At 54.2% G+C, this 57,671-nt stretch carries 47 protein-coding genes and 1 tRNA gene (2 of these 48 only partly in view); 27 read left to right on the top strand and 21 right to left on the bottom strand.

Translation table 11 applies throughout. The features are described 5' to 3' along the window. Window positions 1–116: the 5' portion of a zinc/iron-chelating domain-containing protein gene (locus BJ887_RS03410; protein WP_020883186.1), read on the bottom strand. Its footprint begins 139 nt before the window's first position; the window shows 116 of its 255 coding nt (coding positions 1–116); the start codon lies at window positions 114–116; the stop codon falls past the left edge of the window. A gap of 164 nt (window positions 117–280) precedes the next feature. Between BJ887_RS03410 and yeiP the strand changes: the two genes are divergently transcribed. Next, window positions 281–853, top strand: a complete 573-nt coding sequence (yeiP, locus tag BJ887_RS03405) for an elongation factor P-like protein YeiP (RefSeq protein WP_008500940.1) — start codon at window positions 281–283, stop codon at window positions 851–853. A gap of 43 nt (window positions 854–896) precedes the next feature. Here yeiP and uxuA read toward each other — a convergent pair whose 3' ends face one another. Continuing rightward, window positions 897–2,087: a mannonate dehydratase gene (gene uxuA / locus BJ887_RS03400; protein ID WP_121339262.1), complete on the bottom strand. Its 1,191-nt coding sequence runs from the start codon at window positions 2,085–2,087 to the stop codon at window positions 897–899. A gap of 204 nt (window positions 2,088–2,291) precedes the next feature. Between uxuA and BJ887_RS03395 the strand changes: the two genes are divergently transcribed. The 9 genes from BJ887_RS03395 to yejF all read left to right on the top strand — a co-directional run bounded on the left by BJ887_RS03395 (window position 2,292) and on the right by yejF (window position 13,873). Then, window positions 2,292–3,758: a fructuronate reductase gene (locus tag BJ887_RS03395; RefSeq protein WP_121339260.1), complete on the top strand. Its 1,467-nt coding sequence runs from the start codon at window positions 2,292–2,294 to the stop codon at window positions 3,756–3,758. A 123-nt stretch (window positions 3,759–3,881) separates the two neighbouring features. Beyond that, window positions 3,882–4,868: a GTP-binding protein gene (locus BJ887_RS03390; protein ID WP_014170928.1), complete on the top strand. Its 987-nt coding sequence runs from the start codon at window positions 3,882–3,884 to the stop codon at window positions 4,866–4,868. A gap of 33 nt (window positions 4,869–4,901) precedes the next feature. Next, window positions 4,902–5,615 carry a phosphatase PAP2 family protein gene (locus BJ887_RS03385; RefSeq protein WP_025203633.1) on the top strand — a complete coding sequence of 238 codons (714 nt, stop codon included), beginning with the start codon at window positions 4,902–4,904 and terminating at the stop codon, window positions 5,613–5,615. A 416-nt stretch (window positions 5,616–6,031) separates the two neighbouring features. Beyond that, a complete protein-coding gene (gene mepS, locus BJ887_RS03380; RefSeq protein ID WP_014170930.1) occupies window positions 6,032–6,601 on the top strand; it encodes a bifunctional murein DD-endopeptidase/murein LD-carboxypeptidase in 570 nt (189 codons plus the stop codon). A 127-nt stretch (window positions 6,602–6,728) separates the two neighbouring features. Then, on the top strand, window positions 6,729–8,270 hold the full coding sequence (locus BJ887_RS03375) for a cyclic di-GMP phosphodiesterase (RefSeq protein WP_063934487.1): 1,542 nt from the start codon (window positions 6,729–6,731) through the stop codon (window positions 8,268–8,270). Between the two features lie 77 nt (window positions 8,271–8,347). Then, window positions 8,348–10,153, top strand: a complete 1,806-nt coding sequence (locus tag BJ887_RS03370; RefSeq protein WP_121339258.1) for an extracellular solute-binding protein — start codon at window positions 8,348–8,350, stop codon at window positions 10,151–10,153. A 9-nt stretch (window positions 10,154–10,162) separates the two neighbouring features. Next, the gene (locus BJ887_RS03365) at window positions 10,163–11,257 is read left to right on the top strand and encodes a microcin C ABC transporter permease YejB (protein ID WP_014170933.1); all 1,095 of its coding nucleotides are present in this window, start codon (window positions 10,163–10,165) and stop codon (window positions 11,255–11,257) included. Continuing rightward, the gene (locus BJ887_RS03360; protein ID WP_121339256.1) at window positions 11,257–12,282 is read left to right on the top strand and encodes an ABC transporter permease; all 1,026 of its coding nucleotides are present in this window, start codon (window positions 11,257–11,259) and stop codon (window positions 12,280–12,282) included. The genes BJ887_RS03365 and BJ887_RS03360 overlap by 1 nt, the downstream gene beginning before the upstream one ends. A 1-nt stretch (window position 12,283) precedes the next feature. After that, window positions 12,284–13,873: a microcin C ABC transporter ATP-binding protein YejF gene (yejF, locus tag BJ887_RS03355; RefSeq protein WP_104440150.1), complete on the top strand. Its 1,590-nt coding sequence runs from the start codon at window positions 12,284–12,286 to the stop codon at window positions 13,871–13,873. 3 nt (window positions 13,874–13,876) lie between these two features. On the opposite strand, the gene BJ887_RS03350 is transcribed toward yejF, so the two are convergent. The 3 genes from BJ887_RS03350 to rsuA all read right to left on the bottom strand — a co-directional run bounded on the left by BJ887_RS03350 (window position 13,877) and on the right by rsuA (window position 16,421). Beyond that, complete coding sequence (locus tag BJ887_RS03350) at window positions 13,877–14,221, bottom strand: YejG family protein (protein ID WP_014170936.1); 345 nt, start codon at window positions 14,219–14,221, stop codon at window positions 13,877–13,879. 280 nt (window positions 14,222–14,501) lie between these two features. Then, window positions 14,502–15,698, bottom strand: coding sequence for a Bcr/CflA family multidrug efflux MFS transporter (locus BJ887_RS03345; RefSeq protein WP_014170937.1), 1,197 nt, complete (start codon window positions 15,696–15,698; stop codon window positions 14,502–14,504). Window positions 15,699–15,713: 15 nt separating this feature from the next. After that, window positions 15,714–16,421, bottom strand: a complete 708-nt coding sequence (gene rsuA, locus BJ887_RS03340; protein WP_014170938.1) for a 16S rRNA pseudouridine(516) synthase RsuA — start codon at window positions 16,419–16,421, stop codon at window positions 15,714–15,716. A gap of 151 nt (window positions 16,422–16,572) precedes the next feature. On the opposite strand from rsuA, the gene BJ887_RS03335 reads away from it, so the two are divergent. After that, window positions 16,573–18,333, top strand: a complete 1,761-nt coding sequence (locus BJ887_RS03335; RefSeq protein ID WP_020883178.1) for a DEAD/DEAH box helicase — start codon at window positions 16,573–16,575, stop codon at window positions 18,331–18,333. 125 nt (window positions 18,334–18,458) lie between these two features. Continuing rightward, window positions 18,459–18,743, top strand: coding sequence for a 50S ribosomal protein L25 (rplY, locus tag BJ887_RS03330; protein WP_014170941.1), 285 nt, complete (start codon window positions 18,459–18,461; stop codon window positions 18,741–18,743). A 53-nt stretch (window positions 18,744–18,796) separates the two neighbouring features. Here rplY and yejK read toward each other — a convergent pair whose 3' ends face one another. After that, complete coding sequence (yejK, locus tag BJ887_RS03325) at window positions 18,797–19,804, bottom strand: nucleoid-associated protein YejK (protein ID WP_014170942.1); 1,008 nt, start codon at window positions 19,802–19,804, stop codon at window positions 18,797–18,799. A 134-nt stretch (window positions 19,805–19,938) separates the two neighbouring features. On the opposite strand from yejK, the gene BJ887_RS03320 reads away from it, so the two are divergent. The 5 genes from BJ887_RS03320 (at window position 19,939) to BJ887_RS03300 (ending at window position 22,972) form a co-directional block, all read left to right on the top strand. Next, on the top strand, window positions 19,939–20,166 hold the full coding sequence (locus BJ887_RS03320; RefSeq protein WP_001135586.1) for a YejL family protein: 228 nt from the start codon (window positions 19,939–19,941) through the stop codon (window positions 20,164–20,166). Window positions 20,167–20,185: 19 nt separating this feature from the next. Continuing rightward, window positions 20,186–21,946, top strand: coding sequence for an LPS biosynthesis-modulating metalloenzyme YejM (gene yejM / locus BJ887_RS03315; protein ID WP_121339254.1), 1,761 nt, complete (start codon window positions 20,186–20,188; stop codon window positions 21,944–21,946). Between the two features lie 72 nt (window positions 21,947–22,018). Further along, window positions 22,019–22,095, top strand: a tRNA-Pro gene (locus BJ887_RS03310). 186 nt (window positions 22,096–22,281) lie between these two features. Continuing rightward, window positions 22,282–22,521, top strand: a complete 240-nt coding sequence (locus tag BJ887_RS03305) for a DinI family protein (RefSeq protein ID WP_014170944.1) — start codon at window positions 22,282–22,284, stop codon at window positions 22,519–22,521. A 124-nt stretch (window positions 22,522–22,645) separates the two neighbouring features. Further along, complete coding sequence (locus BJ887_RS03300) at window positions 22,646–22,972, top strand: NIPSNAP family containing protein (RefSeq protein WP_032669996.1); 327 nt, start codon at window positions 22,646–22,648, stop codon at window positions 22,970–22,972. 307 nt (window positions 22,973–23,279) lie between these two features. On the opposite strand, the gene BJ887_RS23015 is transcribed toward BJ887_RS03300, so the two are convergent. The 4 genes from BJ887_RS23015 to BJ887_RS03280 all read right to left on the bottom strand — a co-directional run bounded on the left by BJ887_RS23015 (window position 23,280) and on the right by BJ887_RS03280 (window position 26,913). Continuing rightward, window positions 23,280–23,630: a hypothetical protein gene (locus tag BJ887_RS23015; RefSeq protein ID WP_229216794.1), complete on the bottom strand. Its 351-nt coding sequence runs from the start codon at window positions 23,628–23,630 to the stop codon at window positions 23,280–23,282. Between the two features lie 118 nt (window positions 23,631–23,748). Beyond that, complete coding sequence (locus BJ887_RS03290) at window positions 23,749–24,708, bottom strand: hypothetical protein (RefSeq protein ID WP_047742938.1); 960 nt, start codon at window positions 24,706–24,708, stop codon at window positions 23,749–23,751. A gap of 621 nt (window positions 24,709–25,329) precedes the next feature. After that, entirely contained in the window at window positions 25,330–26,517 is a 1,188-nt protein-coding gene (locus tag BJ887_RS03285) for an MFS transporter (protein ID WP_121339252.1), read from the bottom strand. A gap of 135 nt (window positions 26,518–26,652) precedes the next feature. Continuing rightward, window positions 26,653–26,913 (bottom strand): DUF2534 family protein, encoded by a 261-nt coding sequence (locus BJ887_RS03280; RefSeq protein ID WP_010433451.1) that lies wholly within the window; start codon window positions 26,911–26,913, stop codon window positions 26,653–26,655. Window positions 26,914–27,122: 209 nt separating this feature from the next. Here BJ887_RS03280 and eco point away from each other — a divergent pair, with 209 nt between their 5' ends. After that, a complete protein-coding gene (gene eco / locus BJ887_RS03275) occupies window positions 27,123–27,626 on the top strand; it encodes a serine protease inhibitor ecotin (protein ID WP_040018015.1) in 504 nt (167 codons plus the stop codon). A gap of 93 nt (window positions 27,627–27,719) precedes the next feature. Here eco and mqo read toward each other — a convergent pair whose 3' ends face one another. Next, window positions 27,720–29,372 (bottom strand): malate dehydrogenase (quinone), encoded by a 1,653-nt coding sequence (mqo, locus tag BJ887_RS03270; RefSeq protein WP_014170951.1) that lies wholly within the window; start codon window positions 29,370–29,372, stop codon window positions 27,720–27,722. A 187-nt stretch (window positions 29,373–29,559) separates the two neighbouring features. Here mqo and BJ887_RS03265 point away from each other — a divergent pair, with 187 nt between their 5' ends. Continuing rightward, a complete protein-coding gene (locus BJ887_RS03265) occupies window positions 29,560–30,849 on the top strand; it encodes a SulP family inorganic anion transporter (RefSeq protein ID WP_121339250.1) in 1,290 nt (429 codons plus the stop codon). Here BJ887_RS03265 and mgtE read toward each other — a convergent pair. From mgtE to BJ887_RS03235, 6 genes are all read right to left on the bottom strand, one after another. Beyond that, window positions 30,812–32,248, bottom strand: coding sequence for a magnesium transporter (mgtE, locus tag BJ887_RS03260; RefSeq protein WP_020883169.1), 1,437 nt, complete (start codon window positions 32,246–32,248; stop codon window positions 30,812–30,814). The two genes, BJ887_RS03265 and mgtE, sit on opposite strands and share 38 nt — an antisense overlap. A gap of 147 nt (window positions 32,249–32,395) precedes the next feature. Then, window positions 32,396–34,039 carry a multidrug ABC transporter permease/ATP-binding protein gene (locus BJ887_RS03255; RefSeq protein WP_121339248.1) on the bottom strand — a complete coding sequence of 548 codons (1,644 nt, stop codon included), beginning with the start codon at window positions 34,037–34,039 and terminating at the stop codon, window positions 32,396–32,398. A gap of 75 nt (window positions 34,040–34,114) precedes the next feature. Continuing rightward, a complete protein-coding gene (alkB, locus tag BJ887_RS03250) occupies window positions 34,115–34,765 on the bottom strand; it encodes a DNA oxidative demethylase AlkB (protein WP_020883168.1) in 651 nt (216 codons plus the stop codon). After that, window positions 34,765–35,823, bottom strand: coding sequence for a bifunctional DNA-binding transcriptional regulator/O6-methylguanine-DNA methyltransferase Ada (gene ada / locus BJ887_RS03245; protein WP_020883167.1), 1,059 nt, complete (start codon window positions 35,821–35,823; stop codon window positions 34,765–34,767). Before ada ends, alkB begins: the two co-directional genes overlap by 1 nt. A 72-nt stretch (window positions 35,824–35,895) precedes the next feature. Then, entirely contained in the window at window positions 35,896–36,951 is a 1,056-nt protein-coding gene (apbE, locus tag BJ887_RS03240) for an FAD:protein FMN transferase ApbE (protein WP_014170957.1), read from the bottom strand. 113 nt (window positions 36,952–37,064) lie between these two features. Then, window positions 37,065–38,180, bottom strand: a complete 1,116-nt coding sequence (locus BJ887_RS03235; RefSeq protein ID WP_014170959.1) for a porin OmpC — start codon at window positions 38,178–38,180, stop codon at window positions 37,065–37,067. A 743-nt stretch (window positions 38,181–38,923) separates the two neighbouring features. Between BJ887_RS03235 and rcsD the strand changes: the two genes are divergently transcribed. Both rcsD and rcsB read left to right on the top strand, forming a co-directional pair. Then, window positions 38,924–41,596, top strand: a complete 2,673-nt coding sequence (rcsD, locus tag BJ887_RS03230) for a phosphotransferase RcsD (protein ID WP_014170960.1) — start codon at window positions 38,924–38,926, stop codon at window positions 41,594–41,596. Between the two features lie 16 nt (window positions 41,597–41,612). Beyond that, window positions 41,613–42,263, top strand: a complete 651-nt coding sequence (gene rcsB, locus BJ887_RS03225; protein WP_006176468.1) for a response regulator transcription factor RcsB — start codon at window positions 41,613–41,615, stop codon at window positions 42,261–42,263. A gap of 86 nt (window positions 42,264–42,349) precedes the next feature. Here rcsB and rcsC read toward each other — a convergent pair whose 3' ends face one another. Both rcsC and gyrA read right to left on the bottom strand, forming a co-directional pair. After that, window positions 42,350–45,196, bottom strand: coding sequence for a two-component system sensor histidine kinase RcsC (rcsC, locus tag BJ887_RS03220; RefSeq protein ID WP_121339246.1), 2,847 nt, complete (start codon window positions 45,194–45,196; stop codon window positions 42,350–42,352). A 135-nt stretch (window positions 45,197–45,331) separates the two neighbouring features. Then, window positions 45,332–47,968 (bottom strand): DNA topoisomerase (ATP-hydrolyzing) subunit A, encoded by a 2,637-nt coding sequence (gyrA, locus tag BJ887_RS03215; RefSeq protein WP_044866175.1) that lies wholly within the window; start codon window positions 47,966–47,968, stop codon window positions 45,332–45,334. A 146-nt stretch (window positions 47,969–48,114) separates the two neighbouring features. Between gyrA and ubiG the strand changes: the two genes are divergently transcribed. From ubiG to yfaE, 4 genes are all read left to right on the top strand, one after another. Beyond that, window positions 48,115–48,843, top strand: a complete 729-nt coding sequence (gene ubiG, locus BJ887_RS03210) for a bifunctional 2-polyprenyl-6-hydroxyphenol methylase/3-demethylubiquinol 3-O-methyltransferase UbiG (protein WP_014170964.1) — start codon at window positions 48,115–48,117, stop codon at window positions 48,841–48,843. A gap of 347 nt (window positions 48,844–49,190) precedes the next feature. Then, window positions 49,191–51,476: a class 1a ribonucleoside-diphosphate reductase subunit alpha gene (gene nrdA, locus BJ887_RS03205; protein ID WP_020883162.1), complete on the top strand. Its 2,286-nt coding sequence runs from the start codon at window positions 49,191–49,193 to the stop codon at window positions 51,474–51,476. A 51-nt stretch (window positions 51,477–51,527) separates the two neighbouring features. Continuing rightward, entirely contained in the window at window positions 51,528–52,658 is a 1,131-nt protein-coding gene (nrdB, locus tag BJ887_RS03200) for a class Ia ribonucleoside-diphosphate reductase subunit beta (RefSeq protein ID WP_014170966.1), read from the top strand. Beyond that, window positions 52,658–52,912 (top strand): class I ribonucleotide reductase maintenance protein YfaE, encoded by a 255-nt coding sequence (yfaE, locus tag BJ887_RS03195; RefSeq protein ID WP_014170967.1) that lies wholly within the window; start codon window positions 52,658–52,660, stop codon window positions 52,910–52,912. Before nrdB ends, yfaE begins: the two co-directional genes overlap by 1 nt. A gap of 48 nt (window positions 52,913–52,960) precedes the next feature. Here yfaE and glpQ read toward each other — a convergent pair whose 3' ends face one another. Together glpQ and glpT are read right to left on the bottom strand one after the other, a co-directional pair. Then, window positions 52,961–54,013: a glycerophosphodiester phosphodiesterase gene (glpQ, locus tag BJ887_RS03190; RefSeq protein WP_032678598.1), complete on the bottom strand. Its 1,053-nt coding sequence runs from the start codon at window positions 54,011–54,013 to the stop codon at window positions 52,961–52,963. Window positions 54,014–54,024: 11 nt separating this feature from the next. Further along, a complete protein-coding gene (gene glpT / locus BJ887_RS03185) occupies window positions 54,025–55,377 on the bottom strand; it encodes a glycerol-3-phosphate transporter (RefSeq protein WP_025203601.1) in 1,353 nt (450 codons plus the stop codon). 255 nt (window positions 55,378–55,632) lie between these two features. On the opposite strand from glpT, the gene glpA reads away from it, so the two are divergent. Together glpA and glpB are read left to right on the top strand one after the other, a co-directional pair. After that, entirely contained in the window at window positions 55,633–57,261 is a 1,629-nt protein-coding gene (glpA, locus tag BJ887_RS03180) for an anaerobic glycerol-3-phosphate dehydrogenase subunit A (RefSeq protein ID WP_121339244.1), read from the top strand. After that, window positions 57,251–57,671, top strand: partial view of a glycerol-3-phosphate dehydrogenase subunit GlpB gene (gene glpB / locus BJ887_RS03175; protein WP_047742954.1) — the 5' portion only. Its footprint extends 797 nt past the window's final position; 421 of the gene's 1,218 nt are visible here — the first part of the coding sequence; it begins with the start codon at window positions 57,251–57,253; the stop codon falls past the right edge of the window. The genes glpA and glpB overlap by 11 nt, the downstream gene beginning before the upstream one ends.

Genomic DNA, 57,671 nt, shown 5'->3' with positions numbered 1-57,671 from the left:
TTTTCAGCAAGCTGCACACAGCGGGTATTGGCAGGTTTGCCGTCCGGCATGCCAGGAATGGGGCTTGAAATGGACGGTGCGGTACAACACGCGCCACAATCGGGACGACAATCCATACAGGCTCTCTTTCGCTGAAGAACGCCCGCGCAGTCGGGCATTGCGCGCACAGTAACACCTTTTGTGTATTGATAGCAAAAGCCACGAATTCCGCTTGCCTGAAAGGCCGAGCACGAGTAATTTGGCGCGATATTTTTTACCACCCGTAAACAGGATTACTGCAATGCCAAGAGCGAACGAAATTAAGAAAGGTATGGTACTGAATTACAACGGCAAGCTGCTGATTGTGAAAGATATCGATATTCAGGCCCCGAGCGCCCGTGGTGCAGCAACGCTGTACAAAATGCGTTTCGCCGATGTGCGTACCGGTCTGAAAGTGGAAGAACGTTTTAAAGGTGACGATATCGTTGATACCGTGACCCTGACCCGCCGCTATGTTGATTTTTCCTACATTGATGGCAACGAATACGTGTTCATGGATAAAGAAGATTACACCCCGTATATCTTCACCAAAGATCAGATTGAAGAAGAACTCCTCTTTATTCCTGAAGGCGGGATGCCTGACATGCAGGTTCTGACCTGGGATGGCGTGCTGCTGGCGCTGGAGCTGCCGCAGACCGTGGATCTGGAAATCGTGGAAACGGCTCCGGGCATCAAAGGTGCATCCGCAAGTGCCCGCAACAAACCAGCAACCCTGACGACCGGTCTGGTGGTGCAGGTGCCAGAATACCTTTCCGCGGGCGAGAAAATCCGCATCCATATTGAAGAAAAACGCTATATGGGTCGCGCAGACTAATGCGATATTCGCCCGGTGGCACAACGCCACCGGGCAACAGACGTTACAGCAGTTCCGGGTATTTCGTCATCTTCAGCGCCAGCTCAACGCCCCGGACTTCCGCCATGCCTTTCAGACGACCAATCGCCGAATAACCTGGGTTCGTTTTCTTACGCAGATCGTCCAGCATCTGGTGACCATGATCGGGACGGAACGGGATAGGACGAACGTCACCCGCGTGCTTACGACGTACCTCTTCCGCCAGAATCGCATCCACTACCGCGACCATATTCACATCGCCGCCCAGGTGCGCTGCTTCATGGAAGGTTTTTGGATTATCCTCACGGCAGGTCGCACGCAGATGCGTGAAGTGAATACGATCGCCGAAGGTTTCAATCATCTGCACCAGATCGTTATCCGCACGCACGCCATAAGAGCCGGTACACATGGTGAATCCGTTATAGATACTGTCCACGGTCTCTTTCAGCCACTGCATATCTTCAATCGTGGACACGATTCGCGGTAAACCGAGAATAGGACGCGGTGGATCGTCCGGGTGCACAGCCAGACGTACGCCCGCTTCTTCCGCTACCGGTACGATAGCGCGCAGGAAAAACGCCATGTTTTCACGCAGCTGGTTTTTATCAATATTCCCGTATTCCGCCAGTCGCGCGCGGAACTGATCCAGCGTATAGCCCTCTTCAGCGCCCGGCAGGCCAGCAATAATATTGCGGGTCAGCTTTTCAATCTCGTCGTCACTGGCTGCGTTAAACCACGCGAGCGCCTGCTGCTGCTCTTCAGCCGTGTAATCGGCTTCTGCACCAGGACGTTTCAGGATGTGCAGCTCAAATGCGGCAAAGGCAATCTGATCGAAACGCAGCGCTTTTGAGCCGTCCGGCAACGTGTACTCAAGATCGGTTCGCGTCCAGTCAAGAATGGGCATGAAGTTATAGCAAACAGTATCAATACCGCAGGCCGCCAGGTGACGAATGCTCTGCTGGTAGTTGGCAATCCAGGTCTGATAATCACCTGAATGGGTTTTGATATCTTCGTGAACCGGGATGCTTTCCACCACAGACCAGGTCAGGCCTTTTTCCGCCAGCAGCGCCTGACGCTTTTTGATTTCTTCAATCGGCCATACCTGACCATTAGGAATGTGATGCAGCGCCGTCACGACACCCGTTGCGCCAGCCTGACGCACATCATCAAGAGAAACCGGATCGTTCGGCCCGTACCAACGCCAGGTTTGTTCCATTGCCTCACCTCTAAAGTTGTTATACCAATATGGATGACTACGATGACGACTACCATACATGTTTGCCGTAAAGGGTCAACACACCGCCACACATTGATTGATCAAACTCACACTTCGGGGATATTTACGGCTCACCAATTTTATTTGCTGTCATATAACTTTACACTGGCGTTGTTAATTAATGGTTAATCAGGTGTGTATTTCATGAAGACAATTGCCTCCACATCGCTTCCTGCCCATGTCCAGCTCCCTCGCTACGATCGTAAGCAGTTACGCTCTCGCATCGTCCATTTTGGCTTCGGCGCATTTCACCGCGCGCATCAGGCCTTGTTAACAAACCGGGTGCTGAATGAGAAAGGCGGCGACTGGGGTATTTGTGAGATTAGCCTCTTCAGCGGCGACGTGCTGATGAGCCAGTTGCGCGCACAGGATCATCTCTTCACCGTGCTGGAAAAAGGGGCGGAGGGAAACCAGCCGATCATCGTCGGTGCCGTCCATGAATGTCTGAACGCAAAACTGGATTCTCTGCCCGCCATCATTGAGAAATTTTGTGAACCTCAGGTCGCCATTGTGTCGCTCACCATCACAGAGAAAGGTTATTGCATCGATCCCGCCACCGGTAATCTGGATTTGCACAACCCCCGGATCGTTCACGATCTGGAGACCCCGTCTGAACCGCACTCCGCGCCCGGGATCCTGGTCGAGGCGCTCCACCGCCGCCGTGAACGCGGTTTGTCCGCTTTTACCGTCCTCTCCTGCGACAACATCCCTGATAACGGCCATGTGGTGAAAAACGCGGTATTAGGGATGGCCCAGAAACGCGACCCGGCGCTGGCAGAGTGGATTGATTCACATGTGAGCTTTCCGGGGACCATGGTCGACCGAATTGTCCCCGCCGCGACCGAGGCGTCGCTGGCAGAAATCACGCAGGAGCTTGGAGTAGAAGATCCTTGTGCTATCAGCTGCGAACCGTTTATTCAGTGGGTAGTGGAAGATAACTTTGTTGCCGGACGCCCGGCATGGGAAGTGGCTGGCGTACAAATGGTGCATGACGTGCTGCCGTGGGAACAGATGAAATTGCGCATGCTCAACGGCAGCCACTCTTTCCTCGCGTATCTGGGCTACCTCGCCGGGTATGCGCACATTAACGAATGTATGGAAGACACCGCGTTTCGCGAAGCCGCACGTCGGTTAATGCTGAATGAGCAGGCTCCTACGCTGCGTATTAAGGATGTCGACCTCACGGCTTATGCCGACAGCCTGCTTGAACGCTTTGCCAATCCGGCACTGCAGCACCGGACCTGGCAAATTGCGATGGACGGAAGCCAGAAATTGCCGCAACGCATGCTGGATGGGATCCGCATCCATCTTGAACGTAAAACCGCGTGGCCGCTGCTGGCCCTGGGCGTTGCAGGCTGGATCCGCTACGTCAGCGGAACCGACGAGCGTGGCGACGCGATTGATGTGCGCGATCCGCTGAGTGATAAAATCCGCACCCTTGTTGCAGCCAGCAGCGACGCTGAGCGCGTCAACGCCCTGCTGGGGCTGAGTGAAATCTTTGGTCACGATCTCGCACAAAATAGCCTATTCGTGGAGGCCATCAGCCAGGCCTATCAGCGCATCGCCCGCCATGGCGCGCGTCAGGCTGTTATCGAAACGTTAAATATTTAGCGATTATTGCGCTTAAGGCGAACGGCGATTGCCTCCGTTCGCCCTCCCCCTTCTCATTGCGCCCGTTTTTCGCCAGGATGATGGATAATTGTTATAGCATCACAATTATCGACTGGAGCGCACGTGACCAAAACCAACCTCATTACCGGTTTTCTCGGCAGCGGTAAAACCACCTCAATTCTCCACCTGCTGGCCAATAAGGATCCGGCAGAAAAATGGGCCGTCCTGGTCAATGAATTTGGCGAAGTGGGTATTGATGGCGCATTACTGGCAGACAGCGGCGCGATGATCAAAGAGATCCCCGGAGGCTGCATGTGCTGCGTAAATGGTCTGCCAATGCAGGTCGGGCTGAATACGCTGCTGCGTCAGGGCAAACCAGACCGTCTGCTGATTGAACCGACCGGGCTGGGTCATCCGAAGCAAATTCTCGATTTACTGACCGCGCCGGTCTACGAGCCGTGGATCGATCTGCGTGCCACGCTGTGCCTGCTGGACCCCCGTCAGCTGCTGGATGAAAAAGCCGTGACCAACGAGAACTTCCGCGACCAGCTCGCCTCGGCAGATATTATCGTCGCCAATAAAGAGGATCGCGCAACGGCGGAAAGCCAGTCCGCGCTGGAGACATGGTGGCAGCACTTCGGTGGCAACCGTCAGCGGGTGCAGACCACCCAGGGGAAAATTGATAACGCCCTGCTTGACCTGCCTCGCCTGAACCTGGCGGCGCTCCCGGCAAGCGCGGAACATGCCCACAGCCATCCGCAAAAACAGGGTCTGGCTGCCCTGAGTCTGCCGGAGCACCAGCGCTGGCGTCGTAACCTTAACAGCGGCCAGGGCTATCAGGCCTGCGGATGGATTTTCGATGCGGATACCGTATTCGACACCATCGGCATACTCGAATGGGCCAGACTGGCTCCGGTCGATCGTGTTAAAGGGATCATGCGCACACCGGACGGGCTGGTGCGGATCAACCGTCAGGGCGAAGATTTCTTTATCGAAACGCAAAATGTGGCGCCACCTGATAGCCGAATAGAGTTAATTAGTGCGGTTAACGCCGACTGGAATGCCCTGCAGTCCAGCCTGTTGAAGCTTCGTTTAAGTTTGGGCGGCTAACGTTGCCCCAGATTTCACTCTATGCTGAATGTTATGACGACTCGACTTCCCCTGATATTACTGCTTAATGTCGCCGGTCTGGCGCTCTTTTTCTCCTGGTATATCCCGGCGAATCATGGTGTCTGGTTTCCGCTGGATTCTGCCATTTTTCACTTCTTCAACCAGGAACTGGTGAAGAGCGAAGCCTTCCTGTGGCTGGTTGCTATCACGAATAACCGCGCCTTTGACGGCTGCTCGCTGCTGGCGATGGGCGGCCTGATGCTCTCTTTCTGGCTGAAAGAGGACAAAACAGGACGCCGCCGTATTCTGATTATTGGTTTGATGATGTTGCTGCTTGCGGTGGTAATTAACCAGCTGGCAACGGCCATTATTCCGGTTAAGCGTTCCAGCCCAACGCTCTTCTTCCCCGATATTTATCGCGTCAGCGAGCTGCTGCATATTCCAACGAAAGATGCGTCGAAGGCCAGTTTCCCGGGCGATCACGGAATGATGCTGCTTATTTTTTCCGGCGTGATGCTCCGCTATTTCGGCCGAAAAGCCTTTGCGATAGCCCTGATTATTTTTGTGGTTTTTGCCTTCCCACGGGTAATGATTGGTGCTCACTGGTTTACTGATATTGCAGTCGGTTCGCTCTCTTCTGTGCTGGTTGCGCTGCCGTGGTGTCTGATGACACCGCTGAGCGACAAGATAATAGCCGTGTTCGATCGCTACCTCCCCGGCAAAACGCAACAAATCAGAAACCAATAATTAACCTTAATTAACACTATGCATCAGGGATCGTTTTGATCCTTGATGCGCTTTTCTCCCCTTTCACCCCCTCCCGTCATCATTTCGTCACAATATTCGTGATAAAAATGAATGTGTTGCACGGTTTTTAACCTTGATCGTGCGCTTTTTGAACAATTATCAATTTTTACTTTCTGTATCACAATTTCTTATAAAAAAAAGGCTTTTTTTGCTCGCAATACCCCAGGCAATCGGTTAATCTCGAACTCGTTTTGCCCCATAGAGATAATTATTTCGCTGGTGAATAAATTTGTGCGCTACGCCACAAATGTGATCAGAAAGAATTGTCTCATTGTGAACAGATAATTAGTCTCGTCACGTTTGGCATTTTTTATAACGATATTTGTCGTTAAGGACTTCAAGGGATAATAAACAAAATGGTCAAATCTCAACCGATTTTGAGATATATCTTACGGGGGATCCCGGCGATAGCAGTGGCGGTACTGTTATCTGCATGTAGTACATCGAACACCGCAAAGAATATGCATCCTGAGACGCGTGTTGTGGGAATGGAAGATTCCTCGTCACTGCAAGCCTCTCAGGATGAATTTGAAAATATGGTACGTAATCTGGACGTGAAGTCCCGTATTATGGACCAGTATGCTGACTGGAAAGGCGTGCGTTATCGTCTTGGCGGCAGCACCAAAAAAGGCATTGATTGTTCCGGTTTCGTACAGCGTACTTTCCGTGAGCAGTTTGGGTTAGATCTTCCGCGTTCAACTTACGAACAGCAGGAGATGGGCAAGTCGATTTCACGCACTAAACTGCGCACCGGGGATTTAGTCCTGTTCCGTGCGGGTTCGACAGGTCGACATGTTGGCATCTACATTGGCAATGACCAGTTTGTACATGCCTCCACCAGCAGCGGTGTGACCATTTCCAGCATGAACGAACCTTACTGGAAGAAGCGCTATAACGAAGCGCGCCGCGTACTGACCCGCAGTTAAAATAATCATTGTATCGTTGGTTATCCCTTGGCCGGCGATATGATAAAAAAAAGCACTGCTTCGGCGGTGTTTTTTTTTGCCCGTTACACTGAATACATTCAGCGGCAATCCAGGAACCACGACGTCTATGTTCACCCGCTACTTCTCCAGTAATCGCAAGATACTTTTCCTCAGCCTTATCACCGGCCTGATCACAGCCCTGCTCCTGGGTTCATTGCAATTTTTCTGGAGCTACCACAAGCGGGAAGTCAGATTCGACACCCTGATTGACGACGTGAGCATCTACATGGAAAGCTACTTCGATGAGTTGAAAAGCTCTATCGATCTCCTTCAGCCGCTCACGCTGAACAGTTGCCACGACGTCAACGCTGAGCTGACCTCTCGCGCGGCCTTTAGCCTTAACGTGCGCGCCTTTTTGCTGGTCAGGGATAAACTGGCGTACTGCTCTTCAGCCACCGGTCCGATGAACGTCCCGATGGAAGAGCTGATACCTGAGCTGCGCATCGATAAACAGATTGATATGGCGTTACTGCCGGGTACACCAATGATGCCGCACAGACCCGCGATTGCCATCTGGTATCGAAATCCGCTGGTGAAGGACGGCGGCGTGTTTACTTCGGTAAACATCAACCTGACTCCGTACATGCTTTACACCGCACGCCAGAACGAGTTCGCGGGCATTGCCATCATCATTGGCGACAATGCGTTGTCGACCAGGTCCGCCACACTGGTTAAGGCACAGGATTTACATGAAACGCCGGCACGCACCGCGACCCTAAAAGAGGTTCCGCTGACGATCAAACTGTACGCCGAAGAGTGGACGAGCGATGAAATCCTGTTCGCGGTGTTCTTTGGACTGGTCTGCGGGATCGCGGCCGGCTCGCTTAATTTCTATATCCTCACCACGCGTCTTAACCCAGGCAAAGAGATCCTGAGCGCCATTAAACGCGGCCAGTTTTATGTGGTGTATCAGCCTGTTGTGGATGCAGAGACGCTGCAAATGCGTGGTGTCGAAGTCCTGATGCGCTGGAAACACCCGACGATGGGGGAAATTCCGCCTGATGCCTTTATCAACTTCGCCGAAGCGCAGAAGCTGATTGTGCCGCTGACGCTGCATCTTTTTGACCTCATCATCCGCGACGCGCCGGTATTACAGACCCTTCTGCCACCGGGCGCAAAACTGGGCATTAACATTGCGCCGGGGCATCTGCATGCGGAAAGCTTCAAAGAGGATATGCGCACTTTCCTGGACTTAATGCCGCCGGATCATTTCCAGATAGTGCTGGAAATCACCGAGCGCGACATGGTTAACCATCGGGAAGCCAACAATCTTTTCGAATGGCTGCACAATGAAGGCTTTGAAATTGCGATTGATGATTTTGGTACCGGCCACAGTGCGCTGATTTACCTTGAGCGTTTCACCATGGATTACATCAAAATTGACCGGGGTTTTGTCAACGCGATTGGGACGGAAACCGTGACCTCCCCGGTGCTTGATGCCGTACTCACCCTGGCAAGACGACTGAATATGTCGACCGTCGCCGAAGGGGTGGAGACGCCGGAGCAAGCAGCCTGGCTACGCGAACATGGCGTTGTTTTCCTTCAGGGTTACTGGATTAGCCGCCCGATGCCGCTGGAGCAGTTCCGCCAATGGCAGCCTGAACGTTGAATGATTTCACATTGCCCGTGACGTCACTTATTATTCAGCTTAACTGAGCCGGTCAGTCGAAAGGGAGCCGCCGCGAGATGCTTATGCGCTTTATGTTGCTGCTGTTGGCATTAACGAGCCTGTCCAGCCAGGCGCAAACCATCAAAGAGAACATCGCGTTCTCTGTGATTGGTGAGCCAAAGTACGCGGTCAATTTTACGCACTTTGATTACGTCAATCCTGCCGCGCCAAAAGGCGGAAACGTGACCCTCTCCGCCACGGGGACGTTCGACAACTTCAACCGCTTCGCCCTGCGCGGCGTGGCGGCAGCGCGAACAGAATCGCTCTACGATACGTTGTTTGTTACGTCTGATGATGAACCCGGCAGTTACTACCCGCTGATTGCGGACAACGTGCGTTACGCGGATAACTTTGCGTGGGCGGAAATTTCGATTAACCCACGGGCGCGTTTTCACGATGGGACGCCGGTCAAAGCCAGCGACATTGCCTTCACATTTCACAAATTTATGACTGAGGGCGTTCCCCAGTTCCGCATTGTCTATAAAGGCGTTACGGTCAAAGCCATTGCCCCGCTCACGGTGCGTATTGAGCTGAGTGAGCCGAATAAAGAGAACATGCTCAGCCTGTTCTCCCTGCCCGTGATGCCTGAATCGTTCTGGAAAAATCACAAACTTAGCGACCCGCTCTCCACACCCCCGCTGGCGGGTGGCCCTTACCGCATCACCGACTGGCGCATGGGGCAGTATGTTGTCTATTCCCGGGTCAAAGACTACTGGGCGGCAAACCTGCCGGTAAACCGTGGCCGCTGGAATTTTGATACCCTTCGCTACGATTACTACCTTGACGATAACGTGGCATTTGAAGCCTTCAAAGCTGGTGCGTTCGATATGCGCGTGGAGAGCAGCGCTAAAAACTGGGCGACACGGTATATCGGCAAAAACTTCGCTAACGGGTATATCGTTAAAGACGAGCATAAAAACGCGTCCGCTCAGGATACGCGCTGGCTGGCGTTTAATATTCAGCGTCCGGTATTTACTGACCGCCGGGTGCGGGAAGCCATTACCCTGGCCTTTGATTTTGAATGGATGAACAAAGCGCTATTTTACGGCGCTTACAGCCGGGCAAATAGCTATTTCCAGAACACTGAATATGCCGCTCGCGATTACCCAAAAGCGGACGAACTTGTCCTGCTGGCACCGCTGAAAGCAGAACTGCCACCGGAGGTGTTCACGACGGTATTTCAGCCTCCGGCGTCAAAGGGTGACGGCTACGATCGCGACAACCTGCTTAAAGCCAGTAAACTGCTGGATGACGCAGGCTGGCCACTGAAGAATAAAAAACGCGTCGATTCCAGAACGGGCAAACCGTTAAGCTTTGAGCTGCTGCTTGCGTCCGGAAGCAACGATCAGTGGGTGCTGCCATTTAAGCACAATCTTGAACGGCTGGGGATTACCATGAACATTCGCCAGGTCGACAACGCGCAGCTCACCAACCGCAAACGCAGCCGTGATTACGACATGATGCAAACCCTGTGGCCCGCGCAGCCGTGGCCCAGCTCAGATCTGCAAATCTCTTGGGCATCCAGCTATATCGACTCCTCCTACAATGCGCCGGGGGTGAAAAGCCCGGCGATTGATGCCTTGATTGCGAAAATTGTGGCGGCGCAGGGTGATAAAGAAAAACTCCTGCCGCTGGGACGCGCCCTCGACAGGGTCTTAACCTGGAATTACTACATGCTGCCAATGTGGTATATGGGCGAAGACCGGCTTGCGCGCTGGGACAAGTTCTCCGAGCCTGCCGTACGCCCTGTCTATTCACTGGGCTTCGACACCTGGTGGTATGACGTTAACAAAGCCGCCAGACTTCCCGCTGAGCGGCGATAAGGAATCATCATGGGTGCGTATCTGATCCGCCGTCTCCTGCTGATTATCCCGACCCTCTGGGCAATCATCACGATTAACTTTTTTATTGTGCAAATCGCGCCCGGCGGCCCGGTCGACCAGGCTATTGCAGCCATTGAATTTGGCAACAGCGGCGGCATGCCTGGTGGCGGTGGCGAAGGAATGGGCGCGAGCCATGCCCGCACCGGCCTGGGAAATATCAGTGAAAGCCATTATCGCGGCGGACGTGGCCTGGATCCGGAAGTCATCGCCGAGATCACCCATCGTTATGGCTTCGACAAACCGCTTCACGAGCGGTATTTCAACATGCTCTGGGACTACCTCCGCTTTGATTTTGGCGACAGCCTGTTTCGCAGCGCGTCAGTTTTAACATTGATTAAGCAAAGTCTGCCGGTGTCGATTACCCTTGGGCTGTGGGGAACGTTGATTATTTATCTCGTCTCTATTCCCCTGGGGATCCGTAAAGCGGTTCACAACGGCAGCCGCTTCGATGTCTGGAGCAGCACGTTTATCATCATCGGCTATGCCATTCCGGCGTTTCTGTTTGCCGTTCTGTTGATTGTCTTTTTTGCCGGTGGCAGCTATTTCGATATCTTTCCGCTGCGGGGGCTGGTGTCAGCGGATTTCAGCACCCTGCCCTGGTACAAGAAGATCACCGATTATTTCTGGCACATCACGCTGCCGGTGCTTGCGACCGTCATTGGCGGCTTTGCGGCCCTGACCATGTTGACCAAAAACGCCTTTCTCGATGAAATCCGTAAACAGTACGTTGTGACTGCCCGTGCGAAGGGCGTCGGCGAAAAGCAGATCATGTGGAAACATGTCTTTCGCAACGCCATGCTGCTGGTGATTGCCGGATTTCCTGCCACGTTCATCAGTATGTTTTTTACCGGCTCGCTGCTGATAGAGGTGATGTTCTCCCTCAACGGACTGGGCTTGCTGGGATATGAAGCCACCGTGTCGCGCGATTATCCGGTCATGTTTGGCACACTTTATATCTTCACCCTGATTGGCCTGCTGCTGAATATCATCAGCGATATCAGCTATACGCTGGTTGATCCCCGAATTGATTTTGAGGGTCGCTGATGCCGCGTTTAAGCCCCGTCAACCAGGCCCGATGGGCCCGTTTTCGCCACAACCGCCGCGGCTACTGGTCGCTGTGGATCTTTGCCGTCCTGTTTGTCTTAAGCATGTGTTCGGAATTGATTGCCAACGATAAACCGCTGCTGGTGCACTTTAACGACCGCTGGTATGTGCCCGTTCTCACCCAATACAGCGAAAGCGATTTTGGTGGCCCGTTTGCGACGCCCGCTGAATATCAGGATCCGTGGCTTCGCCAGCAAATTGAACAGCACGGCTGGGCACTCTGGGCGCCGGTGCGTTTTGGCGCAAACAGCATTAACTTTGCGACCACCACCCCCTTCCCTTCCCCGCCTTCCGCGCAAAACTGGCTGGGAACGGATGCCAACGGCGGCGATGTGCTGGCACGCATCCTCTACGGCACGCGGATCTCGATCCTCTTTGGGCTGATGCTGACCGTCGTTTCCAGCGTGATGGGTGTGGTAGCAGGTGCCGTTCAGGGCTACTACGGCGGGAAAATCGACCTGTGGGGCCAACGTTTTATTGAAGTCTGGTCAGGCATGCCGACGCTGTTTCTGATCATTCTGCTTTCAAGCGTGGTACAGCCAAACTTCTGGTGGCTGTTAGGCATTACCGTCATCTTCGGCTGGATGGCGCTGGTAGGCGTGGTGCGGGCGGAATTCCTGCGCACCCGTAATTACGATTACATTCGCGCTGCCCAGGTGCTGGGGGTGAGCGACCGCGGGATCATTTTCCGCCATATGCTTCCTAACGCCGTGGTAGCGACCCTCACCTTCCTGCCGTTTATTCTGTGCAGTTCCATCACTACCCTCACCTCGCTTGATTTCCTTGGCTTCGGGCTCCCTCTCGGTTCCCCGTCGCTCGGCGAGCTACTGCTGCAGGGCAAGAACAACCTGCAGGCACCGTGGTTAGGCATCACCGCCTTTCTTGCCGTGGCCGTGCTGCTTTCACTGCTGATTTTTATTGGCGAAGCCGTGCGCGATGCTTTTGATCCCAACAAGGCGGTATAAGATGACGCAGCCCCTTCTCAGTATTGATAACCTGTCGATTGCCTTTTCGAAACAGGGTGAGGCGCGTACCGTGGTCACGGAGTTGTCGCTGCAGATCCAGCGCGGCGAAACGCTGGCGCTGGTAGGCGAGTCAGGATCCGGCAAGAGCGTATCGGCACTGTCGATCCTGCGCCTGCTTCCGTCTCCGCCCGTCAGCTATCCGCAAGGCGACATTCTGTTTCACGGTCGCTCGCTGCTGCATGCCGATGAAAAAACCCTGCGCGGAATTCGCGGCAATAACATTGCCATGATTTTCCAGGAGCCGATGGTCTCCCTTAACCCGCTGCACACGCTGGAAAAACAGCTCTATGAAGTGCTGTCCCTGCACCGGGGCATGCGCAAAGAGGCGGCGCGGGGGGAGATTCTGGATTGTCTTGAACGAACCGGCATTCGCAATGCCGCAAAACGGCTGAACGATTTCCCCCATCAGCTTTCCGGCGGCGAACGTCAGCGGGTGATGATTGCGATGGCCCTGCTCACGCGACCCGAACTGTTGATTGCCGATGAGCCCACCACCGCGCTGGACGTGACGGTGCAGGCGCAAATTCTGCGGCTGCTGCGGGAGCTGCGTGACGAACTGAACATGAGCCTGCTGTTTATCACCCATAACCTCAGCATTGTGAGAAAGCTCGCCGACAGCGTCGCCGTGATGCAAAACGGACGCTGTGTCGAGCAGAACACCGCAGTCACCCTGCTGAAAGCGCCTCAGCACCCCTATACGCAGCGTCTGCTTGATAGCGAGCCCACGGGTGACCCGGTTCCCCTGCCGGCTGACAGCGCGCCGTTGCTGCGCGTTGAGGGGCTGGGCGTGTCGTTTCCTGTTCGCAAAGGGATTCTGCGGCGCATCGTCGACCAGAATCCGGTATTGAAAAATATCCATTTTTCCCTGCGTCCGGGCGAATCGCTGGGGCTGGTGGGCGAGTCCGGTTCGGGAAAAAGCACCACCGGCCTGGCACTGCTGCGCTTAATCGCCTCGCAGGGTGAGATCCTCTTTGACGGTATGCCGCTGCACAACTGGAACCGTCGCCAGATGTTGCCCGTTCGTCCCCGCATGCAGGTTGTGTTTCAGGATCCAAACTCCTCGCTTAACCCACGGCTGAACGTATTACAGATTGTCGAAGAGGGTCTGCGCGTTCATCAGCCAGCATTGACCGCCCGGCAGCGGGAAGAAGAAGTGATACGCGTTATGGCAGAAGTTGGCTTAGATCCGGATACCCGGCACCGCTACCCGGCTGAATTTTCCGGCGGTCAGCGCCAGCGTATCGCCATTGCCCGCGCGCTGATCCTCAAACCGGAGCTGATCATTCTGGATGAACCGACGTCGTCGCTGGACAGAACCGTTCAGGCTCAGATCCTGGCATTACTGAAAGGATTGCAGGAAAAGCACAGGCTGGCCTATATCTTTATCAGCCATGATTTACAGGTTGTGCGGGCGTTATGCCATCAGGTGATTGTGTTGCGACAGGGAGAAGTGGTCGAGCAGGGAGAGTGCCAGCGCGTATTTGCTGCGCCAACGCAGAGCTACACGCGCCAGCTGTTGTCCGCAGACTAGCGCTCAGAAAGGATACTGGCCCGAGAAAGGCTCAGCGATAGCAACACCAAAGTTTTTCAGACGGCAGGTCGCGGCAAATTCATCCTGGCTTTTCACGAACAGGCAGGGTTCACCTTCACACTCTAGTACGGAGCTGTCCACTTCAATATCCGTCAGGGCCTCGCTGAGACGCTCCATGACTCGCCATGCATTTTCGTCGCTCGGGCTCAGCAACTTAAGTGCAACCAGACAATTCTCGCAACCCGCGACGCTTTGCGGAATCGGTTCAACTTTCGAACCTGCAAAACCCGCCGACCAGCGATAGCTCTGGGGCAAGCGATGGACTATGGAGAGTTGTAATGTATTCACGTTCGTTCCCCGGAAGCAAAATTTACTTCACAATTTATTTACATTTATAGTAACACATCATCGCCAGCCTGCACTATTCGGCGCTTTTTTATAGGTGTTCAGGCTCGCGTCGGCGCTATATGTACCCGTTTCTGCGATCTAACTCAACCTTTTTAAATACAATGATGTGACTTTTTACACAAATAGATTTTACATAAAAGAAACAAACACAGGGTAAACGAACGCAGCTTTGGTTGATGTGTGTCAACAAAAAAGGCCCTGACTGGGCCTTATTTGCGCGTTAGCTGGCCACCTTTCGCGGCCGACTGGCGTAGAGATAGAAAAGAATGGAGCTGGTTGCACAAAACGCCATCGCCCACAGCATCGGCCAGGCCGTATTAAACGTGGCCATCGACAGTAACGCCCCGACGATGGCGCCGATGCCAAAGCGGAATGTTCCGGCTAGCGACGAGGCGGTGCCTGCCATATGCGGGAATTCGTCGAGGATCACCGCCATCGCATTGGAGGAAACCATCGACACGCAGCCGACGAAGGCCGCAACCCCCACCACCAGCGCCCAGAAGCCCACGCCTGTAAAAGCACTCAGCACCAGCCAGATAGCCATCACAAACTGGATCCAAAGCCCGGCGCGGAACATGTTCAACGCCCCGACTCGGCGGACAAAGCGGCTGTTAATGATGGTCATAATGAACAGGAAGACGATGTTGAGCGCAAAGTAATAACCGAAGTGCTGCGGAGAAACATGGTTCAGTTCGATATAGACAAACGGCCCGGCGCTCAGGAATGAGAACATCCCGGCGAAGCTGAAACCGCTCGCCAGCATATAGCTCAGCACGCGCTTATGGCGAAACAGTGAGGCGAAATTCCCCATTGTGGTTCGGATGTGGAACTTCTGTCGGCGCTCCGCGGGTAGCGTTTCATCAATAAAGAAGAAGATCATTGCCGAAGCCAGCAGCGCGGCAAGCGCCAGGATCCAGAAAATCACATGCCAGCTGAACCATACCAGTACCGCACCACCGGCCATAGGGGCCACCAGCGGTGCAATCGTCGTCACCAGCATCACAAACGACATCATCCGGGAGAACTCTTCTTTCGGGTAGATATCGCGCATCAGGGCATTGATCACCACGCTTGCCGCTGCCGCCGCCAGACCGTGGAAAAAGCGCATGACAATCAGTTGATCGATGGTTTGCGCCTGCGCACAGGCCACCGCCGCCCCTGCAAAAATCAGGGTCCCGCCAAGAATAACGGGCTTGCGGCCAAAACTGTCCGCCATCGGGCCATAAAACAGCTGACCGAGGGCAAAACCGAGAATATAGGTGCTGAGCGTCATCTGCGCGCTGCCTGCCGGTACGCCAAACTGCGCGGAAATAACCGGCAGCGCAGGCAGATACATATCAATAGACAGCGGCATCAGCATGGCCAGCAGGCCAAGAATGAAGACGATTTTGAACGACGAGTGTGGCCTGGTGGTCACAGAGTTCTCCTGAAATTAATGCGAAGGCAGACCAACGCTGGCGATCTCTTCTTCCGTTAACGGGCGATATTCGCCGGGCGCCAGCTCAGGATCGAGTTCAATTGCGCCAATACGTTCACGATGCAGACCGACAACGTGGTTACCCACCGCGGCAAACATACGCTTCACCTGATGGTAGCGCCCTTCACTGATGGTCAGACGAACCTCGGTAGGCGCGATCACTTCAAGCACGGCAGGCCGGGTCAAATCTTTTTCATTATGCAACTGAACGCCGTTGGCAAATTGTTCTGCCGTGTCATCCGCGACCGGAGACTCCAGCGTCACCCGATACGTCTTCTCACAGTGATGGCGCGGAGACGTGATACGGTGTGACCACTGCCCGTCGTCGGTCATCAGCACCAGCCCGGTGGTGTCGATATCAAGACGGCCAGCGGCATGCAGCTTGTGCGCGACCGGTTCGTCGAGGAAATAAAGCACCGTTGGATGATCCGGATCGTCCGTAGAACAGACATAGCCTTCCGGCTTATTGAGCATGAAATAGCGCGGCCCGTGCTGTTGGGTCAGCGGGTTGCCGTCATATTCAACCTGATGGTCAGGCTGGAGTTTGAATGCAGTGTCTTTCACAATGTCGCCATCCACGGTAACGCGGCTGGCGCGAATTTCACGCCCGGCAATAGCGCGGCTTACGCCGAGTTGCTGAGCGATAAACTTATCAAGTCGCATGAAATCTTTTTAGCCTTAATGGTGCTGGAAGTCGGACAACAGGTCCGAAAAAGAAGCAGTCTGGAATGGCTCAGTATAATGGTCTGGTTGCGCCACTCAAGGGAAAAAGTTTCGTGGCATACTATATGCGAAATAACTAAACCGAGACCCCATGACTTTTACACTTCGTCCTTATCAGCAGGAAGCCGTTGACGCCACTCTCGCCTGGTTTCGTAAACACCAGGCACCGGCGGCCATTGTGCTTCCGACCGGTGCTGGCAAAAGCCTGGTGATCGCCGAACTGGCGCGTCTGGCACGCGGACGCGTGCTGGTGCTGGCCCACGTCAAAGAGCTGGTGGCGCAGAACCATGCCAAGTATTGCGCGCTCGGGCTGGAAGCTGACATTTTCGCTGCCGGGCTAAAGCGCAAAGAGAGCCACGGCAAAGTGGTCTTTGGCAGCGTACAGTCGGTGGCCCGCAACCTTGATCTGTTTCGCAGTGAATTTTCGCTGCTGATTGTCGACGAGTGTCACCGCATCAGCGATGACGACGACAGCCAGTATCAGCAAATCCTCACTCACCTGAAAGAGGTGAACCCGCACCTTCGCCTGCTTGGCCTGACGGCGACCCCGTTTCGCCTGGGTAAAGGCTGGATCTATCGCTACCATTATCACGGCATGGTGCGCGGCGATGAGAAAGCGCTGTTCAGCGACTGTATCTATGAACTTCCTTTGCGCTACATGATCAAGCATGGCTACCTGACGCCGCCCGAGCGGCTGGACATGCCGGTGGTGCAGTACGATTTCAGCCGGTTACAGGCGCAGAGCAACGGGTTATTCAGCGAAGCGGAGTTGAACCAGGAGCTGAAAAAGCAAAAGCGCATTACCCCGCATATCATTAGCCAGATAGAAGAGTTCGCCGCGACGCGCAAAGGGGTCATGATCTTTGCCGCCACCGTGGAGCATGCGCGAGAAATTACCGGGCTGCTGCCCGCCGAGGACGCGGCCTTAATCACCGGCGAGACGCCCGGGCCGGAGCGCGACCGCCTGATCGACGCCTTCAAAGCGCAACAATTCCGCTATCTGGTGAACGTGTCGGTGTTAACCACCGGGTTTGATGCCCCGCATGTCGATCTGATTGCCATTTTACGTCCGACCGAATCGGTCAGTCTTTATCAGCAGATTGTGGGGCGCGGCCTGCGCCTGGCGCCCGGGAAAACCGACTGTCTTATTCTGGATTACGCCGGAAACCCGCACGATCTCTACTCTCCGGAAGTCGGCACGCCAAAAGGCAAAAGCGACAACGTCCCCGTTCAGGTCTTTTGCCCTGCCTGTGGTTTTGCCAACACCTTCTGGGGTAAAACCACCGCAGACGGCACGCTGATTGAACATTTTGGCCGCCGCTGTCAGGGCTGGTTTGAAGATGACGAAGGACATCGCGAACAGTGCGATTTCCGTTTCCGCTTTAAAAACTGCCCGCAGTGCAATGCGGAAAACGATATTGCCGCCCGTCGCTGTCGCGAATGCGATACGGTTCTGGTCGATCCTGATGACATGCTAAAAGCAGCGCTGAAGTTAAAAGATGCGCTGGTGCTGCGCTGTTCCGGTATGGCACTGCAACCCGGCGCGGATGACAAAGGCGAGTGGCTGAAAATCACCTATTACGATGAAGACGGCGCAGACGTCAGCGAGCGCTTCAGGGTACATACGCCTGCCCAGCGTATGGCCTTCGAACAACTCTTTATTCGCCCACACACCCGTACGCCCGGTGTACCGCTGCGCTGGATTACCGTGGCCGATATCGTGCGCCAGCAGGTGTTACTGCGCCACCCGGATTTTGTTGTGGCTCGTATGAAAGGACAGTTCTGGCAGGTTCGGGAAAAGGTGTTTGATTACGAAGGCCGTTTTCGTCGCGCCAACGAATTGCGCGGTTAAGGGGACTTTTCATTGATGTGAGGGGCATTTGAGTATAAAATGCCGCCCGCTTCATATCCGTGAAGCAGAACACTCACCTGCTGCTGGGTCGCCTGTAGTAGGGTTTAAAATACAGAGAGAAATCAATGTTTACTATCGAAGCAGAAGTACGTAACGTGCAGGGTAAGGGTGCGAGCCGCCGCCTGCGTAACGCTAACAAGTTCCCGGCTATCGTTTACGGTGGCGAAGCTGCTCCAGTTGCAATCGAACTGGATCACGACAAAGTGTGGAACCTGCAGAACAAACCTGAATTCTACAGCGAAGTTCTGACCATCGTTGTTGGCGGTAAAGAAGAAAAAGTGAAAGTTCAGGCTGTTCAGCGTCACGCGTTCAAGCCAAAAGTCACTCACATCGACTTCGTTCGCGCGTAATCGCAAACACGTCGAAAAAAAGCCCCGCTTCTGCGGGGCTTTTTTTATGCCTGTTATTTCCCGCCAGAGGTGCGGCGCTGAAGCTGATCGCGCAGGTTCGGCGGCGTGCCTTTAATGGTCAGCGTATCGGTGGCCGGATCCCAGAAGATGCGTTCACCCAACAGCATGGCATCAAAGTTGATGGTCAACCCACCGCCGCTACCGGCAAATTTAGTGAGCTGTCGCAGCGTACTGCGATCCGCCGGGAAGCTCTCTTCGAGCTCATAGCCTTTATCAGCGGTAAATTCCTGGAAGCTGACTTCACTGACGCCCGCCAGCTCTTTTGACAGCGACTCCAGCTCAATCTCTTCTCCCGCCTGCAGCTGTTCGTTGCAGTAACTGTACACCTGCTGGCGCACGGTCTGACGCTCAGATTTATCGAGCTGCGCTTCGGCGGTAAAGTCGTCAACCGCTTGCAGCAGCCCTTTGTTCTGCGCTTTGGCGTTAAGACCTTCGCTGGCGCCGAGGAAGTCCATAAAGAAATCAGCCACTTTACGGCCGACGCGGCCTTTCAGGAAGGTCAGGTAGCGGGTCGATTCCGGGTTCGTTTCCCACTCGGTTAAATCGATACGCGCCACGATATCCGCATGGTTGATATCAAGATAATGGGTAGAGCTGATATCCAGCTGCTCATTCACGCGCATGCTGCTTAAATTGTTCAGCACGGTGACCAGCAGATACTCTACTGCCAGGTAACGATAATGACAGAACAGGACGATACCGCCGTCTGCGAACGGGTATTTTGCCAGTTCGTCACGCAGACGTCCGGTGGCGGCGCGGCTAAACGCCAGGAAATCCTCTTCGCCCTGACGCTGCAGACGAAGACTATCAGCCAGTTCGCTCTCTTCGCTGAACAGACCATAGGCTTTATTTTTAGCACTGTAGACGCGGTGCAACTCCGCCATCATTTCCACAACGGTCGCCGTGGGTTCCAGTAACGAATCGCGAAGCACCACTTCAAGGGTTTGCTCATCACGCTTGATAAGCTGGTGCAAGGCAATCTGGTTGATTTCCAGACTCATGATAAACTCTCCTTTTAGACCGGGCGGTATTCAACCACCACCAGGTCATGTGTGCAACAACAGATAAAAAAGGGGAAAAAAAGCTGTCGCTACGGTAATATGTTGCCCTTTCATCAACAAACTGATTTTGATTTATGCCACAACATTCCCGCTACAGTGATGAACACGTTGAACAACTGCTCAGTGAGCTGGTCAACGTACTGGAAAAACATAAAACGCCGACCGATCTCTCCCTGATGGTTTTGGGAAATATGGTCACCAACCTTATCAATACCAGCGTTGCTCCGGCTCAGCGTCAGGCGATCGCCAAATCTTTCGCCCAGGCGTTACAGTCCTCCGTCAGCGACGACCAGGCCCATTAAGGGAAACGAACAACAGTTTATGGTGACGAATCGTCAGCGCTACCGTGAAAAAGTCTCCCAGATGGTCAGCTGGGGACACTGGTTTGCCCTGTTCAACATTCTGTTAGCGTCGGTCATTGGCTGTCGTTATCTGTTTGTCGCAGACTGGCCGACAACGCTAACCGGGCGTATTTACTCCTGGATGAGCGTTGTGGGTCACTTTAGCTTTTTGGTTTTCGCCACCTATCTGCTGATCCTGTTCCCCCTGACGTTTATCGTCATGTCGCAGCGGCTCATGCGTTTCTTGTCCGCTATCCTCGCGACGGCGGGGATAACGCTGCTGCTTATCGACAGCGAAGTCTTTACCCGTTTTCACCTGCATCTCAACCCCATCGTCTGGGAACTGGTGATCAACCCGGATCAAAACGAAACGGCCCGTGACTGGCAGCTGATGTTTATCAGCGTTCCGGTGATCCTGCTTATTGAGATGCTGTTTGCCACCTGGAGCTGGCAAAAACTGCGCAGCCTGACCCGGCGCCGCCATTACGCGAAGCCCGTTGCGACGCTCTTTTTCGTCTCCTTTATTAGCTCGCACATCATGTATATCTGGGCGGATGCGAACTTCTATCGCCCTATTACCATGCAGCGCGCTAACCTGCCGCTCTCTTATCCGATGACGGCCCGCCGTTTCCTCGAAAAACACGGCCTGCTGGATGCGCAGGAGTATCAGCGCCGTCTGGTCGAACAGGGTAATCCGGAAGCGGTCAGCGTTCAGTATCCGCTGAGCGAACTACGCTATCGCGATATGGGCCGCGGGCAAAACGTCCTGTTAATCACCGTCGATGGCCTGAATTATTCACGTTACGAGAAGCAGATGCCTGCTCTGGCTGATTTCGCCAGTAAGAACGTGACGTTTACACAGCATATGAGTTCCGGTAACTCGACCGACGCGGGTATCTTTGGTCTCTTCTACGGCATTTCAGCCGGATACATGGACGGCGTGCTATCCGCCCGTATTCCTGCGGCACTGATCACCGGGCTTAATCAGCAGGGTTATCAGTTAGGGCTATTCTCATCGGATGGCTTTAACAGCGCGCTCTATCGCCAGGCGCTGCTGTCAGACTTCTCACTGCCGGCGGCACAGAGCCAGACAGATGAACAGACCGCCAGTCAGTGGATAAGCTGGCTGCAACGCTACGCCCAGGAAGATAACCGCTGGTTCTCGTGGGTTGCCTTAAACGGCACCAACCTTGAGGACACGAATCAGAAAAGCTTTGCGCGCCGCTATAGCCGCGCTGCCGGTGATGTGGATGCACAAATCGGCCGCGTGCTCGACGCGTTGCGCGAGTCTGGCAAGCTGGATAACACCGTCGTGATCGTCACGGCCGGTCATGGTATCCCGTTGGGTGACGAGACGAAGAGCATGGAGTGGTCGCGTCCAAATCTGCATGTTCCGCTGGTGATCCACTGGCCGGGAACGCCGGCGCAGCGCATTAATATGCTGACTGAACATAAAGATGTGATGACGACCCTGATGCAACGTCTGCTGCACGTCAGCACGCCAGCAAACGAATATTCACAGGGGCAGGATCTCTTCAGTGCCACCCGCCGCCATAACTGGGTGACGGCTGCCGGAGAGAGCACGCTGGTGGTGACTACGCCAGCGCTGACGCTGGTGCTGAACAACAATGGGAAGTATCAGACGTATAATCTGCAGGGTGAGCGGTTGAAAGACCAAAAACCGCAGCTGAGCCTGCTGCTGCAGGTTCTGACGGATGAGAAGCGCTTTATCGCTAACTGATTAATTATAAACCAGTTAGCAACAGATTCCCTTGCATTCAAAACGGAATCGAGTAGTATTCTTTTTATGCGTCGGCACGTAGCGCAGCCTGGTAGCGCACCGTCATGGGGTGTCGGGGGTCGGAGGTTCAAATCCTCTCGTGCCGACCAAAAATACTCTTTAAAACCAGCCGGTTATGGCTGGTTTTTTTATTGCTTAATTTCTGATGGGAATTAGTACCTGTAGTTTCAGCACCAACGGTCGACAACCCCCCCTTAAAACACTCCGCCACGCTTGACGCTGTATATTTTTACAGTAAAAATACCTCCCCCACTTGAAGTTATTACGGAGGTTTTATGTTTGTTGAATTGGTTTACGATAAGCGAAATGTTCAGGGCCTGGATGGAGCCAGAGAAATTATATTGGCCGAGCTTACGAAGCGAGTGCATAACATCTTCCCTGATGCTGAAGTGAAGGTTAAGCCTATGCAGGCTAACGGACTCAATAGCGATGCCAGCAAAAGCGATCGTGAAAAGTTGAACCGCATGCTGGAGGATATGTTTGAAGAGTCTGATATGTGGCTTACAAATGAATAAATTTCTTTGAAGCCCTCATATCGAATGTACTGGCGCGGACTTTAGCTGATAATTTTCCTTTGTGTAACACAATAACATTGGACAATCGACTTAGTGCGATACACCAACGTCTGGAGCAGTGATGATGAAAACAGTCGAGATACTGCAATACAATTTACACAAAGGCACCGGACCATTTTTTCATAACGTCATGGCAGAAATTAGCGTTCCTCTACATCAACGCCACGGCATCGATGTGGTGTCGTTTGGTAACTCTCTGCACGATCTTGATTGCTACTATCTCATTCGAGCCTTTGAAAGTATTGAAAATATGAATACGGTGCTTAATTCTTTCTACGCGAGCGCAGACTGGCGCTGCGGGCCTCGTGAGTCCATCATTGACTGCATTGAAACAAGCATTAAGACAGTAATTGATCTGCCACGAGTAAGTGTGGATGGGCTACGAGTGTAAGTCCAAATCTGTTACGTCGCGATTGAGCGTTTACTGCCATATTAGGTTTGGTTCGGTGTATTGAAACTGCCAAAACAAGTCTGAGCTGATACATATCTAACCCTGCCCTGATCCCCATTGATTAACACACCGCGATGTTTGTAATGTCTTCATAAGCCACATGAGGACATCACCAGGAAGAAGCGTTTTTCCGACCAACATATTCTTGAAAACCAACCCTTCCGGGTTGTTTTTTTATTTCTGCAAAGGGAAATGGGTGTCATGTCACTCACTGTAAAAAAAGGGCCCGTTTAGGCCCCCTGATGCGTTACTGTTTCACTTTGATCTTTTCCTCATTGATGACGTTTAGCGCTGCTGCGGTGCAATCACCCTGAGCGATCCTGAGCGTACCCGCCTGTTGGCGTTGCTCCAACAATGCGGAAAGCGTGTTGTAAACTTTCGTTTCGTGGTGGGCCTGTGCATAGCCCAACGCCTCGCAGATTTGAAAATCTGACATTGCCGCAACACGTTTACCATTCCCCCCCATGAAAGGCCGGGTGCTTAATGCATCCGTTTCGGGTTGAGAAGCAATGCAACATCCTGTAGTAGTCACCGCTGCCAGAATGATTAATATCCACTGAGCCTTTTTCATCAGTAACGCTTTTTTTAAGGGTTTCACTTAAAATACTTCCCAAATTCGACATGTTGTCGCCTGATTTCTTTCAGGTTTGCCACTATTCCAGCCATACACCAGCCACTGACAACCCCCAAAAACCACCCCATCAAGAGATTGACTATCACCAGTGACCCACGTTTCTGGAGCCAGACTGCGCGCTACCACCACCAATATGATTGCCACCGCCTAAGCCGTGGGCGCTGTTGCTGTTGGCTGCATTGTTGCTGCCGTTCCCCGTTCCATGCTCATGTCGTGAGTTATTACGGCTATGATCGCTTCCCTGACGCTGAGAGACGATCAACGCGTCTACATGCGGAACTGCGATTTGCACGTTCGGATCGACTTTGGCGATCTCCCCTGCGGTGGTGGTAGTGGTGACACCGTTAACCGTGATATTCACAGGCGTCCCCGGCTTCATACTGGATACAGCAACGTTAATCGAGCCCGTGTCTTTTGTTATGGCAACACTTGTAACGTTATCAGGTGCTTTCGTGGTGGCTGGAGTATGAGTAAGCGAGGGCGCAGTAACCGCCGTGCCAGCGGGTAAGGCTGGTCCTGTTGTCGCTTGCTGCATAGACACCACTGCGGCGCGGTAAGTTGTGCCTGTGATTTGTGGCGCAGCCACTGCAGACGTTTTGGTGGCGTCAGGGGTGTTAACGGCAGTTCCAGCAGGTAAGGCTGGCCCTGTAGTGACTTGCTGCATTGAAATCACAGCGTTCCGGTAAGTCGTACCCGTAATGTGTGGCGTTTTCTGCTGCAGGGGTTGCGGCGTTCTTTGTGTTACAGGTCGCGGCGCATCGGGAGCCGTTTCAGTTGCCTGTACTGCATTAATACGATCGCCTGCAGTGCGTAAGCTGTTTTCGATGTCCCCTAAACGGGCCATATTTTCAGGTGAACGGTCGGCATTGTAAGCCTTTAATGCAGCCTGCTTATCCTCCATGGCCTGATTGGCTTCATTGCGAATCGACTGAATAGCAGTGGCTTTTTCATCCATGGTCATGAAATTAGAAGCGAAGGCGTTCACACTTCCGCATGAAAGCGCAATTATTACGGATAAAGAAATGATAGAATGGCGGTTCATTACAATAATTACCTTTAATTTACGTTAAGGGAAAACAGAAACAACAATTAACTACCCCGGCACATGTCGGGGACTTTTTTCAACAAACGAAACAAGCACTTCAAACCGCGCATAATAACGACTGTAAACGATTACACATTTGATATTTATCAATATCCCTAATTCAAATCGTAGAAATAACAATCAACTCAACCCCTACATTTCCCTGTTAATTCGCTTCAAAACATCTCTATTGTTATCGCAACCAATCATTTTTTTAGTGAATAACACTCAGACTGTGAATTTTTCCGGTTCATTATCCTGCATAAAAAAGTGAAATAATGTTTCAGTGCGCGTGCATTGACGTAAAGAAAGCATCCTTCCTCTGGATAAAGCGCCCTGTCCCTGCATAGCTGATACGGCCCAAGCCAGACACCGTCAGCAATACAGAGAGGGATACATGCCCGGATTTCACGCGATAAGCGGTCTGATAATTGAACAACGTGGCGGTATCGCGGGGGGTCTAACTACAGAGGCAGGAATTTATTGGAATTGATGACAGGGCTGGTTGAATCAACATGAATGCTGTCCAGCCCTGATTCGTACGACTAAAAAAAGAAAAGCATTTTAATAACCGTATTCTTACCGCACTTCGGCAGGCGTTTTACGCAGATAAAGCAGCGTCAGCAAACAAATCACCGCGCCGGCATAAAAGGTATATTCTGCGCCCCACAGTTCCCAGATAGCGCCGGCACCCACGCTGGCCATCAGTAACCCGACCCCGCAGACCATACTGAAAAGACCAAACGCCGTACCGCGCAAATCCGCAGGCGCTGTTTTGGCCACCATCGCGGCCAACAGCCCCTGAGTCATCCCCATATGCATGCCCCAGAGCGCAACGCCGACAATAATACCGGTCCAGTGGGTACTCAGGGCCAGAACGACATCAGCGGCAATCAAAACGACTAGCCCCCACTGCAGAAGCCGGGTATGGCTCATACCATCAGAGAGTTTGCCAAACGGATAGGCCGAGAAAGAATAGATCACGTTCATCACCACCATCACCAGCGGGATTAAGGCCAGGGGAACGCCAGACTGTTGCGCACGGAGGACAAGAAAAGCCTCGCTAAAACGTGCCAGTGTGAATACCGCCCCCAGGCCAATGACCCACCAGCACGATTTTCCCAGCCGCGTTAAATTCTCTCTTTTGATGGGATTAGTGCGTTTATGTTCGACAGGGGTTTTCGGCTCCTTCAGGCCGAAATACAGCAGCGCAACCGAAAGAAAGCCGGGGATCAGGGCTATCCAGAAAACCGCGCGAAAATCATTGTGTAGCAGCAGCATTAACCCCACGGCCAGTAGTGGCCCCAGAAATGCGCCGGTGGTATCCATAGACTGACGCAGGCCATATGCCGCCCCACGCAGTTCCGGCGGGGTGATATCTGCAACCAGCGCATCCCGTGGAGCACCGCGGATCCCCTTCCCCGCACGATCCATCAGGCGCGCTCCTAAAACCATCCCCGAAGAGGATGCGAGGGCGAAAAAGGGTTTGCTCAGCGCACCGAGGCCATACCCGAGTAGCGCCAGCCCTTTACGCTTGCCAAGATAGTCGCTAATCGCCCCCGAAAAGACTTTGATAAAGAGAGCGGTAGCCTCCGCGAGCCCTTCAATCAGGCCGATAACCAACACGCTCGTTCCCAGCGTAGTCACCATAAACAGTGGAAGCAGGCTGTGAATACTCTCTGACGAGATGTCCATCAACATACTGACGCCACCCACTACCCAGACCCCTTGAGGGATCCGGCTGAGTACCGTAAATCTGGAAAGCATCTGTAACTCCTGCTCTGAAAATAGTGGCCTGACTGCTTACAGAATAGGATACGACGGATTAAAAACCTGAGGAAGAACAACGAGCCAATAAAAAAGCCAGCGCTCAGGCTGGCTTTTTTATCGCAGGAAAGACGTTTAGTGTTTATCACGCCCACCCAGGAAGAAAATGCCCAGCGGAATGGCAAGCAGCACGGTGAACACCAGGCTATAAACAAAGATCATCGCTGATTGCAGGACATACATGCTGGTCGTCCAGGCAGAGAGAGGAATGTTGTACTGTTCAATAACGCCAACAATGGTTGCCCGCCCAACGCACGCGGCAGCAATCATAAACACAACCAGTAACGCCAACAGGAACTTGCGGCCTTCAGGTGTTTTCAGTTTTGCACGTACCATCTCTCTCTTCCCTTCACAGATGAATAACATTATGTGGCGCTTAAAATAACACGATCTGCCGCCAGACTCCAATGCAGTACAAACAACCACTAATTGCGCATTAATAGAGTTTTATACGCTGCCAATATTGAAAATGTAAGTAAATTACACCAACCATTCACGAACATTATGTTAACCTGTGCCTGATAGTTTGACATAAAGGAATGACTGTGAAAAAAGCACCTCAATTTGCCATTGCCCTGATTGCCGCCGCATGCGTTAGCACCAGCGCTTTCGCCAGCGACACCCCTAAAGCGCAGCCTCTGGAAAAAGTAGCGCCTTATCCGCAAGCGGAAAAAGGGATGAAGCGTCAGGTCATTCAGTTACCCGCTCAGCAGGATGAAGCGAATTTCAAAGTGGAACTGTTAATTGGCCAGACGCTGGAAGTGGACTGCAACCAGCACCGTCTGGGCGGTCAGCTGGAAAGCAAAACCCTGGAAGGTTGGGGCTACGACTATTACGTCTTTGATAAAGTGACGTCTCCGGTTTCGACCATGATGGCCTGCCCGGATGGCAAGAAAGAGAAAAAATTTGTTACCGCGTATCTGGGTGACAACAGTCTGCTGCGCTATAACAGCAAGCTGCCAATCGTCGTTTATACGCCTGCAAACGTGGAAGTGAAATATCGCGTGTGGAAGGCGGAAGAAGAGACGGGCACGGCAGAAGTCCGTTAAGGATAAGCCGGGTGGCGACTTCGCCTGACCCGGCCATGGTACTGTGCGGTTAAATAAGCCGGGTAAGCGCTAACGCTACCCGGCTTTTTCACATCAAAGTGCGATATCCGCGACCGGTTTGTTTTCCGCCTGAGGCTTCAGCTCTGCCTTCGGTGCTGCGTCAGCAGCAGCTTGCGGCTTCACATATTGCAGTTGCAGAACGCGGCTGGTGTATTCCAGTTCCTGTTCCGTCGCGTCAACGTTACCGTTCAGCTTAGTGCCGTAAGAAGGAATAATGGTTTTCAGTTTTGCCTGCCATTCCGGGCTGGCAACTTTGTCTTTAAACACTTTTTCCATCAGATGCAGCATGATTGGCGCAGCGGTAGAAGCCCCCGGTGACGCGCCCAGCAGCGCAGCAACAGTGCCTTCTTTGTCACTGACCACTTCGGTACCCAGACGCAGTACACCGCCCTCTTTCGGATCGCGTTTGATGATCTGCACACGCTGACCCGCCTGCCATAAACGCCAGTCTTCTTTCTTCGCCTGCGGATAGTACTCTTTCAGCGCGTCAAAGCGTTCATCGTCAGAGAGCATCACCTGGCTAATCAGGTATTTCACCAGATCGAAGTTATCGAGACCGACGTCCATCATGGGCTTAACGTTAGAGGTGGTGGTCGCACTCAGCAGGTCCCACAGGGAACCGTTTTTCAGGAACTTCGTGGAGAAGGTCGCGAATGGCCCGAACAGCACCACACGTTTACCGTCAAGCACGCGGGTGTCGATGTGCGGAACGGACATGGGTGGCGCGCCAACGGAAGCCTGACCGTAGACTTTTGCCAGGTGACGATTCACCACTTCCGGGTTTTCAGACACCAGGAACTGACCGCCCACCGGGAAGCCTGCGTAATCGTCCGCTTCCGGAATACCGGTTTCCTGCAGCAGTTTCAGCGCCGCGCCGCCCGCACCAATAAAGACAAACTTCGCCTTGATGACGTGCTCTTCTTCATTGTGTTTCAGATCGGCAACGGTCACGCTCCAGCTGTTATCCGCATTGCGCTTGAAACCACGCACTTCGGTGCTGAGCTGCAGATTAAAGTTCTCTTTTTTCTGCAGGGAACCTACCAGCTGGCGGGTAATTTCGCCGTAGTTCACGTCAGTACCAATTTCAGTACGGGTCGCGGCGACTTTCTGGTTCGGGTCACGACCTTCCATGACCAGCGGAGCCCACTCTTTAATCTGCGCGTGATCTTCGGAGTATTTCATGCCGCGGAACAGCGTGCTCTGCTGCAGAGCCGCATAGCGCGCACGCAGGAAGTTAACGTTCTGCTCGCCCCACACAAAGCTCATGTGCGGCACGGTGTTGATGAAGGAGTGCGGATCGTGCATTACGCCGCTGTTCACCTGGTGAGACCAGAACTGGCGAGAAATCTGGAATGCTTCGTTGATCTCAACCGCCTTCTCGATACTAATGGAACCGTCCTTTTTCTGCGGTGTGTAGTTCAGTTCCATGAGTGCCGAATGGCCCGTACCGGCGTTGTTCCAGCCGTTCGAGCTCTCCTGCGCCACGCCATCGAGGCGCTCGACCATGGTCATAGACCAGTCTGGCTGCAGTTCTTGCAGATAGGTTCCCAGCGTGGCGCTCATAATACCGCCACCAATTAAAAGGACGTCCGTTTCCTGCTCTTTTGGCGTGTCAGCTTTTGCCGCCATTGAGACGGTATTCAGCCCCACGGCCAGAGACAAGAGCATGGCAGTCATTTTTTTCATAATTTATGCCTTAGTGTAAAAGTGCGTGATGCGTGGAAATTGCAGGTGAAAAAAGCTGCGCGGGAACGGTAACAACTTTTAAATGGTGTTTAAAGGTTAAGAAATTATTGTAATTGTGAAATTTAATGATGGATTGTTTGTGAGGGATTACCTATGCGGCTGGCAAAAGGCGGCTTTTCTGGCTAGTATGTTGCGTTTTGTGATCGCGCGCACGGAAGCCTGCCCTAACCTGCGAAGTGTTATGTCATTACCCGATTCTTCTTTACCCCATGAAGGCCATGTCGCCTCGGTGTTACGCTCTCCCCGGCTGCTGATGCGTGAAACGCTGGCGGGCGTGATTACTGCCCTGGCGCTTATTCCTGAAGTGATTTCGTTTTCTGTCGTGGCAGGGGTTGATCCTAAAGTCAGCCTGATTGCTTCCGTGGTGCTGTGTCTTGCCCTGTCCGTGCTCGGCGGCCGCCCGGCAATGGTCACGGCGGCAGCGGGTTCCGTGGCGCTGGTGATTGGCCCGATGGTGCATCAGCATGGCGTGCAGTACATTTTGCCGGCCGTTCTGCTGGCCGGGGCGATCCAGATCCTCTTCGGCGTGCTCGGTATGGCGCGACTGATGCGCTTTATTCCGCAGTCGGTGATGACCGGGTTTGTTAACGCGCTCGGTATTTTGATTTTCTTCGCCCAGGTTCCTCATTTCTGGAGCCGAAGCCCGCTGATTGTGGGCCTGTTCGTGCTGACGCTGCTGATCGTCCTCTGGGTGCCCCGCTATATCAAAAGTATCCCCGCGCCGCTTATTGTCATTGTGGTGTTAACCCTGTTTACCGTGACCACCGGGCAAATCCTGCCGACCGTGGGTGACGAAGGCACCATGAGCGGTGGCCTGCCTGGGCTGACGCAGCTGCTTGTCCCGCTGAACACCGATACGCTGAGCATTATCTGGCCATGCGCATTAAGCATTGCATTTGTGGGTCTGCTGGAGTCGCTGCTGACGGCAAAACTGGTGGATGAGCTGACGGCGAGCCCGTCCGGCAAGCGCCGCGAAAGCATTGGTCTGGGCATCGGTAACATTCTGGCCGGCTGGTATGGCGGTATCGCAGGCTGCGCCATGATTGGTCAAACCATCGTCAACGTGGAGATGGGCAAAGGCCGCAGCCGCATTTCCACTGTTGCGGCCGGTCTGGTGCTTCTGGTGCTGGTGACGGCGCTGAGTGAAGTGATGGCCCGCATCCCGATGGCCGTGCTGGCCGGGATTATGGCGATTGTCGCCGTCAAAACCTTCAGCTGGCATAGCCTGCAGCCCGCGACGGTGAAAAATGCCCCCATTGCGGAAACGGTCGTGATGCTGGTGACCGTTGCAACCACGGTTTCAACCGGCAACCTGGCCATTGGTGTGCTGGGCGGGATTATCGTGATGGCACTCCTTCCCGCCCGAATTAAGCGTCGGGTTAAAGAAGAAAAAGCGTTGCCAGCCCAAGAAAAATAAAGAAGCCGCCCGTATCGGTGATGGCAGTGATCATGACGCTCGACCCCACTGCGGGGTCGCGCCCGAGCTTTGTCATCGTCAACGGGATGATGACGCCCATCATCGACGCAACCAGCAGGTTCAGCACCATCGCCAGCATCATCACGCCGCCTAATGCCATATCGTCGTACAGCCACCAGGTAATGCCGCCCATAATTCCGCCCCACACCAGGCCATTAATCAGCGCCACGCCCATCTCTCTGAAGATCAGGAAGGCAAAGTTACCCGGCTGAATGTTCTCCAGCGCCAGCGCGCGAACAATCATGGTGATGGTCTGGTTGCCGGTGTTGCCGCCTATCCCGGCCACAATCGGCATCAGCGAGGCTAACGCGACCAGCTGCGAAATGGTATGTTCGAAGCCATCAATCACGCGGGAGGCGATAAACGCGGTACAGAGGTTAATGGCAAGCCAGGCCCAGCGGGTTTTGACCGCCTTGCCCACGGAGGCATGGACGTCATCTTCGGCGCTGATCCCACCAAGCGCACGCAGATCGTTATCGGTCTCTTCGTAGACCACGTCAACGATCTCATCGATTGTCAGACGTCCCATCAGCTTGCCGACCGAGTCCACCACCGCCGCACTCACGAGGTCGTCACGTTCGAAGGTACGCGCGGCTTTTTCCGCGTCATCCTCCGGCGAGAAGACCATCGGCTCGTTTTCCATGACCTCGCTCACCCGCCGCTGAGTGCTGTTGAGCAGGATCGTTTTCAGCTCCAGCTCACCGAGCAGGGTTTTATCCCGCGAGGTCACGAACAGTTTATCGGTGTTGTCGGGCATACTGCCCAGGCGGCGTAAATAGCGCTGCACCGTGCCGAGCGTGACGTCCGGGCGCACCGTGATGACGCCAAACTCCATAATTGCGCCAACGCTGTGTTTATCGTAGTGCATCACCTGGCGCACGCGCGCCCGCTCATCGGCAGGCAACGAGGCCAGCAGTCGGCCGGTCAGGTTACGCGGCAGGTGTTGAACAAGGTAAATCTGTTCGTCGATATCCAGCGTTTGCAGGGCATCAAGAATATCCCGGTCGCTCATCTCATCGATAAGATCATCCCAGACGTTTTCCGACGCCTCCAGCAGCACCTGCCCGCGCTCGTGATCCTGCACCAGACGCCACAGGGCGTGACGCTCTTCCGAGGGAAGTGCTTCGAGGGTATCCGCCAGGTCGGGCGGAGGCAAATGGGCAACCAGTGCACCTACCTCAGCAATATCGTCGGCTAAAGTGCCGACATCATATTGCTCAGCCAGGGTCAGTTTGCCCAGTAACGCAGAAGTGACCGCTTTATCGGTCGTGAGAAGCCAGATGAGACGCGCACGTTCCTGGTCACGCTGCCGGGCGCTGTTTTTCTTTAATACCGACATCAATCATAAATCCATGAAATGAGATGGCATTAAGCATAGCGCGGGGATATGTAAATAAGAATAAACAACGGGACGGGATGCATAAAAAAGCGGCACATCGGCCGCGATTTTATCCCCTCTCCCGGTTGGAGAGGGGCAGACGAGACATCAGGCCGTGCGCGCTACCGCATCACGAGACGCCGCATCGCGCTCCTCGCCGGTCAACTCGCTGAGCTTGCCGTCGCGCATCTCCAGCAGACGGTCGGCATGAATGAAGTAGTGATCGTCATGGCTGATGGCGAAAATAGTTTTGCCCATCGCCTTCATCAGCGGCAGTAACACCTGATAAAACTCGCGGCGGAAATGCGGGTCCTGGTCTGCCGCCCATTCATCAAGCAGGATGATGTCACGCTCTTCAGCCAGTGCCAGCAGCAGCGCCACGCGCTTTTTCTGCCCCTTCGAGAGTTTCAGGTTCAGGATTTTACCGTCCTGAAGCTCAAGCTTATGGGAAATCTGCAGTTGCCCAAGCCATTTCTCCACCAGCGCAGGGTTAGCCTGCTGCCCTTCCGGCCCCAGCAGGTGATCAAAGAGCCAGACATCGGTGAAGACCGCCGAGAAGAGCTTGCGATAATCCTCAGGTTTCTCAGCGCTCAGCGCTTTGCCATCCAGCAAAATCTCGCCCGATTGCGGCTGATATAAACCGGTGAGCAGCATCGCCAGCGTGGATTTTCCGCTACCGTTACCGCCAATCAGGAACAGCAGTTCGCCGCGATGAATCGTCAGGTTTACCGGTCCGACGGCAAAAGCGTTGTCCTGATAGCGGAACATGACGTTACGCAGTTCCAGGGTTTGCCAGTTCGGGAAGGCCTGCGGGCGTGGGAATTCGGCTTTAAACGGTGCGAGATCGAATTTATTGAGCTTGTTAAACGCCACCTGAGCGCTCAGCAACGTTGGCAATGCGCCCACGGCGGAGAGGAGCGGTGTACGCAAAAACAGCAGCGTCAGTGAATAGGTCGCCGCGACGTTGGTATCCGCCCATCCCAGACTGTTCGCCATCCAGAAAACCAGGCCAATGGCGCCCAACATCATAATGTTCGACCAGTTCACCGCGCTCAGGTGGAAGGTATCGGCGCGAATGATGTGATGCCGGTATTCGCGGGCATCGGGAATATAGAGATGGTTAAAGATATGCTCGGCACGCTCGCGATTCAGGGTCAGCTCTTTACGCCCTTCCAGCACGGTCTGGTAATCGTTATAGAGCTTATCCTCGGTTTCACGCAGCACCGCCATGTGTTTATAGACGCGCGACACCAGCAGAAAACCGCCCCAGATGGTGATAACAATCCACAGCGCAGTGACAGCCAGCATTTTTGTGGAGAGCCAGGCGAGATACGCCGCCGAACCAAAGGTCAAAATAATGCCCTGCACCAGCTCCGGCAGACGAACGAAGGCAATGGTAATGGCGCGCACGTCGCTGGTCAGCCCTGCCAGCAGGGAGGCACTTCCAAGCTGCTCAACGCGTTCTACCTGCGTGTCCAGAATACGCTTGATAAATTCACTGCGCAGACGGAAAACGAAATGGTGTCCCAGCGCCGTCAGCGCCAGCTGCGAGCCGAGCGTCACCGCCATCAACAGCAGTAGCAGGCCAAGAAACTCCGGCAGGACGGCGAGTGAGGTATCGACCATTTCAATCAAGCGCACGTTAATAAACGCGATCAGGCCGATACCTAACGCGGCGCTGGCGAGGCTTAACGCCATGACGGCAATGAAGGGCCAGCGATACTGACGCCAGACGAGGAGAAGTAGTTGCATGCAGGCAATCCGGGCAATAAAAATCAGCCAGCAGTTTAAACTGCCGGACGGTTACATCAAGAATAATTCTTATTTTTATTGGCCACGGGATGCCTGCCGGAACGTCAGGTTAAGACGGAACTCGCCGGTCTGAGGATGTACTCCCGGTTTGAGGGGCTGAATGCCGTGATAAAAAAGCCGCGATTCCCTGCCCCAAACCACCACATCACCGTGCTCCAGCATGAGCCGTTTCAGCGGATCGTTACGGCGTAATCCGCCAAACTGGAAGACCGCGGGCAGGCCTAAGGATACCGAGACGATCGGCGCGCGCAGATCGGGTTCATCCTTGTCCTGATGCAGCGAGAGCTTTGCCCCCACGGCGTAGCGGTTAATCAGACAGGCATCCGGGCGAAAGTCGGCATAGCCCGCTTCAACGGCGGCGTCATGGCAGAGCGCCCGAAAAACGTCAGGCATCGGCGGCCATGGCTGGCCGGTTACAGGATCGCCCGGGGCATATACATAGCCCTGCGCGTTTGTCGCCCAGCCCAGTTCCCCGCAGTTCGTCATCGCCACCGACATGGTGTACCCCCCGGGTGTCACCATGTGTCGAAACGGCGAGACCGCCGCCACCTCATCGATGCCGGCAAGCAGCGCCGCCGCGCGGGAAAGCGCAAAGCGGCGCAGGATCACCGCGCCGGGCGCAAGGGGCTCCTGCCAGGGTTCCGCATCCGCAAAAAGATCGAGCATTATCCCTCCGGGTTCTTTGCCTCACGTTTCAGTAACAACGCCTTTCGTTCTGTCCCCCAGCGGTAGCCTGAAAGCGCACCGTCGTGACGAACAACACGGTGGCAGGGGATGATAACGGCCAGTTTATTTGCGGCACAGGCTCCCGCCACCGCACGGACAGCGCCTGGGCTACCGATCGTCTGCGCCACCTGGCGATAACTTGCCGTTTCACCGCGGGGAATGTCACGAAGCGCCTGCCACACACGCTGCTGGAAAGCGGTGCCCCGAATATCCAGCGGAAGTGCCAGCGGCACGGTATGGTCATCGATAGCGCTAATCACCCGCTCAATACGCCGGGCGAATTCTCCTTCCAGCGTTTCTCGCTCTGCTTTTGGAAACAGCGTCAAAAGCTCCTCGGTTAATGTCGCATCGTCGTCACCCAGCAGAATCGCGCAGATCCCGCGCTCGCTTTCACCCACCAGGCAACGGCCTAACGAACACTCACCAATCGCATAACGCACCGCCACATCCCCTTTCCGGTACTGCTTCGCCGTCATGCCCAGCGCAGCGTTGGCTTGACGATAATAGCTGCTGCTGTCAGGAAACCCGGCGGCCAGCACGGCATCGGTAATTTTGTCCCCCTGCGCAAGCGCGGTACGCAGGCGTTGTACCCGCGCCGCCTGTTGCCAGGCTTTAGGCGTCATACCGGTAACGGACTTAAACAAGCGGTGGAAGTGGAAAGGACTCATGGCGACCTGCTGCGCCAGCATTTCCAGCGTTAACGCGGGATCGCGCTCCAGCAGACGGCAGGCATGTTCAACTTTTGCCAGCGTCTGTTCCTGCGGATCGCGTTTGTCCGGCTGACAGCGTTTACACGGGCGAAACCCTGCCTGAAGGGCATGATCTACATCGGGGTAGAAGCGGACATTTTTACGTAACGCGTGGCGGGCACGGCAGGACGGACGACAGACGATCCCCGTCGTTTGCACGGCAAAGACAAACTGATCGTCAGCACGTGGATCGCGAGCCAGCACGGCCAGCCAGCGATCGTCATCGGTAGTAAAGGTCGGGTTTTTCATCATCAGCTCCTCTTACAAGCATACATACAGCGTGCCCGAGTGCCACTGATTAAAAACCCGCAACCTTGCTTTTTAATTCTTATCACTCACCAGGAAGCTGTCGAACTGCGGCGAACTCCAGGTTTTGAAGCCATCAGCCTCTTTGGTGATCATATAGACAGCCAGTCCTTCCTGGCGGACCACCTCTTTGGCTTTCTCCGGACCGAGGACCATTAACCCGGTATCCCAGGCATCGGCTTCCAGCGCGGTGGGGGCAATGACCGTCACCGAGACCAGATTATGCGCGATTGGGCGGCCGGTCTGCGGATCGATGACATGCGAAATCCGCTTCCCGTCGAGCTCATAATAGTTACGGTAGCTCCCGGAGGTGCTGATACCGTGACCGTTGATATCCACAATCGCCTGTACGGCGTTTTGCTGGTCGGTCGGTTTTTGAATCGCCACTCGCCACGGATTACCGCTGGCATTCATGCCGCGGCTGACTAACGCACCGCCCACGGACACCAGGTAACGCGAAATACCTTCCTGGGCCATCAGCGCGGCCAGATGATCTGCCGCATACCCTTCCCCTACCGTCGACAGATCAACAAACAGATCGGGAATATCTTTTTGCAGGTACTGTTGCCCGTACTGGTTGATCACCGTCAGGTGCTGCAACCCTGTCCGGGCGCGGGCGTCATCTATCGCCGCCTGGTCAGGCGTGGTGACAGGTTGCTTGTTCGGGCCAAACCCCCACAGGTTAACCAGCGGCCCCACGGTCACGTCCATCGCGCCGTTGGTCTTGTAGCCCACGCGCATTGATTCGGTCACGATATCGGCCATTGCTTCGCTCACCGGCCACAGGGAAGTACTGGTGGAGAGGTTAAAGCGCATCAGCGCAGAGTCATTTTTGTAGGTCGAAAGAAGCTGATCGTCGGCGTCCAGCTGCGACTGAATTTTGCTGCGAAGTTCGTCAGCGCGTGTCTTATCGAGATTCATCACGCTGACACGCCAGAATGTGCCCATCGTTTTGCCTTCCAGCACCGTCGCCGCGGGAGCATCCGTTTTGGCCACAGGCGTGGAAGAGTCACATGCTGTCAGGAAAAAAAGTATAGCCAGGAAGCTGGCGCGTAAAAAAGTCATGTCCATTCATTATTATCCTCATGCCAGGGCGGCAAGAGTACACCAAAAGGGTGAATTGTAAGAACCGAAAAGGCACGAAAAAGGGGCCATAAGGCCCCCTTTGTCACACGATGAAGCGATTAGAACTGGTAAACCAGACCCAGCGCTACGATATCATCAGTACCGATACCCGCCTGACGGGTGAATTCATTTTCATCAACCAGGTTGATTTTGTAATCAACGTAGGTGGACATGTTTTTGTTGAAGTAGTAAGTCGCGCCAACATCAACATATTTCAGCAGATCCTGATCGCCGTAACCTTCGATGTCTTTACCTTTGGACTGCAGGTAAGCCACAGATGGACGCAGACCGAAGTCGAACTGGTACTGAGCAACCACTTCGAAGTTCTGTGCTTTGTTAGCAAAGCCGTAAATGTCGCTGCTGCTCTGAGAGTTACCGAAACGGGTTGCGTTATAGGTCTGAGAGTACTGCGCCGCCAGGTAGATGTTGTTGGCGTCGTATTTCAGGCCACCAGAGTAAACTTCAGCACGATCGCCTTCGCCTTTCAGCGCCAGGTTAGTGGTGTCGTTCTGGTCAGCAGTACGTTTAGAAGAAGACATCGCACCACCGATGCTGAAGCCTTCGCCCAGGTTGTAGGTCACAGACGCGCCGTAACCGTCACCGTTCTGTTTCAGGGTGCTACGACCGGAATCGTTTTCACCGCTTACGCTGCCGTTTTTACCCTGATACTGCAGAGCAAAGTTCAGGCCATCAACCAGACCGAAGAAGTCCTGGTTACGGTAGGTTGCTACGCCGTTAGCACGGGATTGCAGGAAGTTGTCTGCACCGTAGGTGTCGCCGCCAAATTCTGGCAGAACGTCAGTCCAGGACGTTACGTCGTAGATCACACCGTAGTTACGACCATAATCGAAAGAACCCGCGTCAGCGAATTTCAGACCCGCGAACGCTACACGCGTCCAGGACTGGTTGTCGCTTTCAGAGGTGTTGCCCTGAATCTGGTATTCCCACTGGCCGTAACCGGTCAGCTGATCGTTAACCTGGGTTTCGCCTTTGAAGCCAAGACGCATGTAAGTCTGGTCGCCATCATTGCTCTTGTCGTCAGAGAAATAGTGCAGACCATCAACTTTGCCGTACAGATCTAATTTGTTGCCATCTTTGTTATAAATTTCAGCCGCATTTGCTGCGCCTGCCACCAGCAGAGCTGGTACCAGGAGGGACAGTACTTTAACTTTCATTTTATTAACCCTCTGTTATATGCCTTATAATTGCCACTGCTTACTGATTAACCCTCATTAACCAGTCGGCAATTTCATTCTCCGCAAAATTACAGAATAATCCAACGGGAATATGATACGAAAACTTTGAAAATGTTTCATTTCACGATAAACATGTTTCAAAATGTAAATATCAAGGAACTTTTACAAAGCACAGAGAGCTTAAGAATTTAGCACTTATCATCAAGCGAGAAGAAAAAACATTTAAATTCAGTAAACTACATTAAAAATATTTACAGCACTGAATGACAAAACAAGATCGGCCGTTATCTCTAAAATAACTCTCGCTATCATCATTAACTTTATTTATTACCGTCATTCAGATTTGAATGTCTGTTTATCCCTAATTCTACCGAATGCCTGGCATTCGGTTTTTTTTTACCTTTCTTTACGTAGCATGCGTTTTTTTGTGCTACCGCACTGAAATTGTAACGACTATTAACTAAATTCGTTTCCTCTCTCCTCGAGAACCGCGTCATTACTGCAAATCTCAATTTCTTGTTAATTCGTGCTATTTACCGATATGTATCGGGTTTTATTTGTACACTCTCACTCGCTTTGTACATGTTTCATGCAATGGCGTTCTCCGATATTGTCAGCCGAAAAAGTGGCGGGTTCAAAGAGCGTGACGCTGGAAATTCAGGTATTACCCTTTATACTGCCCTATCGCCATAGAGCACGACCATTACGGGTTAAAGATATCAATGAGTCAGACTGAAACTACCGCTCCGAGCAAATTCTCCCTCTTACCCGGGAGCATCACCCGTTTCTTTCTTCTTTTGATCGTTGTGCTGCTAGTCACAATGGGGGTTATGGTTCAGAGCGCGGTTAACGCCTGGCTGAAGGACAAGAGCTATCAGGTTGTTGATATCACCCACGCCGTCCACAAGCGCATCGATACCTGGCGCTATGCAACCTGGCAGATTTACGACAACATCGCGGCCGCGCCGGCAACCTCCTCCGGAGACGGGCTTCAGGAGACTCGCCTGAAGCAGGACGTCTATTATCTGGAAAAACCACAGCGCAAAACCGAAGCGCTGATCTTCGGCTCTCATGACAGCGCGACGCTTGAGATGACCCAGCGCATCTCAACCTATCTTGATACCCTTTGGGGTGCCGAGACGGTGCCGTGGTCGATGTACTATCTGAACGGTCAGGACAACAGCATGATCCTGATCTCAACCCTGCCGCTAAAAGACCTCTCTTCCGGTTTCAAAGAGACGACCGTGGGCAGCATTGTCGATTCCCGCCGGGCAGAAATGCTGCAGCAGGCGAACGCCCTTGATGAACGTGAGAGCTTCTCATCTCTGCGCCGCCTCGCCTGGCAGAATGGCCATTACTTTACGCTGCGTACCACTTTTAACCAGCCAGGCCATCTGGCGACGGTGGTGGCCTTCGATTTGCCCATCAATGACTTGATTCCACCGGATATGCCGCTCGACAGCTTCCGTCTGGAGCCGGACAGCAGCACTCAGAATATGCGAGCCGCATCGGACAAAGAGGCCGCAGAGAGCGTATCGATCTCCTTTAACGGCTCGAAAATCGAAATTGCCTCTTCGCTGAACTCAACCGGTATGCGTCTGGTGTGGCAAGTGCCGTTCGGCACCCTGCTGCTTGATACGCTGCAAAATATCCTCCTGCCCCTGCTGCTGAATATCGGCCTGCTGGCGCTGGCGCTGTTTGGCTACAGCACGTTCCGCTTCCAGTCAGGGCGTCAAAGCGATGCCGCCCCGGTCCCGGCAGGAACCAGTAACGAACTGCGCGTGTTGCGCGCGCTGAATGAAGAGATTATTTCCGTGCTGCCGCTTGGGGTGCTGGTTCACGATCAGGAAGCCAACCGTACGGTGATGAGCAATAAAATTGCTGACCACCTGCTGCCTCATCTCAATCTGCAGAACATCACCGCTATGGCGGATCAACATCAGGGCGTGATTCAGGCCACCATTAATAACGAGCTGTATGAGATCCGACAGTTCCGCAGCCAGATCGCCTCCCGCACGCAGATCTTCATCATCCGCGATCAGGATCGTGAAGTGCTGGTGAATAAAAAGCTCAAGCAGGCACAACGTCTGTATGAGAAAAACCAGCAGGGGCGCGCTGCCTTTATGCAAAATATTGGTGATGCCTTCAAGAAGCCGTTAAAAACGCTGGCGACCCAGGCGGCGGCGCTGAATACATCTGAAAGCCATCAGCTTGCCTGCCAGGCCGACTCGCTGGTGCGCATGGTAGATGAGATCCAACTGGCGAATATGCTCGAAAATGATTTCTGGAAAGGAACACCGACCCTCTTCTCTATCCAGAATCTGATCGATGAAGTGGTGCCTGAGGTCCTGCCCGTAATTAAGCGCAAAGGGCTGCAGCTGCTGATCAATAACCATTTACCGGCGAATGATGAACGTCATGGCGATCGCGAAGCGCTGCGTCGCATTCTGCTGATGATTATTCAGTACGCCGTCACCACCACCCAGATCGGCAAGATCACCCTGGAAGTCAGTACCGACGAGTCGGCTGAAGATCGCCTGACGTTCCGTATCCTGGATACCGGGGAAGGCGTAACGACAAGTGAAATCGATAATCTGCATTTCCCGTTCCTGAATGACACCCAGAGCGATCATTACGGCAAGGCCAATGCCCTGACCTTCTGGCTGTGCGATCAGCTGGCACGTAAGCTCGGTGGCCATCTGAATATCAAGGCCCGCGAATCACTTGGCACGCGTTACTCACTGCACGTTAAAATGGCGGCGAATCCACAGGAAGAAGACGAAGAACGCCTGCTGGATGATGTGGTCGTGATGGTGGATGTGACCTCGAATGAGATCCGCAATATTGTGGTTCGTCAGTTAGAAAACTGGGGCGCGGCCTGCATAACGCCGGATGAAAGACTCTCAAGTCAAGAATTTGATCTGTTTTTAACTGATAATCCGTCTAATCTTACTGCCTCCGGCTTGCTTTTAAGCGATGATGAGCCAGGCGTGCGAAAAATCGGCCCAGGCCAGCTGCGCGTCAACTTTAATATAAGCAATGCGATGCAGGAAGCTGTACTACAACTAATAGAAGAGCAACTGGCGCAGGAAGAGATAGCGGAATCACCGTTAGGCGGCAATGAAAATGCCGAGCTTCACGCCAGCGGATACTATTCACTCTTTGTTGATACAGTACCAGATGATGTTAAGCGGTTGTATACTGAGTCCGCTGCGAATGATTTTGCAGCGCTGGCACAGACAGCACACCGGCTTAAAGGGGTGTTTGCCATGCTTAATCTGGTTCCCGGCAAGCAGTTATGTGAAACGCTGGAACATCTAATTCGTGAGAAAGATGCCTCTGGCATTGAAAAATACATCAGCGACATTGACGCCTACGTCAAAAGCTTGCTGTAGCAAGGTAGCCTTATACATGAACAATATGAACGTAATTATTGCCGATGACCATCCGATTGTACTGTTCGGTATTCGCAAATCACTTGAACAGATCGAGTGGGTGAATGTAGTCGGTGAATTTGAAGACTCTACAGCACTGATCAATAACCTCCCAAAGCTTGATGCGCATGTGCTCATCACCGATCTCTCTATGCCTGGGGACAAATACGGTGATGGGATCACACTCATCAAATATATCAAACGTCACTTCCCGGACATTTCGATCATTGTTCTGACCATGAACAACAACCCGGCCATTCTGAGCGCCGTGCTGGATCTGGATATCGAAGGGATTGTACTGAAACAGGGTGCGCCGACCGATCTGCCAAAAGCGCTCGCTGCGCTGCAGAAAGGCAAGAAGTTCACGCCTGAAAGCGTCTCTCGTCTGCTGGAAAAAATCAGCGCCGGTGGCTATGGCGACAAACGCCTGTCTCCGAAAGAGAGCGAAGTTCTGCGCCTGTTCGCCGAAGGTTTCCTGGTCACCGAGATTGCCAAGAAGCTGAACCGCAGTATTAAAACCATCAGTAGCCAGAAGAAATCAGCAATGATGAAACTGGGTGTGGATAACGATATTGCGCTGCTGAACTATCTCTCCTCCGTTACGCTGAGCGCGTCGGATAAGGATTGATTTTTACCGGGTGTGCGGCCTGATGGCCTCACCTCCCCCTCCCGGCGTGTGAGGGAAACAACAAAAAAGGCCCTGACGGGCCTTTTTTATACTCTCGCTTTTCTGACCCGCTCCGCATACACGGAGATCGTCTGTTTCAGGACGTCCAGCGTCACCGGTTTCGACAGACAACTGTCCATCCCTGACTCCAGACAGCGCTGTTTCTCTTCCGCCAGCGCATTCGCCGTCACGCCCACGACCGGCAACGTCAGGCCAAGCTGGCGTATACGCTGCGTCAGACGGTAGCCATCCATATTCGGCATGTTGACGTCGCTAAGAACGATATCAATGTGGTTTTTACTCAGCACGTTCAGCGCATCCACGCCGTCATTGGCGGTTTTGCACTGATAGCCAAGCGAACCCAGCTGGTCTGCCAGCAGGCGACGGTTAATCGGATGGTCATCCACCACCAGAATCATCATATCGTCATTCAGCGATGCCAGCGCATCCGGTGACGGCAACTCCGTCGCCCCGTCGCTATCTTCCAGCTGCACGCTGTAAATACGTGCCAGCAGGCTCATGAGCTCATGCGGCGTCGCCACGCTGTGCACCCATTCACCCGGAGCTCGTTCGACCGGAATACCGATATGGCGACGGCAGAAGTGAACCACCCCTCTGCCCTGCCAGGGTTGTTCCAGCACCTCGTCGGTGATCAGCACGTCGTCGACATCCGGCGTTTGCCCTTCATAGCGGGACACGCGCACGCCGCTGTGGGTAAGAAGCGCCGTCAGGTAATCATTCAGTGAGGCATTGTGTACTGCCAGCCAGCAGCGCTTATCGCTCAGGCCGTCCACCACCGCTTTTGCCGGGTACTGGGCAGAATAGAGCGGAATGCGGATAGTAAACTGGCTGCCCATGCCTGGCTCGGTATCAACGGAGATATCGCCGTCCATCATGCTCACGAGCTTCTCACAGATCGCCAGACCCAACCCGGTCCCCTGGAAGTTACGCTGTACGCCGGTACCGACCTGGAAGAACGGGTCAAACAGACGCACCACTTCCTTCGCCGGGATACCCACGCCGGTATCACGCACGCGAATACTCAGGTAGTCCCCTGCCCGACGCACGTGCAACACAATGCAGCCGATATCGGTAAATTTAATGGCGTTACTGAGCAGGTTAGAAATGACCTGCTGCAGACGCATCGGATCGCCATGCAGCGTCAGCGGCACGTCCGGCTCAATAAAGCAGTAGAGGCCCAGCTGTTTACGCACCACCAGCGGCAGATAGTTGGCGCTGATGTGGTTCATCACCTCGCGCGGAGAGAACTCCCGCGGCTCAATTTTCAGCTGCTCCGACTCAATTTTGGAGAAATCGAGAATATCGCTGATGATTTTCAGCAGCAGGCTGGAGGAGTTATTCATCGCCGTCACCAGGCGATCGACCCCTTTCGGCAGCTCTTTGGTCTGGAGAAGATCAAGGTTACCGATAATCCCGTACAGCGGGGTACGCAATTCGTGGCTGACGGTGGCAAGGAACATGGATTTCGACTGGCTGGCCTGCTCGGCGGCCTGCGCCATCTCCTGCAGGGACTCTTCCATCTTCACACGCGCCGAGACGTCTACCAGGACGCAAATTGCCACGTTCTCATTACGATAGCGGGAGTGCACAAAGCTGATTTGCAGGTTCGTGTGCGTGCTGGTCAGCACGTCAACGAAGTTCACCTGCTGGCCACAGATAATCTGCGTCAGCCTCTGTCGGTCCTCATGCGTCAGCATGTTCAGGTAGTTATGCGCCAGCTCGTTACTGAGGATATTGGTCCCGTCCTGCGTGCGCAGGATGCAGATCCCCACCGGCGCCGAGGCGACAATCTTGCGGTTAAACTGCTCGTGCTCTTCCAGCCGCTGGGCGTCGCTTTCGGCGGGTATGAAGATTTTGCGCTCATACATTCGCGCCAGGGTAAACAGCGCCCCCCCGGCCAGCAGGTTCAGCAAAATCGCGTTCATGATAAGAATGCGGATCCGCTCAAGCACCATATCCACGGGCAGCGAATAGACAATACTCAGTGACGAAGGCGGCAAACTCTTTTTAAGCACCAGCTCACGGAAGCCTGAGGTATAGCCAAACCACGACCGCTCCTGCATCCAGTGCGGGTCGACGTTCAGTCGATTATCCGGACCGGCAAGTGAGATCAGGGTATGTCCGTTTTCATCCAGAATGGTCACGCCCATCGGCAGACTGCCCGGCGTGAAGAAGTTTTCCATGCGAATGGTCTGTTCAATCCCCAGCAGCGCCTGCAGACGATTGCCCAGATAGACCGGCGTGAGGGCGTAGAAATAGCCCACGCCCATGCGTGGCCCCTGGCTTATCCAGAAGATGTTATTCCCGCGCTCGTCCTGCGGCGCATTGCGATATTTCACAATACGTTCGTGCAGGCTTTTCAGCGCATCATCGCGCTCAACGGGCACATCGCGCAGGCCAAAGTCGGCCATACAGAGATTTTCACTGCCAATCAGGAAGACGCGGTTCAGATCATAGGCGGCGGAAAAGTTGTCACGCCAGTAGCGCATAAACCAGGAGAGCGACTCCAGTGAACCACGCCAGGTGCTGCCCATCGCAGAGCAATCGGAATCCGGAAACAGCGGCTCGAAATTCGGTACTTCGGTTTTGTCATTACGCCCACGGATGGCAAGAATGCCGTTTTCCGCGGTCAGGCGATTCTCGGCAATGTACTTCAGCTCCTTCATCACGTCGGACGTTCGCTGAATATAGCGCTGGGCCTGATCGGAGCTTAAGTTAAACTCCTGGCGGATCTCCGCTTCTTTCTGATGAAGGGCGTTAACGATGTAAAACACCGACAATAATGCCACCAGCAACCAAAGCAAGAGCGCCAGCGCCCGAAACAGATAGCGAGAGACTTTCAGCGTGGTACGAAAGGAGACGAGGTATTTCAAAGGGGCGAGGCTCCGCCGTCGGGGTCAAAAAGAATGTGGTTAAGGTAGCGGTAAACGCGCCTTGTCGCAACGTTCACTTATCTGCTTGTGCAAAAGAAAAGGGCCGGAAACCGGCCCTTTTTGCATCAGGAGACATTACTCGTCAGCGTCATCCGCTGCATCATCTTCGGTATCGGCTTCTGGTGCGATTTCATCATCACCTTCTGCGACGCTACCGTCGATGGAGTCGAGCTCTTCGTCATCCACAGGCTCAGCTACACGCTGCAGACCCACGACGTTTTCATCTTCCGCGGTACGGATGAGGATCACACCCTGAGTATTACGGCCAACCACGCTGATCTCAGATACGCGTGTACGCACCAGCGTACCGGCATCCGTGATCATCATGATCTGGTCGGCATCGTCTACCTGTACCGCGCCCACAACGGATCCGTTGCGCTCGGTAACCTTGATAGAGATTACGCCCTGCGTGCCACGAGACTTGGTCGGGTATTCGCTTTCGGCAGTACGTTTACCGTAGCCGTTCTGCGTGACGGTCAGGATAGCACCTTCACCGCGCGGAACGATCAGGGAAACGACGGCATCTTCACCGGCCAGTTTGATACCACGAACACCTGTTGCAGTACGGCCCATTGCACGAACCGCGTTCTCTTTGAAGCGCACCACTTTACCGGCGGCGGAGAACAGCATCACTTCATCGGAACCGGAGGTGAGGTCAACGCCAATCAGTTCGTCACCGTCGTTCAGGTTCACCGCGATGATACCGGCAGAACGTGGACGGCTGAATTCGGTCAGCGCGGTTTTCTTCACGGTACCGCTGGCGGTCGCCATAAAGACGTTCACGCCTTCTTCGTACTCGCGTACCGGCAGAATCGCGGTGATACGTTCGTTCGCTTCCAGCGGCAGCAGGTTCACGATTGGACGACCACGCGCACCACGGCTCGCTTCTGGCAGCTGATAGACCTTCATCCAGTACAGACGACCACGGCTTGAGAAGCAGAGGATCGTGTCATGGGTGTTTGCCACCAGCAGACGGTCAATAAAGTCTTCTTCTTTAATACGTGCTGCCGATTTGCCTTTACCGCCACGACGCTGTGCTTCGTAGTCGGTCAGCGGCTGATACTTCACATAGCCCTGATGAGACAGGGTGACCACCACATCTTCGCGGTTGATCAGATCTTCAATGTTGATATCAGAGCTGTTCGCCGTGATTTCGGTGCGACGCTCATCGCCGAACTGATCGCGGACCAGTTCCAGCTCTTCACGGATCACTTCCATCAGGCGCTCTGCGCTACCCAGGATATGCAGCAGCTCGGCAATCTGTTCCAGCAGTTCTTTGTATTCGTCGAGCAGTTTTTCGTGCTCAAGGCCGGTCAGTTTCTGCAGACGCAGATCCAGAATCGCCTGGGCCTGCTGTTCAGTCAGGTAGTACTGACCGTCACGCACGCCGAACTCAGGCTCCAGCCACTCAGGACGCGCAGCATCGTCGCCAGCGCGTTCCAGCATGGCGGCCACGTTGCCCAGATCCCACGGACGGGCAATCAGAGACGCTTTCGCTTCCGCAGGGGTTGGTGCACGGCGAATCAACTCAATGATTGGGTCGATGTTTGCCAGTGCAACGGCCAGCGCTTCAAGGATATGCGCACGATCGCGGGCTTTACGCAGTTCGAAAATAGTACGGCGAGTCACCACTTCACGGCGGTGACGCACAAACGCGCTCAGAATATCTTTCAGGTTCATGATCTTCGGCTGACCATGGTGCAATGCAACCATGTTGATACCGAAGGAGACCTGGAGCTGAGTCTGGGAATACAGGTTGTTCAGTACAACCTCGCCCACCGCGTCGCGTTTGATTTCAATCACGATGCGCATGCCGTCTTTATCAGATTCGTCACGCAGCGCGCTGATGCCTTCAACACGTTTTTCTTTTACCAGCTCGGCGATTTTTTCAATCAGACGCGCTTTGTTCACCTGATACGGAATCTCGTGAACAATGATGGTTTCACGGCCGGTTTTGGCGTCCGCTTCCACTTCGGCGCGGGCACGGATATAAATCTTGCCACGCCCGGTGCGGTACGCTTCTTCAATACCACGACGACCGTTGATGATCGCCGCCGTCGGGAAGTCTGGACCCGGGATGTGTTCCATCAGCCCTTCAATGCTGATGTCTTCATCCTCAATATAGGCCAGGCAGCCGTTGATCACTTCCGTGATGTTATGCGGTGGAATGTTGGTTGCCATACCGACGGCGATACCGGACGAACCGTTCACCAGCAGGTTAGGGATTTTCGTTGGCATAACGTCCGGAATGCGTTCCGTGCCGTCATAGTTATCAACGAAATCAACCGTCTCTTTTTCCAGGTCAGCCATCAGCTCATGGGCAATTTTCGCCAGACGGATTTCCGTATAACGCATTGCCGCGGCGGAGTCGCCGTCGATAGAACCAAAGTTACCCTGACCATCTACCAGCATGTAACGCAGCGAGAATGGCTGCGCCATTCGGACGATAGTGTCGTACACCGCGGAATCACCATGGGGATGGTATTTACCGATTACGTCACCAACGACACGGGCAGATTTTTTGTAGGCTTTATTCCAGTCATTGCCCAATACGTTCATGGCGTATAGTACGCGACGGTGTACCGGCTTCAGGCCATCGCGGACGTCCGGCAGCGCACGGCCAACAATGACCGACATCGCATAGTCCAGATAGGAGCTCTTCAGCTCTTCCTCGATGTTAACCGGTGTAATTTCTCTCGCAAGGTCGCTCATCTAACCGCTATCCCTCTACTGTATCCCGGATTCAAAGGTCGCAAATTATAACACAGCCGCGGTGATTGAGGTAAACCAATAAGCTTTATTCAACCGCGCGGGCTGATATACTCCGAAGTCTTGCAAAATAAGGAGTAAAAGCGCCCATGAATGCCGAAAAATCCCCGGTGGCTCACAACGTTGACCATGAAGAGATTGCCAAATTCGAAGCGGTGGCATCCCGCTGGTGGGATCTCGAAGGTGAGTTTAAACCTCTGCACCGCATTAACCCGCTGCGTCTGGGCTATATCGCGGAGCGTTCCGGCGGCCTGTTCGGTAAGAAAGTGCTCGACGTCGGCTGCGGCGGCGGCATTCTGGCAGAAAGCATGGCGCGCGAAGGGGCCACCGTCACCGGTCTGGATATGGGCTTTGAACCGCTGCAGGTTGCCCGTCTTCATGCGCTGGAATCTGGAGTGCAGGTGGAATATGTGCAGGAAACCGTCGAAGAACATGCGGCGAAGCATGCCCATCAGTACGACGTGGTGACCTGTATGGAAATGCTGGAGCACGTTCCCGACCCCCAGTCCGTGGTTCACGCCTGTGCAAAACTGGTGAAACCGGGCGGCCAGGTCTTCTTCTCGACGATCAACCGAAACGGTAAAGCCTGGCTGATGGCGGTCGTCGGGGCGGAGTATGTGCTGCGTATGGTGCCAAAAGGCACGCACGACGTGAAGAAATTCATCAAGCCTGCTGAATTACTGAGCTGGGTTGATCAGACGTGGCTCAAGGAGCAGCACATCACCGGTCTGCATTACAATCCATTGACCGATAAATTCAAACTCGCACCGGGTGTAGATGTTAACTATATGTTGCATACAACCGCCAAAAACGACTGACGTCATCCATTATTCTTATAAAGATTGCGCGACATCATGTTGCGCAATTCTGACCTCCCGTTGAAGAAATCAGCACTCGATCAAATTTTGAATTTTTTTTCTTAATTATTGACATCTCTTCCAGGCCTTACGGTACGAGGACTTAGCCTTTTTTACCCTTTGACAACCTCAATTTAACGTCAAAATCAACCCTTGTGCTGAAAAGATTCGATACTAGAATACTCACCATATAGCGTTTTTCTTATCGCAAACCCCCTATATGTAGTATTTATCCACAGAGTTAGTCACAAGACGGATCTGTGGATAAGCGGGGGATATTTTTTATTTCACGGACAGGTAAAACCCACATGAATCAGAGTCTGCTGGTGACTAAGCGCGACGGTACCACCGAGCGTATCAATCTGGACAAAATCCATCGTGTTCTCGACTGGGCAGCAGAAGGACTGAATAACGTATCTATCTCCCAGGTTGAACTGCGCTCTCACATTCAGTTCTACGATGGCATCAAGACATCTGATATCCACGAAACCATCATCAAGGCTGCGGCGGATCTCATCTCCCGTGAAGCCCCGGATTATCAGTACCTCGCTGCACGTCTGGCGATTTTCCACCTGCGTAAAAAAGCGTACGGCCAGTTTGAGCCGCCAAAGCTTTACGATCACGTGGTGAAAATGGTTGAGCTGGGCAAATACGACACGCATCTGCTGGAAGACTATACGGAAGAAGAGTTCGAGCAGATGAACGGGTTTATCGATCACTGGCGCGACATGAACTTCTCTTACGCGGCGGTGAAGCAGCTCGAAGGCAAATACCTGGTTCAGAACCGTGTGACCGGTGAGATCTACGAAAGCGCCCAGTTCCTCTATATTCTGGTGGCCGCCTGCCTGTTCTCTAACTACCCGCGTGACACCCGTCTGGAATACGTGAAGCGTTTCTACGATGCGGTTTCCACGTTCAAGATTTCTCTGCCTACGCCAATCATGTCTGGCGTGCGTACCCCAACCCGTCAGTTCAGCTCATGCGTCCTGATCGAGTGTGGTGACAGCCTGGATTCCATCAACGCGACCTCCAGCGCCATCGTGAAATATGTCTCCCAGCGTGCCGGTATCGGCATCAACGCCGGTCGCATCCGTGCACTGGGTAGCCCGATTCGCGGCGGTGAAGCGTTCCACACCGGCTGTATCCCGTTCTACAAACACTTCCAGACCGCGGTAAAATCCTGCTCTCAGGGCGGCGTACGCGGTGGTGCAGCCACCCTGTTCTACCCAATGTGGCACCTGGAAGTGGAAAGCCTGCTGGTACTGAAAAACAACCGTGGCGTTGAAGGCAACCGCGTTCGTCACATGGACTACGGCGTACAGATCAACAAGCTGATGTACACCCGTCTGCTGAAAGGTGAAGACATCACCCTGTTCAGCCCGTCCGACGTCCCGGGCCTGTATGACGCGTTCTTCGCCGATCAGGATGAGTTTGAGCGTCTGTACACCAAATACGAAAAAGACGACAGCATCCGTAAACAGCGCGTTAAGGCGGTTGACCTGTTCTCCCTGATGATGCAGGAACGTGCCTCTACCGGCCGTATCTACATTCAGAACGTTGACCACTGCAACACCCATAGCCCGTTTGACCCGGTGGTTGCGCCAGTGCGCCAGTCTAACCTGTGCCTGGAAATCGCCCTGCCGACCAAACCGCTGGAAGATGTTAACGACGAAAACGGCGAAATCGCGCTCTGCACCCTCTCTGCTTTCAACCTGGGCGCTATCAAGAGCCTGGAAGAGCTGGAAGAGCTGGCGGTGCTGGCCGTGCGTGCGCTGGATGCCCTGCTGGATTACCAGGACTACCCAATCCCGGCGGCAAAACGTGGAGCAATGGGCCGTCGTACCCTCGGTATCGGCGTTATCAACTTTGCCTACTGGCTGGCGAAACACGGTAAGCGTTACTCCGACGGCAGCGCGAACAACCTGACCCACGAAACGTTCGAAGCGATTCAGTACTACCTGCTGAAAGCCTCCAACGAGCTGGCGAAAGAGCAAGGCGCGTGCCCGTGGTTCAACGAAACCACCTATGCGAAAGGCATTCTGCCGATCGATACCTACAAGAAAGACCTGGATGCGATTTCTAACGAACCGCTGCATCTGGACTGGGAAGCGCTGCGTGAATCCATCAAGACTCACGGCCTGCGTAACTCCACGCTGTCTGCCCTGATGCCGTCTGAGACCTCTTCGCAGATCTCTAACGCCACCAACGGTATTGAACCACCGCGCGGCCACGTCAGCATCAAAGCGTCGAAAGACGGTATCCTGCGTCAGGTTGTGCCTGACTACGAGCTGCTGAAAGACAACTACGAGCTGCTGTGGGAAATGCCAAACAACGACGGTTACCTGCAGCTGGTGGGGATCATGCAGAAGTTTATCGACCAGTCGATTTCTGCTAACACCAACTACGACCCGACGCGCTTCCCGTCTGGCAAGGTACCGATGCAGCAACTGTTGAAAGACCTGCTCACCGCCTACAAATTTGGTGTGAAAACCCTGTACTATCACAACACCCGTGATGGTGCGGAAGACGCTCAGGATGACATGGCACCGTCAATTCAGGACGATGGCTGCGAAAGCGGCGCATGTAAGATCTAATGAAGGGCGGGGATATCCCCGCCTTTATTTCGTAAGACAGGACTCCAATTCATGGCATACACCACCTTTTCACAGACGAAAAACGACCAGCTCAAAGAGCCGATGTTCTTCGGGCAACCGGTCAACGTGGCACGCTACGATCAGCAAAAATATGACATCTTCGAAAAGCTGATTGAAAAGCAACTCTCCTTCTTCTGGCGCCCGGAAGAAGTTGACGTCTCTCGCGATCGTATCGATTTCCAGGCGTTGCCGGAGCACGAAAAGCATATCTTCATCAGCAACCTGAAGTACCAGACGCTGCTGGACTCCATTCAGGGCCGTAGCCCGAACGTGGCGCTGCTGCCGCTGATCTCCATTCCGGAGCTGGAAACCTGGGTGGAAACCTGGGCGTTTTCTGAGACCATCCACTCCCGCTCTTACACCCACATTATCCGCAACATCGTTAACGATCCGGCGGTGGTGTTTGACGATATCGTCACTAACGAGCAGATCCAGAAACGTGCTGAAGGTATTGCGCACTACTACGACGAACTGATCGAGATGACCAGCTACTGGCATCTGCTGGGCGAAGGCACCCACACCGTGAACGGCAAAACCGTCACCGTGAGCCTGCGCGCGCTGAAGAAACAGCTTTACCTGTGCCTGATGAGCGTTAACGCACTGGAAGCCATCCGCTTCTACGTGAGCTTCGCCTGCTCCTTCGCGTTTGCGGAACGCAAGCTGATGGAAGGTAATGCCAAAATCATCCGTCTGATCGCCCGTGACGAAGCCCTGCACCTGACCGGCACCCAGCATATGCTGAACCTGCTGCGCAGCGGTACAGACGATCCGGAGATGGCTGAGATTGCCGAAGAGTGCAAACAGGAGTGCTATGACCTGTTCGTGCTGGCCGCTCAGCAGGAGAAAGAGTGGGCAGACTACCTGTTCCGCGACGGCTCCATGATTGGCCTGAACAAAGACATCCTGTGCCAGTATGTTGAGTACATCACCAACATCCGTATGCAGGCAGTCGGGCTTGAGCTGCCGTTCAAAACCCGCTCTAACCCAATTCCGTGGATCAACACCTGGCTGGTATCCGATAACGTGCAGGTTGCGCCACAGGAAGTGGAAGTCAGTTCTTATCTGGTCGGGCAGATTGACTCTGAAGTTAACACCGACGACCTGAGCGACTTCCAGCTCTGATGAGCCGCGTAACGCTTAGCCTTTCCGGTACCGAAGTGCTGTGCCGGGAAGAACACCCTTCCCTGTTGATTGCGCTTGAGGCGCATCAGGTTGAAGTGGAGTATCAATGCCGCTCAGGCTATTGCGGATCATGTCGCTGCCGTTTAGTCGCCGGACAAGTGGACTGGCTGACCGAACCGCTGGCCTTCATCAACGAAGGTGAAATTTTGCCCTGCTGCTGCCGGGCAAAAGGCGATATAGAGATTGAGATGTAAACCGCCCCTCCGGGCGACATAAAAAAGGGCCTTACGGCCCTTTTTCTTTTACTTCAAAAACTGCACGGCTTTATCGGGGAAATCGGTGAACAGCCCGTCCACCCCGGCCTGGTTATACAGCACGTCGTACAGCTGGTTTACGTCCGTCGCATAAGCCGGTAGCTGGTCCGCACGCACCGTATACGGATGAACCTGCATATGACTGGCGTGCGCCTCTTTCACCATTGCCGTCAGCTTGACGTGGCCTGGCGTTGAGCCTTCCGCCACCAGCATATGGTAATCCGGTCCGATACCGTCGGCGTACTGCGCGATCTGTTTCATTGCGCCCGGCTTAAACATCCAGTCGTAGTTGTAATTCACCCACGTGCCGTCGGGCTGTTTCTCCTGAGTTTCATTCCAGTCGGTGTAGGCAATCAGCTGTACCAGATTGAGATCCATCCCTCTCTTTGGCGCCAGCTCGGTTTTGATGCGCTTCAGCTCAGCGGCGTCAAAACACTGCAGATAGACTTTGTCGCGCTTGCTGGTGTAGCCGTACTTTTTCAGCACGTCCAGCGTCTTCGCGGCAATGTCCTTCCCTTCCTGATGGTGGAACCACGGCGCTTTTATCTCCGGGTAGATGCCGATGTTTTTCCCGGTTGAGTGGTTCAGTCCCTGAACAAACTCAATCTCTTCTTCGAAGGTATGAATGCGAAAATCAGATTTACCCATCGGGAAACGTCCCGGATAGACCTGCACCTTCTTGCCGTTTTCAACCTCGAAACCCTCGGTAAACTTCAGCGAACGAATCTCATCCAGCGTAAAGTCAATGGCGTAGTAGCGACCATCTTTGCGGGCGCGGGCCGGAAAACGCTCAGCCACGTCCGTCACGCGGTCAAGATAGTGGTCATGAAGGACGACCAGCTGGTCGTCACGGGTCATCACCAGATCCTGCTCGAGATAATCTGCCCCCTGCGCATAGGCCATCGCTTTTGCCGGGAGCGTGTGCTCTGGCAGATAGCCGCTTGCGCCGCGATGGGCGATAACCATTTTCTCGTTAGCCAGCGCTGAGCCTGTCATCAGGCCCGCCAGCAGCAGGCCCGTTGCTACGTAAGTTAATTTCATCAGCCTTCTCCTTATTGACGACGCGCCTGCATTTCGGCGTGATGACGTTTTTCACCAATCATCACCACAATCAACAGCAGCACCGCCAGCACGCTACCGCCAATCATCACCATAAAGCCGCCGTCCCAGCCGAAGAAGTCAACGGTGTAGCCCACAATGGCGCTCGCCGCGACCGAACCGCCCAGGTAACCGAACAGACCGGTAAAGCCGGCCGCCGTACCTGCCGCTTTCTTCGGCGCCAGCTCCAGGGCATGCAGACCAATCAGCATAACCGGGCCGTAAATCAGGAAGCCAATGACGATCATACAGGCCATATCGATTGACGGGTTACCCGGCGGGTTGAGCCAGTAAACCACGGTGGCAATGGTCACCAGCGTCATAAAGAAGACGCCCGTCGCACCACGGTTACCCCGGAACACTTTGTCCGACATCCAGCCGCAAATCAGCGTCCCCGGGATCCCGGCGTACTCATAGAGGAAGTAAGCCCAGGAGGATTTATCCAGCGCGAAATGCTTCACCTCTTTCAGATAGGTAGGTGACCAGTCGAGGATGCCGTAACGCAGCAGGTACACGAAGACGTTGGCCACCGCGATATACCACAGCAGTTTGTTGGGCAGGACGTACTTCATGAAGATCTGTTTGGCCGTCAGCTCTTCTTCATGCTGCTCGCTGTAATCATCCGGATAGTCGTTTTTGTACTCTTCAATCGGCGGCAGGCCACAGGACTGCGGCGTGTCACGCATCAGGGCGAAAGCGATAACCGCCACCAGAATGGCACCAAAGGCAGGCATATAAAGCGCGGCTTTCCAGTCGTTAAACCACGCCATCCCCAGCAGGAACAGCAGAGGTGGAATACCACCACCGACGTTATGCGCGCAGTTCCACACCGACACGATGCCGCCACGCTCTTTCTGCGACCACCAGTGCACCATGGTGCGCCCGCACGGCGGCCACCCCATTCCCTGGAACCAGCCACAGAGGAACAGCAGCACGAACATCACGGCGATGCTGGAGGTTGCCCATGGCACAAAGCCCATGAACAGCATCACCGCTGCCGCCAGGATCAGACCCGCAGGCAGGAACACGCGTGGATTCGAGCGATCGGACACTGAACCCATGATGAATTTGGAAAAACCGTAGGCGATAGAGATCCCCGACAGCGCGAACCCCAGATCGCCACGAGAAAAGCCCTGTTCCACCAGATACGGCATGGCGAGCGCAAAGTTTTTACGTACCAGGTAGTACGCCGCGTACCCGAAGAAGATCCCCAGGAAGATTTGCCAACGCAGACGACGGTATAGCGGATCAATTTCTGCCTCTGGCAGACGCGCCCGATGCGGCGCAGGTTTGAAGATACTGAGCATGACAGCCTCCGTGGCCAGGTATTGAATTTACAGGGGTTTAACTGCCCCACACTCCAGAGAGGCGGCGATGTTAAGAAATCACGGTGATTGTTACTGTGAATCAACGCACAAATTGTTACAGAAATATGACAATGTGCGCAGAAAAGCGCATGGAATCACGTTTCACTTTCGAATTTCGTTCGTTTATGTTCGAAATCAAACAAACCACAGTTTTGATGTGGCTAAATGGTAAAAAACGAACACAGAGGGATAACAATGACAATTCACGATCCTCGCTACAGCGATGTGATTATCATTGGCGGTGGCGCGACCGGCGCCGGCATCGCACGCGACTGCGCCCTGCGTGGGCTGAGCGTCACGCTTCTGGAGCGCCATGACATTGCGACGGGCGCAACCGGGCGCAATCATGGCCTGCTGCACAGTGGTGCCCGTTACGCGGTGACCGACCCCGAATCCGCGCGGGAATGCATTGCTGAAAACCAGATCCTGAGACGCATTGCCCGCCACTGCATTGAACCGACCAACGGTCTGTTCATTACGCTTCCCGAAGACGATCTCGCATTTCAGCCAACCTTTGTGACCGCCTGCCGCGCTGCAGGGATTGAGGCTGACGTCATCGACCCCGAACTCGCGCGTCGTCTGGAACCGTCTGTCAACCCGGCCCTTATCGGTGCGGTGAAGGTCCCGGACGGCACGGTTGACCCTTTCCGCCTGACCGCCGCGAACATGCTGGACGCCCGTGAACACGGCGCACAGGTTCTGACCGGGCAGGAAGTGACCGGGCTTATCCGTGAAGGGAACCGCGTCTGCGGCGTACGTGTTTTTGATACGCAGTATAAGGAGCATGGCGAACTGTACGCCGCCGTGGTGGTCAACGCGGCGGGGATCTGGGGGCAACGCATCGCGGAGTACGCCGAGCTGTCTGTGCGCATGTTCCCGGCAAAAGGCTCGCTGCTGATCCTCGACCACCGCATTAACAACCACGTGATCAACCGCTGCCGTAAACCTTCTGATGCCGACATCCTGGTGCCGGGCGATACCATTTCGCTTATCGGCACCACCTCAACCCACGTGGACTATAGCGAGATTGATTACAACCGCGTGACCGCCGACGAGGTGGATATCCTGCTGCGCGAAGGGGAAAAGCTGGCCCCTGTGATGGCGCAGACCCGAATTCTTCGCGCCTATGCCGGCGTGCGCCCTCTGGTGGCGAGCGATAACGACCCGAGCGGGCGCAACGTCAGCCGTGGCATCGTGCTGCTCGACCACGCCGCGCGCGATGGCCTGGACGGGTTTATCACCATCACCGGCGGCAAGCTGATGACCTACCGCCTGATGGCCGAGTGGGCAACCGATGCCGTCTGTCGCAAGCTGGGTAACAGCGAACGGTGTGTGACCGCAGAGCAACCTCTGCCCGGCTCGCGTCAGTCCACCGAGAAAACGCTGCAAAAAATAATCTCCCTTTCCGCCCCCCTGCGCGGTTCCGCCATCTACCGCCACGGAGACCGCACGCCGGTCTGGCTGGGGGAAGGACGGCTGAGCCGTAGCCTGGTGTGTGAATGCGAAGCCGTCACGGCGGGTGAAGTGCAATACGCCGTGGAGAATCTGACCGTCAACAGCCTGCTTGATTTACGTCGGCGCACCCGCGTGGGCATGGGCACCTGCCAGGGTGAGCTGTGCGCCTGCCGTGCCGCCGGGTTGTTACAACGTTTTCATACCACCACTGCCACCCAGTCGCTGGCACAACTCAGTGATTTCCTGAACGAACGCTGGAAAGGTATTCAGCCTGTCGCCTGGGGTGATGCCCTGCGTGAAAGCGAGTTTACCCGCTGGGTCTACCAGGGGCTGTGCGGTCTTGAGAAGGAGCAACAGGATGAAATTTGATACCGTGATTGTCGGTGGTGGGCTGGCGGGTCTGCTCTGTGGTATCAGGCTAACGAAGCAGGGGCTGCGCTGCGCCATCATCACCCGGGGCCAGAGCGCATTGCACTTCTCGTCGGGTTCGCTGGATCTGCTGGATGAGGCGTATCGCGATGCCCTGCCGCCAGAGCATCCCTATAACCTGACGGGCAGAGACACCGTCGACCGCTTCGCCCATGAAGCCGAAACCCTTCTGGCCGAGTGCGGTGCACGGCTGCAGGGTAACGCCCGGAAAAATCATCATCGGGTTACCCCGCTCGGCACCCTGCGCTCTGCCTGGCTCAGCCCGGAAGAGGTGCCTGTTGCCCCCTTTAACGCAGGGCGGGTCCTGGTCGTGGGTATTAGCGGTTTTCTTGATTTTCAGCCCCACCTCG

This window comes from Enterobacter sp. WPR_3_1 (genome assembly GCF_003635055.1).
GTDB lineage: Bacteria > Pseudomonadota > Gammaproteobacteria > Enterobacterales > Enterobacteriaceae > Enterobacter > Enterobacter ludwigii.
The sequence above is the reverse complement of the archived record's forward strand: the minus strand, read 5'-3'. Positions and strand labels throughout refer to the sequence as shown.

Excerpts from the sequence above, each read along its gene's own strand:
- yeiP (WP_008500940.1), top strand. The coding sequence starts at position 281 with ATGCCAAGAGCGAACGAAATTAAGAAAGGTATGGTACTGAATTACAAC.
- uxuA (WP_121339262.1), bottom strand. The coding sequence starts at position 2,087 with ATGGAACAAACCTGGCGTTGGTACGGGCCGAACGATCCGGTTTCTCTT.
- BJ887_RS03395 (WP_121339260.1), top strand. The coding sequence starts at position 2,292 with ATGAAGACAATTGCCTCCACATCGCTTCCTGCCCATGTCCAGCTCCCT.
- BJ887_RS03385 (WP_025203633.1), top strand. The coding sequence starts at position 4,902 with ATGACGACTCGACTTCCCCTGATATTACTGCTTAATGTCGCCGGTCTG.
- mepS (WP_014170930.1), top strand. The coding sequence starts at position 6,032 with ATGGTCAAATCTCAACCGATTTTGAGATATATCTTACGGGGGATCCCG.
- BJ887_RS03375 (WP_063934487.1), top strand. The coding sequence starts at position 6,729 with ATGTTCACCCGCTACTTCTCCAGTAATCGCAAGATACTTTTCCTCAGC.
- BJ887_RS03370 (WP_121339258.1), top strand. The coding sequence starts at position 8,348 with ATGCTTATGCGCTTTATGTTGCTGCTGTTGGCATTAACGAGCCTGTCC.
- BJ887_RS03365 (WP_014170933.1), top strand. The coding sequence starts at position 10,163 with ATGGGTGCGTATCTGATCCGCCGTCTCCTGCTGATTATCCCGACCCTC.
- BJ887_RS03360 (WP_121339256.1), top strand. The coding sequence starts at position 11,257 with ATGCCGCGTTTAAGCCCCGTCAACCAGGCCCGATGGGCCCGTTTTCGC.
- yejF (WP_104440150.1), top strand. The coding sequence starts at position 12,284 with ATGACGCAGCCCCTTCTCAGTATTGATAACCTGTCGATTGCCTTTTCG.
- rsuA (WP_014170938.1), bottom strand. The coding sequence starts at position 16,421 with ATGCGACTTGATAAGTTTATCGCTCAGCAACTCGGCGTAAGCCGCGCT.
- BJ887_RS03335 (WP_020883178.1), top strand. The coding sequence starts at position 16,573 with ATGACTTTTACACTTCGTCCTTATCAGCAGGAAGCCGTTGACGCCACT.
- rplY (WP_014170941.1), top strand. The coding sequence starts at position 18,459 with ATGTTTACTATCGAAGCAGAAGTACGTAACGTGCAGGGTAAGGGTGCG.
- yejK (WP_014170942.1), bottom strand. The coding sequence starts at position 19,804 with ATGAGTCTGGAAATCAACCAGATTGCCTTGCACCAGCTTATCAAGCGT.
- BJ887_RS03320 (WP_001135586.1), top strand. The coding sequence starts at position 19,939 with ATGCCACAACATTCCCGCTACAGTGATGAACACGTTGAACAACTGCTC.
- yejM (WP_121339254.1), top strand. The coding sequence starts at position 20,186 with ATGGTGACGAATCGTCAGCGCTACCGTGAAAAAGTCTCCCAGATGGTC.
- BJ887_RS03305 (WP_014170944.1), top strand. The coding sequence starts at position 22,282 with ATGTTTGTTGAATTGGTTTACGATAAGCGAAATGTTCAGGGCCTGGAT.
- BJ887_RS03300 (WP_032669996.1), top strand. The coding sequence starts at position 22,646 with ATGAAAACAGTCGAGATACTGCAATACAATTTACACAAAGGCACCGGA.
- BJ887_RS03290 (WP_047742938.1), bottom strand. The coding sequence starts at position 24,708 with ATGAACCGCCATTCTATCATTTCTTTATCCGTAATAATTGCGCTTTCA.
- BJ887_RS03285 (WP_121339252.1), bottom strand. The coding sequence starts at position 26,517 with ATGCTTTCCAGATTTACGGTACTCAGCCGGATCCCTCAAGGGGTCTGG.
- BJ887_RS03280 (WP_010433451.1), bottom strand. The coding sequence starts at position 26,913 with ATGGTACGTGCAAAACTGAAAACACCTGAAGGCCGCAAGTTCCTGTTG.
- mqo (WP_014170951.1), bottom strand. The coding sequence starts at position 29,372 with ATGAAAAAAATGACTGCCATGCTCTTGTCTCTGGCCGTGGGGCTGAAT.
- BJ887_RS03265 (WP_121339250.1), top strand. The coding sequence starts at position 29,560 with ATGTTGCGTTTTGTGATCGCGCGCACGGAAGCCTGCCCTAACCTGCGA.
- mgtE (WP_020883169.1), bottom strand. The coding sequence starts at position 32,248 with ATGTCGGTATTAAAGAAAAACAGCGCCCGGCAGCGTGACCAGGAACGT.
- BJ887_RS03255 (WP_121339248.1), bottom strand. The coding sequence starts at position 34,039 with ATGCAACTACTTCTCCTCGTCTGGCGTCAGTATCGCTGGCCCTTCATT.
- alkB (WP_020883168.1), bottom strand. The coding sequence starts at position 34,765 with ATGCTCGATCTTTTTGCGGATGCGGAACCCTGGCAGGAGCCCCTTGCG.
- ada (WP_020883167.1), bottom strand. The coding sequence starts at position 35,823 with ATGAAAAACCCGACCTTTACTACCGATGACGATCGCTGGCTGGCCGTG.
- apbE (WP_014170957.1), bottom strand. The coding sequence starts at position 36,951 with ATGGACATGACTTTTTTACGCGCCAGCTTCCTGGCTATACTTTTTTTC.
- BJ887_RS03235 (WP_014170959.1), bottom strand. The coding sequence starts at position 38,180 with ATGAAAGTTAAAGTACTGTCCCTCCTGGTACCAGCTCTGCTGGTGGCA.
- rcsD (WP_014170960.1), top strand. The coding sequence starts at position 38,924 with ATGAGTCAGACTGAAACTACCGCTCCGAGCAAATTCTCCCTCTTACCC.
- rcsB (WP_006176468.1), top strand. The coding sequence starts at position 41,613 with ATGAACAATATGAACGTAATTATTGCCGATGACCATCCGATTGTACTG.
- gyrA (WP_044866175.1), bottom strand. The coding sequence starts at position 47,968 with ATGAGCGACCTTGCGAGAGAAATTACACCGGTTAACATCGAGGAAGAG.
- ubiG (WP_014170964.1), top strand. The coding sequence starts at position 48,115 with ATGAATGCCGAAAAATCCCCGGTGGCTCACAACGTTGACCATGAAGAG.
- nrdA (WP_020883162.1), top strand. The coding sequence starts at position 49,191 with ATGAATCAGAGTCTGCTGGTGACTAAGCGCGACGGTACCACCGAGCGT.
- nrdB (WP_014170966.1), top strand. The coding sequence starts at position 51,528 with ATGGCATACACCACCTTTTCACAGACGAAAAACGACCAGCTCAAAGAG.
- yfaE (WP_014170967.1), top strand. The coding sequence starts at position 52,658 with ATGAGCCGCGTAACGCTTAGCCTTTCCGGTACCGAAGTGCTGTGCCGG.
- glpQ (WP_032678598.1), bottom strand. The coding sequence starts at position 54,013 with ATGAAATTAACTTACGTAGCAACGGGCCTGCTGCTGGCGGGCCTGATG.
- glpT (WP_025203601.1), bottom strand. The coding sequence starts at position 55,377 with ATGCTCAGTATCTTCAAACCTGCGCCGCATCGGGCGCGTCTGCCAGAG.
- glpA (WP_121339244.1), top strand. The coding sequence starts at position 55,633 with ATGACAATTCACGATCCTCGCTACAGCGATGTGATTATCATTGGCGGT.